The sequence below is a fragment of the Erwinia psychrophila genome, assembly GCF_039023475.1.
Classification (GTDB): Bacteria; Pseudomonadota; Gammaproteobacteria; order Enterobacterales; family Enterobacteriaceae; genus Erwinia.
In genome coordinates, this window is sequence record NZ_JBCHVB010000001.1 from 573365 (window position 1) to 630275 (window position 56911).

Consider the following 56911-nt stretch of genomic DNA (forward strand, 5'->3'; position numbering starts at 1 on the left):
GCAATCAGTGAATTCACTGAAATCACAAAAAAATCCAAACAGCGACTCCACTGCCCACCTGCGGAAGGCGTTGACCGGATAAGCGGACTGTTGAGCGCAGGGACGCGCGAACCAAGCCTACAGGGATGTATTTACGGCGTGTCCGCGTTACGGGCAACGCCTTTAGCTTTAGCACCAGCCTGAAGCGACTGATCTTATTGCCGCACGAAAAATGTAGTTCGGGGGATCGGCTCCGATAAGTGGCAGAACACCGGGACGCCGTGAATCCGTCCATGGAGGCTTCGCTGCCGCATCCCTGCGGCAGAGACCCGGCTTATCTGTCCACTTATCATCGCCCGCTGGCTGCGGTGTTGTTTGCGGATAAAACCAGGTTTGTAGGCAATCAGTGAAGGCACTGAAATCACAAAAAAATCCAAACAGCGACTCCGCTGCCCACCTGCGGAAGGCGTTGGCCGGATAAGCGGACTGTTGAGCGCAGGGACGCGCGAACCAAGCCTACACGGATGTATTTACGGCGTGTCCGCGTTACGGACAACGCCTTTAGCTTTTGCACGATCTTACAGCGACCGAAGATCGGGTGAAGTGAGTCTGGAGGGGTCTATTTACGAGGGACGCGTTTCACAGACAGCACCTTCAGCGTTTGCATCTGCCTGAGGCGACTTAACCTTACTGCCTCCCGATAAATGCAGCTCCGGGTCCGGCTATGATAAGTGGCAGAACACCGGGACGCCGTAAATCCCTCCATGGAGGCTTCGCTGCCGCATCCCTGCGGCAGAGACCCGGCTTATCTGTCCACTTATCGTCGCCCGCTGGCTGCGGTGTTGTCTGCGGGTAGAACCAAATTTGCAGGCAATCAGTGAAGGCACTGAAATCACAAAAAAATCCAAACAGCGACTCCACTGCCCACCTGCGGAAGGCGTTGACCGGATAAGCGGACTGTTGAGCGCAGGGACGCGCGAACCAAGCCTACAGGGATGTATTTACGGCGTGTCCGCGTTACGGGCAACGCCTTCAGCTTTTACGCAAGCCTGACAGCGACAAGAAGATCTGGCGAATCAAACCTTGAGGGAGGTATTTACGGCATGTCCATGTTACGGGCAACGCCTTTAGCTTTGGCACCAGCCTGAAGCGACTGACCTTATTGCCGCACGAAAAATGTAGTTCGGGGGATCGGCTCCGATAAGTGGCAGAACACCGGGACGCCGTGAATCCGTCCATGGAGGCTTCGCTGCCGCCTCCCTGCGGCAGAGACCCGGCTTATCTGTCCACTTATCCTCGCCCGCTGGCTACGGTGTTGTCTGTCAGTAAAACTAGGCTGGCAGACAATACGCGAATTCTCTGACGGTTTTTACAGCGACTCCACTGCCCACCTGCGGAAGGCGTTGGCCGGATAAGCGGACTGTTGAGCGCAGGGACGCGCGAACCAAGCCTACAGGGATGTATTTACGGCGTGTCTGCGTTACGGACAACGCCTTCAGCTTTTGCACGATCTTACAGCGACCGAAAATCTGGTGAAGTGAGTCTGGAGGGGCGTGTTTACGACGGACGCGTTTTACAGGCAGCGCCCTCAGCGTTTACACCAGCCTGAAGCGACTGACCTTACTGCCGCCCGATAAATGCAGCTCCGGGGACCGGCTCCGATAAGTGGCAGAACACCGGGACGCCGTGAATCCGTTCATGAAGGCTTCGCTGCCGCATCCCTGCGGCAAAACACCACCTGTGTTTCTTCACTGCTTGCACAGAAGTGAAACGTTAAGCCTGCCCAGCTTCCGCTTTCTCACGCTGGAGCTGATAGTAATCCGCGGTTGAGGCGCTTAGCGGCGTTTTACCCCGGATCAAATCGGCCATCTTCTCTGCGATCATCACCGTTGGGGCATTCAGGTTCCCTGTTGTGATCTGCGGCATAATTGATGCATCCACCACCCGCAGATTCTGCATGCCGTGCACGCGGCCTTGCGCATCCACAACCGCCATTTCATCGTTGCCCATCGCACAGCTTCCGCACGGATGATAGGCCGTTTCCGCATGCTCACGGATAAAGGCGTCAATCTCCTCATCGCTTTGTACCGCAAGACCAGGCTGAATCTCCTCACCGCAGTATTCGGCCAGCGCGGGCTGGCGCATGATTTCCCGGGTCAGGCGCACCGCGCTGCGGAACTCTTCCCAGTCGCGCGCTTCAGACATGTAATTGAAGAAAATCGACGGCGCTGCGTAAGGATGTTTCGAAGTCAGCTTAACGCGACCCCGACTCTTCGAACGCATCGGCCCAACGTGTGCCTGAAAACCGTGCTCTTTCACCGGGCTGCTGCCGTTGTAGTTAATCGCTACCGGCAGAAAATGATACTGCAAATCGGGCCAGTCAGGCTTGTCGTCGCTGCGGATAAAGCCACCCGCTTCAAACTGATTGCTGGCGCCCACGCCGGTTCCCTTAAAGAGCCACTCCGCGCCAATCGCAGGCTGGTTCCATAACTTAAGCGCCGGATAAAGGCTGACGGGCTTTTTACAACGGAACTGCATATAAACTTCCAGGTGATCCTGAAGATTGCGGCCCACGCCGGACAGCGCATGAACCACATCAATATCGAGTTCCTGTAGCCACTCTGCCGGACCCACACCTGAACGTTGCAGGATTTGCGGTGAGGCGATGGCACCTGCGCAAAGCAGCACTTCGCGCGTCGCTTGCGCCCGATCTTCCTGTCCGTTACGAAGCCAGCTCACGCCGGTGGCCGTTTTACCGCTAAACAAAATACGATCGGTCTGGGCATGCGTGATAATAGTCAGGTTGGAGCGCTGTTTAGCTACGTCCAGATATCCCCGGGCGGTGCTGGATCGACGGCCTTGCGCGGTGACGGTACGGTCCATCGGGCCGAAGCCATCCTGACGGTAGCCGTTCAGATCGTCCGTTTCATGATGGCCCGCCTGCTTTGCCGCATCGATAAACGCGCGAAACAGCGGGTTATTGCCCTGTTTTGGCGTCGTTACGCTCAGATAGCCGCCGCCGCCATGATAATCGTTTTCGCCCACGTCGCGTTTTTCTGCTTTGCGAAAGTACGGCAGGCAGTTGAGATAGGACCAGCTTTCAAGACCGGGTTTACTTGCCCAGTTATCGTAATCCATCGCGTTGCCGCGCACGTAACACATGCCGTTAATCAGCGACGAGCCGCCCAGCCCTTTGCCCCGACCGCACTCCATACGGCGGTTATCCATATGAGGCTCCGGGTCCGTTTCAAATGCCCAGTTATAGCGCTTGCCCTGTAGAGGAAAGGCTAAAGCGGCTGGCATTTGGGTACGGAAGTCCCAGCGGTGATCTTTTCCGCCTGCTTCCAGTAACAGTACCGATACGTCAGCATCCTCAGTCAGTCGCGTTGCCAGTACGTTCCCGGCGGACCCCGCCCCAATAATGATGTAGTCAAACTTCTGCATTAAACCTCCATAAAGCCGCGGCAAAACGCCGCGGCCATACAATCAGAACGCGGACGGATAGTCGCCCATTTCAATCAGAACCGATTTGGTGCGCGTGTAGTGATGCAGGGTTTCAAGCCCGTTTTCACGCCCGACGCCGGACTGTTTGTAGCCACCGACCGGCATAGGGGCAGGCGATTCGCCCCAGCTATTAACCCAGCAGATGCCCGCTTCAAGCTGATGAATTACGCGATGAGCACGATTGAGCGACGTAGTAAATACGCCAGCCGCCAGACCATATTGCGTGTCATTGGCACGGGCTATAACTTCCTGCTCGTCATCAAATGCCAGAATGCTCATCACCGGACCGAAGATCTCCTCCTGTACGATGCGCATCCCGTCGTGACAGTCTGTGAAAACGGTCGGCTCTACGTAACAGCCTTTCGCCATTGCACCTTCAGTGATACGGTTTCCACCGGCGAGCAGCCGTGCGCCCTCTTCCTTACCGGTTTCCAGATAAGAAACGACTTTCTGACAATGCTCTTCGCTCACCAGCGGGCCGAAGTTCACCTCAGGATCGCGGGGGTCGCCGCATTTAATGCCCGCCATTTTTTCCTTCAGGCGCTGCTCGAACGCTGGCAGCAGCGAACGGTGTACAAAAACGCGCGTGCCGTTGGTACAAACCTGACCGCTGCTGTAGAAGTTAGCCATCATGGCGCCATCAACTGCTCGCTCCAGTTCCGCATCTTCAAAAACAATCAGCGGAGATTTACCCCCCAGCTCCATCGTCACCGACTTGAGATTCGCCAGCGCCGCATCCGCCATGACGCGCTTGCCGGTGTTAACCTCCCCGGTGAAAGAGACTTTCGCGATGTCGGGATGCTGGCTCAGCCCCTGACCCGTGGCACCCGCCCCCTGAACGACATTGAATACGCCGTCGGGCAGTCCCGCTTCGGTATAGATTTTTGCCAGCTCAAGCGCGCTCAGCGGCGTGACTTCACTGGGCTTGAAAATCATCGCATTGCCGGTTGCCAGCGCCGGGGCGCTTTTCCACAGGGCTATCTGGATCGGATAGTTCCATGCCCCGATACCGGCGCACACGCCCAGCGGCTCGCGACGGGTATAAACCAGCGCGCTGTCACGGAGGGGAATCGATTCGCCTTCCACCGCAACGGCCAGACCCGCGTAATATTCCAGAACGTCTGCGCCGGTGACGATATCAACATAAGCCGTTTCGCTGATGGGCTTGCCGGTATCGGCCGTTTCCAGCTCCGCCAGCGCCTGATTACGCTCACGTAGCAGCGCCACGGCTTTCAGCAGCACCCGGCTGCGCTCAACCGGCGTATAGCCGCGCCAGATGCGCTGGCCAGCCTGGGCGGACGCGACGGCCCGGTCGATATCCTGCTGGCTGGCGGCGGTGATCTCCGCCAGCACCTGACCGTTAGCGGGATTGATGGTTGTGAATGTATCGCCATGACCAGCTTCTTCCCGGCCATTAATGTAAAGTCCACGGCGTTGCATATCTGCCATGTCTCCTCCTTGGGGGTTAGTGTGCGGGGCCTTTAAGCCACATCGCGAGATTCTGATAGCAAAGGGCCCGGGCCTGTTCAATCCCCTGCGCCATTGGCTGCGGTGCCAGGGTCATACGTAGCCAGAGCCCATCGATAAGCGCCGCCATGCTGGCTCCGGCGTCACGCGCCTGCACGGGCGAAAGTACGCGGGCAAACTGCGCCGCCAGGTTCGAATAGAGGCGGCGGTCATTAATCCGTTGCAGCCGCTGTAGGTCTGGCTGGTGCAGACTGTTTGTCCAGAATGCCAGCCAGGTCTTCAGTACAGGGGCGTCAATCTGTGAAACGTCAAAATTTCCGTCGACGATGGCCCGGATCTGCGCCTCTGCACTTTCGTCCGCCTGCTTGCGGTTATGTTGCACCGCAGCATAGAGGTCGGAGAGGATTTGGCGCATACAGGCGTCCAGCAGGCCATTTTTATCGCCAAAATAGTGGCTGACAATGCCAGTCGAAACGCCCGCCTCTTTGGCAATCAGCGCCAGGCTGGCGTCGGCAAGGCCGACACGATCGATAACGGTCAGGGTGGCGCGAATGAGCTGCGCCTGACGGATGGCTTTCATTCCTACTTTTGGCATGATTTCATCGGTTTTAACTATTAGATAATCTTTATTATAGTCATTTTATATTGAACGCTCAATCAATAAAAAACAAAAAGCGTCCGCACTCCCTATCCGATCCGTCATCCGCAGGTACAGTTAAAGGAATGAAGGCCAGCAATTCAGTCGCTGAAATGTCACTCTGCTACCGGTAAGGCTGTGAGAATGTTACGAAACGAACATTTATTTTACGAAAACCGGCCCCGATCCCTGTCTCCAGTACTTTCCGGAAGGTTTTTTTAAAAAAGGGTTAAATACTTATTTTTCAAGCGATAATATCCGATCAACTTGTGACGACAGTCACAAATCCAACCTCACTTAAGGGAATAAATCTGACTCCGGCGCGTTGTTCCTTTTCTTTACGCCGCAACAGGACAATTACTGGTTAGATATTTTGATTATTAAGAATGTGGCGGTATTTTATTCTATTTCAAAATAGGCCAGCAGGGAATTTCAGCTATAGCGTAGACGGTCGTCTTTTTTTAGAATATTCACCCACATAAATCAAATTAATCAATATATTACCCTGATTAACAAATAAGAACCTTCCCATTAACACTAAGCAGCGCGGTCCTGAAAAGAGTGAAAAAAGACTTGCCTGAGACCGCCGGATAGGAGAAATTAACCGCCGCTTTTCCCATCTTATAATCATGCGGCGAATGCCCACCTTGTATGACATCGACTTAATTATCATGTCGAATCAGGATAAGAACTTCAGAGGTATTAGTGTCTACTGCAAACAAACAACACGAGACACCGAGTCTCAATGCTTTTAAGCAACCTAAATCGTTCTATCTGATTTTTTCGATCGAACTCTGGGAACGTTTCGGCTTTTACGGCCTTCAGGGCATTATGGCGGTCTACCTGGTCAAAATGCTGGGGATGTCCGAAGCCGAATCTATCACGCTATTTTCTTCCTTCAGCGCGCTTGTCTACGGCATGGTTGCCATCGGCGGCTGGCTGGGGGATAAAGTGCTCGGCACCAAGCGTGTTATCGTTCTCGGTACGCTGGTTCTGGCGCTGGGCTACGGCATGGTCGCCTGGTCAGGTCACGACGTGGCAATGGTCTATATGGGGATGGCAACTATCGCCGTCGGCAATGGCCTGTTCAAGGCTAACCCTTCTGCCCTGCTCTCAACCTGCTACGAAAAAGACGATCCCCGCCTTGATGGCGCCTTCACCATGTATTACATGGCGATTAACATCGGTTCGTTTATCTCCATGCTTGCAACGCCTTGGCTGGCGGCCCACTACGGCTGGAGCACCGCTTTTGCACTGTCGTTCGTTGGTATGCTGATCACCCTGGTCAACTTTATGGTCTGCCGCAGATGGGTTAAGCAGTATGGTTCAAAACCTGATTTTGCACCGCTGCATATGGGCAAGCTGTTCGCCACGCTGGTTGGCGTTGTTGTCCTGATCGTGCTGGCAACCTGGCTGCTGCATAACCAGGGTATCGCCCGCCTCGTTCTGGGCCTTATCGCGCTCGGTATCGTGCTGGTGTTCGCCAAAGAAACCTTTGCGATGCAGGGTGCCGCCCGTCGTAAAATGATCGTCGCCTTTCTGCTGATGGTGGAAGCGGTGGTGTTCTTTGTGCTCTATATGCAGATGCCAACCTCGCTGAACTTCTTCGCTATCCGCAACGTTGAACACAGCATTCTGGGTATCGCCTTTGAGCCGGAGCAGTATCAGGCGCTGAACCCGTTCTGGATTATGCTGTTCAGCCCGCTGCTGGCCGCTATCTATAACAAGATGGGCGATCGTCTGCCGATGCCGCATAAGTTTGCGCTCGGTATGGTGCTCTGTTCATGTGCTTTCCTCGTTCTGCCGCTGGGCGCGAAGTTTGCCACCGATCTGGGTATCGTTTCGGTTAACTGGCTGATCCTGAGCTACGCGCTGCAAAGCGTCGGCGAGCTGATGATTTCCGGCCTGGGTCTGGCGATGGTGGCGCAGCTGGTTCCGCAGCGCCTGATGGGCTTTATCATGGGCTCATGGTTCCTCACCACCGCAGGTGCCGCGATGATCGCAGGTAAGGTCGCAAATCTGATGGCCGTACCGGAGAACATTACCGATCCGCTGCTTTCGCTGAATGTTTACGGCGACGTGTTCCTGCAAATTGGTATCGCCACGGGCGTGATTGCCCTGCTGATGATTATGGCAGCGCCTAAGCTGAACCGTATGACGCAGGACGACGCGAACGATTTACAGAATGCCAAAGCGTAAGGCAGACGCTTAACGTGATAAGGGCGACAGAAATGTCGCCCTTTTTATTGCCGGTTACCCGGCATCAGCTGAGGATTGAGCGTATTCCACGCTAAGACCGGCCGGAGGAAAAAGCTGCCGGATGCGCCACACCCTTTTAATGTTGACGTACCAGAAGCGTTCAGTCAGCCCGCCACCTTTCTGCCACTCTATCTCCGCTTCGCCCTGAATATGCAGCGCGGCGCCCTGCTGGAAATCCGGAATAAGCAGCGCACATCGTGGATCGATCAGCAAATTGCCCAGCGTATTCATATAGCGGTTACCAGCATAATCAGGGATTTTTAGCTTTCCCTGTTCCAGGGAGAGGAATCCGGGCAGGCCGCCGCGATGGGAAATATCCACCCCGCCTGCGCTATCCTCCCGTGGCGCAACGCTGGCGACAAAAAACGTATCTGTCGCGCTAAGCGCATAACGGGCATCGGCATCAAGCGCCTGCAGCGGTTCCACCTTCACCGCGCCTTTGCGGGCATCGTAAGGAAGATCGCGTCTCTGGATGTATTGTGGACAGTTGCCAAAACTTTCCTGCACAGTGAGTTCAGCGCCCTGCTCAGTCACCTTACGTACTACGCCATTGACCCGGTTACGCCTGCGGTTTGAGAAATCAATGCCCAGTCCCCCTACTGCCATTCCCGTCTTCAGCGCGGGTAACAGGGGTGCAGCCGCCAGGGAGGCTTGATCAACGGTCAGCAACCCAGCCTCTGGAGCCTGGATAAACCCCGGCTTCCCCTGCAATAAAGTCGCCACCGGATAGCCATCCTCCCCCAGCGCCGCAAGGTAAAAGGTCCGCAGGCCGCCAAAAAACTGGCGATGCTGATCCGGCATGGCGGGGTAAATGGCAGCGTTCACCGTGCCATAGCCCGCCCGCTGTTGCGCGCTTCTCTCACCAGGATGGAACATCGCTAAGCCACTTCCGGGTGCGGCAGCGGCGTAAGCCCGACGAACCCGGGAAGGGCTTCAACGTTTTGCAGCCACTGTTGAATAGCAGGATACTCCGTCAGAGTGATGCCGCCCTCCGGTGCGCAGGCAACGTAGGCGTAACACGCCAGGTCGGCCAGCGTCGCCTGTTCGCCGGCCAGCCAGCGTTTACCGGCCAGGTGCTGCTCCATCTGCGGCAGGAACTTTGCCGCCACGGCGCAGGCCGATGCATAATTTTCCGGCGTTGAAAACTGCTTGATAAGCCTTGCGGAGCCCACGCCATAACGAATTTCCCCGGCGGCTTTGGCCAGCCAGCGGTGAACTTCCACTTCCTGCACCAGATCCTTCGGCAGCCAGTGGCTCTCAGGCGCATAACGCTTAACCAGCCACAGCAGGATGGCATTACTGTCCACGATAGCGGTTTCGCCATCCACCAATACCGGTATCTGACCCTGTGGATTCAGCGCCAGAAAACGCGCCGTTTTGCGTACCTCTGCGCCAGCTTCCACCTCTTCATAAGGCAGATCCAGCATGGACAGAAGTAATTTTACCCGGTGACCATGGCCGGAGAGCGGGGTGTTGTAGAGCGTTAATGCCGTCATAATTATCTCCTCTTCAGTTTCCCTGAGCTTACTCTTGCCGAAAACGACGGAAAACGCGCAATATGGCAATTCATAATTTCTTACTGCGGAATAATGATGGATAAACTTGATGAGCTAACGGTGTTTGTCGCGGTGGTACAGCAGGGCAGCCTGGCGGCGGCGGCCAGAAAGCTGCGGCGCTCTCCTCCCGCGATTACCCGCGCGCTGGCCTCGCTGGAAAACCGCTTCGCCGCCAGCCTGATTGAACGGACCACGCGTAATATGTCCCCCACGCCCGCTGGTATTGTGCTGTTCGAGCGGGCTAAAACGCTGCTTAACGATTATCAGCAGGCCATTCAGGATTCCTCTAAATCACAGCTCAATGGTTTGCTGCGCATTACCGCGCCGGTGCAGTTTGGCCGCAAGCATCTCGCCCCGGTGGTGCTCGACTTTATTGACCGTTATCCCGGTATCCAGGTGGAGTTGCTGCTTAATGACAGCTATCAGGATCTGCTGGAACAGGGGCTGGATATCGCGGTGCGTATTGGTCAACTCCGTGATTCTTCGCTGGTTGCTGTGGAGACAGGTACCGTACAACGTATCCTGCTGGCCAGCCCTGAGTATCTGGCGCGTGCCGGTTGCCCGGCGACGCCAGCCGATTTAGCCGCGCACTCGCTGATAGCCGGGACTTCCGTCAGTTCGCTCAGGGAGTGGCGCTTTGGCCCGGCCGGCAACCAGGAACGCGTCCGCATTCAGCCCACGTTTATGGTCAACGAGGTGGAAACGCAGCTGATTGCCGCCAGGGCAGGCAAAGGCATTACGCGCCTGCTTTCCTATCAGGCCTTTGAGGATCTTCAGCACGGCACGCTGTGCGAGGTGATGCCGGAGAGCCGTCCTGCGGCGTTGCCCGTACAGCTGGTGACGCAGAATCTGAAATATATGCCCGCGAAGGTGCGCGCATTCTGGGATATTGCCCGGGAGGCGCTCTCAGCCCTGACCTGCCTGCAGACGGAAAGCATGACGCCGGTTAAGAAACAGACAGATTATTGGCAAAAGTGACGGACTCTGCGCTGACTTTTTAGCCAGTTCGGGTAAGCTCATAAGATCTTTTGCTACTGAGCTGAAGGAGCGTGCATGAAACTCTATTTCAAGGCCGGAGCCTGTTCACTCTCGCCGCATATTGTATTGCATGAATCAGGTCTTGATTTCACCGTGGTATCGGTGGATTTAAAGACTAAAAGAACCGAGCAGAACGAGGACTTTTTTACGCTGAATGCGAAGGGAAAAGTGCCCGCTCTGGCGCTGGATGACGGGACGGTGTTGACGGAAACCGTGGCGATAGTTCAGTACATTGCCGATCGGAAACCGGATCGCCAGCTGCTGGCCCCTACGGGCTGCCTGACCCGCTACCAGACGCTGGAGTGGCTCAGTTTTATCGCTACTGAGCTGCAGGAGCCTTTTTATGCCCTGTTCCGCTCAGGCGTACCTGACGAGTACCGTTTACAGGTTCGCGAGCAGCTACAGCAAAAATTTCGCTGGGTGAACGACCAGATTGAAGGAAAGCAATGGCTGATGGGGCTGCACTTTACCGTGGCCGACGCCTGCCTGTTTACGGTGATGCGTTGGGCGAAGCCGGTGGAACTGGCGTTGTCCGGGCTGGATGCGCTGAACGGGTGGTATGAGCGGGTGGCGGAGCGCCCCGCCGTGGCGGCAGCACTTCAGGGGGAAGGACTGAAAGAATGAACGGGCGTGTTTCAGTCAGGCGCGCTCAGGCAGCACAGCCGGAAATGCTTATTCAGCCGACCCTGTAAGCGCTATATAACATGGGTTCCCTCTACCCTGCTGCCTGGAGGAGAGGGAACTCTTGTTATCAGATCTTTTCCGCTGCGAAATGCTGCTGAGGATGGGCAATGCCTTCCTGAGCCGCAACCAGCTGCAGCTCATACTCGCCCATCTCATGGGTTTTCAGCATCACCTCATACACGGCGGCGGTAATGTGCTCCAGCGCATCCTGGAGTGATTTGCCCTGCAAGAGATCCACCAGCAGCAGCCCGCTGGTCAGATCGCCCACGCCGACAGGCTGACGCACGCCAAAATCGACCAGAGGACGGCTGATATGCCAGGCCTCACCGGCGGTGACCAGCAGCATTTCAAAACGATCGCTGCGCAGGCCGGCACGCGCAAGATGCTTGACCAGCACCACTTTCGGACCTTTGGCGATCAGCGAGCGCGCGGCCCTGACCGCCTGCTCCACATCAGTGACCGCTTCGCCGCTGAGCATTTCCAGCTCCAGCAGGTTAGGCGCAATAATATCGCTGGCCGGCAGCGCCGAGCGGGTATGAAACTCCGCCACGCCGGGCGCCACGATGCAGCCTTTTTCCGGATGCCCCATAACGGGATCGCAGAAGTACCAGGCATCGGGATTGGCTTCTTTTACCTGACGCACGATCTCCAGAATTTGCTCGCCCTGCTCTGCCGATCCCAGATAGCCGCTCAGTACCGCATCGCAGGTTTTCAGCCTGTCGATATCGGCAATACCTTTTACAATGTCGGTCAGATGGGTGGCAGGCATCACTACGCCAGTCCAGTGGCCATACTGGGTATGGTTAGAAAACTGCACCGTGTTAAGCGGCCAGACGTTGGCGCCCATGCGGCGCATCGGAAACTCTGATGCGCTGTTGCCCGCATGGCCAAAAACGGTATGCGACTGTATAGAAAGAATGTTTTTCATGATGTAATCCGCACAACCCTGCCTGAAGAAAGGCCGGTCAGACCGGCCTGAAGCGTAGTTTATTTCCAGACAATCAGGCTGTAGTTTTTCTTACCGCGACGCAGCAGCGTAAAGCGGCCAAACAGGCGATCGCCCTCTTCAAACGCATATTCCGCGCTGCTCTGAAGTTCGCCATTCAGGCTGACGGCTTTGGATTCGATCAGCTTGCGGGCCTGACCGCGTGAAGGGGCCAGTTCGCCATCCACCATCGCCTGTTGCAGATCCTGCCCACGCGCCAGCTCAACGATCGGCATGCCGTCCTGCGCCAGCTGCTCAAAGTCCGCTTCCGTCATCTCGCTCAGCGCCCCGGAGAAGAGACTGCGGGTAATACGCTGTGCGGCCGCCAGGCCTTCTTCACCGTGAACCAGACGGGTCACTTTCTCCGCCAGTACGTACTGAGCGCGAGGCGCTTTACCGCTGTTTTTATCTTCTTCTTCCAGCGCCGTGATCTCTTCAAAGCTCATGAAGGTGAAGAATTTCAGGAAGCGATAAACGTCAGCATCCGCAGTATTGATCCAGAACTGGTAAAATTTGTATGGGCTGGTTTTTTTGGCGTCAAGCCAGACCGCGCCACCTTCCGTTTTACCAAATTTGGTGCCGTCAGCCTTGGTAATCAGCGGCACGGTCAGGCCAAAGACCTGATTCTGGTGCAGGCGACGGGTCAAATCGATACCGGAGGTGATATTTCCCCACTGATCGGAACCGCCAATCTGCAGCGCCACGCCGTAGCGCTCATTGAGGCAGGCGAAGTCGTAGCCCTGCAGCAGGTTATAGGAGAATTCAGTAAAGGAGATGCCCTGATCGTCGCGGTTCAGACGCTGTTTAACCGCTTCCTTATTGATCATCTGATTAACAGAGAAGTGTTTGCCGATGTCCCGCAGGAAGGTCAGCACGTTCATGCTGCCAAACCAGTCATAGTTATTTGCCGCAACGGCGCTGTTATCACCGCAGTCGAAATCCAGGAAAGGCGCCACCTGCTGGCGGATTTTTTCTACCCATTCATTGACCGTATCCGCGGTATTCAGCTTACGCTCGGCCGCTTTAAAGCTGGGATCGCCAATCAGGCCGGTCGCCCCACCCACCAGCGCCACCGGGCGGTGACCTGCATCCTGAAAACGCTTCAGGCAGAGGAGCGGGACCAGATGCCCCAAGTGCAAGCTGTCGGCGGTCGGATCGAAGCCGCAATAGAGTGCGATTGGCCCCTGCGCCAGTCGCTCTGCTAACGCCTCTTCGTCCGTTACCTGGGCTACCAGGCCCCGCTCTTGCAATTGTTTGATCAGGTTACTGCTGGCCATCTGTGACTCCATAAAAAAAAGTCTGCACCTATGCTGGTACACAGCTTTCCGCTGACTAGCGGATAAAATAAGGCGTATAGAATAAAGCGCAGGCGCACTCTGTACCAGCGCTTAAGGGCATTATTTCGCGCATTCAGGGCGCCAGACGGTCGATTTTCCAGCCCTCGCCTTCACGCTGGTAGAAAAAGCGGTCATGCAGCCGGTGTTCGCCACCCTGCCAGAACTCCATCGAGTCGATAGTGATACGAAATCCACCCCAGAAGCTGGGCAGCGGGATCTCACCCTGCTGGAACTTCTGCTTGAGTTCCAGAAACTTACTCTCCAGCACGCCCCGTGCCGATATGCGGCTCGACTGCTTCGATACCCAGGCGCCAATCTGGCTTTCCCGCGGACGACTGTGGAAATACTTCATCACCTCGAACAGCGAGAGTTTTTCCACGCGGCCCAGCACCATGACCTGGCGCTCCAGCGCGTGCCACGGGAAAAGCAGGCTGATACGGGGGTTATTTTCCAGATGATGCGCCTTGCGGCTGCCCAGGTTGGTATAGAAAACCATGCCCAGTGGGTCAACGTGCTTCAGCAGCACGATACGCTGGTAGGGCTGACCCTTTTCATCCACCGTCGCCACGCTCATGGCGGTAGGATCGGGAAGCTGCGCCTCCACGGCCTGACTGAGCCAGAGGTCGAACAGCGTCAGCGGATCGGCGGGAAGATCTTTGCGGCGCAGGCCGCCACGGGTATATTCACGGCGCAGGTGGGCAATATGCTGTAAGTTTTCGTCGTTCATGGCTCAGATTTCGGCTGAAAAGGATAAGGCATTGTGCGCCTCACTCAGTGGAATTTCAACGCGTTAACCTGGGTTGAGGCGGCAGTCATTAATAATGACTTTCTCGTTTCGTTCAATGAAAGCGGTATCCCCTTTTGACCAGAAGAGATAGTTGCCGTCGCTGTAGCGGGTGCCTGAGCCGGAGACCTGCTGCGTAAGCGTCAGCGGCTTTCCGTCCAGGATCAGTTTGACCTGCTGTTGCGCATTGTCGAGCTGTACGGTAAGCGGCATGGTGCCGCAGGTGTAATGGAGCGTTTTTGGCTGCTCCTGGTCGTGCATAAAGCTACAGCCCGAAAGCAGAATGGCCGTGCTGGCCAACAGATAGTTTTTCATAAATTCTCCTGGGACGTGAGTGCGCGTTTCAGAAAAAACGCGCATTCAGGCTAAAAGCAGCCCGCGTTATTCGCCGGGTAAATCGCGCCAAGTATCGACGCTTCACGCGCGCCGGTTACCGAAGGTAAATTGCCGGACTTGCCTGAGAGAGTCCGGTAAGCAAGCCAGGCGAAGGCCAGGGCTTCCATATCATCGCCGCTGATCCCGGCATCATCAGTAGGCATCACCTCTGTGCCCGCAAGCAGCGCAGCAAGCCGCGTCATCAGCAAGGGGTTGCGGCTGCCTCCGCCGCAAACCAGCAGCCGCTCACAGCCACCGCTTAACATCACCTGCTCGGCAATGGTGGTTACCGTCAGCTCCACCAGCGTTGCCTGCACGTCTTCCGGCGCCAGTCCCGGAAAGCGCGACAGCCGCTGTTCAATCCACGCCAGGTTAAAATGCTCTCTGCCGGTCGATTTCGGCGCGGAGAGTGAAAACCAGGGATCGGACAGTAGCTCCTGAAGTAAAGGATAGACGACGCGCCCACGGCTTCCCCAGCCGCCATCCTTATCGTAGCGCTCCCCCCGCTGATGCCAGATCCAGGCGTCCAGCAGCATATTCCCCGGACCGGTATCGTAGCCGCCCACCGGTTTGCCGGGGATAAGCAGCGATAAATTAGCGATGCCGCCAATGTTCAGCACCATCCGCCGTTCGCCAGGGTGCATCAGAATCGCCTCGTGAAAGGCGGGAACCAGCGGAGCGCCCTGGCCGCCCAGCGCCATATCACGCCGGCGAAAATCGCCCACGACGGTAATGCCCGTCGCGGCAACAATCTGGTTATTATCACCGATTTGCAGGGTGTTAGGCGCTGCGCTTTGCGGTTCATGCCAGACGGTCTGGCCGTGGCAGCCAATCGCGGTGATATCCTCTTTTTCCAGCCCCTGGCGCGTTAGCAGCGTCTGCACCGCTTCGGCAAACAGCCGCCCGAGTCGGGTATCAAGCTGCCCAAGCTGGGAGAGCGTCAGGGATTGCCCCTGACAAACGGCCATAATTTCTTCGCGCAGTGAGGTAGGTATAGGATGACAGTAGCTTGCCTGCTGGGCCACCATCCGTTCATCAATCGCCGCGAGTACCACGTCAACGCCGTCGAGGCTGGTGCCTGACATTACGCCAATATAACGTCCTGATTTCATTGTTGGCCTTACCCGCATCAGTAAAAGTGAGGTTCTTTCTACAGCCTCGCAAAATTGGCGATGTAATTCTATGATTAACTGCCTTTTTTGCGCATGGTATCGCTTACCCGTTGATTTATTCATTAACAGGTTGATTGAGAGGTGGTTTAACTCGCGTCCCTTACGATCTTAAACAGTTTTTTTCTCTGATTAGATGAAACAGGCGCAACTTGTGCCATATAATTATGGCTACCGGTCGTTGCGTAAATGACCGCACCACTTCGATAAAAAGGGAGTTATGACGATGTTCAAACGTTTATTAATCGTGGCACTTACCGGCGTGACGTTAGCAGGATGCACTAACACTGACACGCTCTCAGGCGATGTCTACAGCGCCAGTGAAGCCAAGCAGGTACAGAGCGTTTCTTACGGTACGCTGGTTTCAGTTCGCCCGGTACAGATTCAGGGCGGCGATGACAGTAATGTGATCGGTGCAATCGGCGGTGCGGTGCTGGGTGGCTTCCTGGGCAATACGGTGGGTGGCGGCACGGGCCGCAGTCTGGCGACGGCAGCCGGCGCTGTGGCGGGCGGCGTTGCCGGCCAGGGTGTTCAGGGCGCAATGAATAAAGCGCAGGGCGTTGAGCTGGAAATCCGTAAGGATGATGGCAACACCATTCTGGTCGTTCAGAAGCAGGCGGCAAGCCGCTATGCCGTGGGCCAGCGCGTAATGCTCGCCTCTAACGGCAGCCAGATTACCGTCTCACCACGCTAACCTGATGAAAAAAAACCGGCGAAAGCCGGTTTTTTATTCGTCGCGATGCTGCAGTTCCAGAATGTTTTTTTCAAGACGGGCAACGAGCATGACCATTCTGTCGATATCCTGCTGTGAAATGCCGGCCAGAATATCATCGCGGGTGGCGTCGATAACGTGCTCAACCTGAGCGATAACCGGTGCCGCTTCAGTCGTCAGCTTGATGCGCTTCGCACGTCGATCGCTGGCGCAGGTAGTGCGGGTAATTAACCCCTTCTCTTCCAGCTGATCGAGCGTACGCACCAGCGAAGGTTGCTCAATACCGATCGCTTTTGCCAGCTGGATCTGTGACTGCTCAGGGGGCAACTGATGAATGTTATGCAGGGTGACCCAGTGCGTCTGTGTCAGCGCCAGCGGCTTAAGGCGCTGATCGATAAGCGAGCGCCAGATGCGTACTAATCTTGCGAGATCCGTGCCTAGAGGGGTATCCAATTTCATCTCCTTATAATTAGCTTGCTAGCTATCAATCCGCATTTTACTCTATTCTGCGAGTTTACAGGACAAAATACAAATTCGGCATTTACCCATCCGGGATCGTGACTGGCCCTACGGCGGCTGGCCCGGAAAGAAGGATCTCTCCCGTGAGCAATACGCTGTTTTCCTCTGCTGTGCCCCTGACTGACCTGGTTTTCGGGGCTTCCGTCTACTTCCCGCCGCTGTTTAAAGCCGTGCTGCTGGGCTTTTTCCTCTGGCTGCTGCTGCACCGGCTGCTGCGGGACTGGATCTACTCAGGTGATATCTGGCATCCGACGCTGCTGGATCTCTCACTCTTTGTTCTTTGCGTCAGCGCCGCCATGTGGCTTCTCAGGGTGATCGCATGAAATTCAGCACGCTTAAATATTTTATCACCCTGTTCTTTTTTGCCGCTGCCCTGCTGGCTGGCTGGTGGCTCTGGAACTACTACATGCAGTCTCCCTGGACCCGGGATGGCAAAGTGCGTGCTGAACTGGTCAGCATTACGCCGCAGGTCTCCGGGCAAATTACGCAGCTGCTGGTGAAAGATAATCAGTTCGTCACTAAAGGAACAAAGCTGGTCACGCTGGACGATGAGCCCTGGCGTATTGAGGTGCTGGATGCGGAAGCCGGCGTGGATCAGGCGCGCTCGGACCTGTTAAAGGCGCAGCATGAAGCCCGCCGCCGGCAAAATTTGCCCCGCAATACGATTTCCGCCGAAGAGCTTGATGCGGCAAGCCTTAACGCGCAGGCGATGGCGGCGGCGGCGAAAGTGGCCCAGGCCCGTCTTGAAAGGGCGAAGTGGAATCTGTCACAAACGCAGATTTTCGCTCCCACCGACGGCTGGATCGGTAATCTCCAGGTCCGCCCCGGCAACTTTGCCACCAGCGGCTCCCCGCTTTTCGCCCTGGTGGACAGTCACTCTTTTTACGTGACCGGCTATTTTGAAGAGACCAAACTTCGCCATATACAACCCGGTAACCGGGCCATCATCCGGCTGTACAGTGACAACCGGGAGTTACAGGGCGAAGTCGAGAGTATCGGACGCGCTATTTACGACCAAAGCGTGGAGACGGACAGCGGCCTGGTACCCGATATCAAACCCAACGTCCCCTGGGTGAGGCTGGCGCAGCGCGTCCCTGTCCGCATTCGTCTCCTTGACGTGCCGGAGGGCCTGCCGCTGATTTCCGGTACCACCTGTACCGTTTCCATCCAGCCATGAACCTGAACGTTCTCGCCTGGAACAGGCTTCCCTGGGTCAAAGCAACCGGTGCCCAGTGGCGGTATACGTTACGCAATACGCTCGCCATGTGCCTGGCGCTGAGTATCGCCTACGGGCTGGATCTGGATGAGCCCTACTGGGCAATGACCTCTGCGGCGGTAGTCAGTTTCCCAACGCTTGGCGGCGCCATCGGCAAAAGCCTGGGCCGCATTGCGGGCAGCCTGCTGGGGGCCGCTGCCGCCCTGCTGATTGCGGGACACACGCTGAATGAGCCCTGGCTGTTCGCTTTTGCCATCGCTGCCTGGCTGGCGCTGTGTACCTGGATTGCAAACCACTATCAAAACAATGTGGCCTATGCCTTCTCACTTGCCGGTTATACCGCCGCCATCATCGCCTTTACCACCGTCAATATCACCGATATTTCTCAACTCTGGATCATTACCCAGGCCCGCGTATGTGAAGTGATCACCGGCATACTTTGCGGAGGGCTGATGATGATGATCCTGCCCAGTACCTCCGATGGCGATACGCTGATCGCTTCGCTTAAGCAGATGCATTCGAGGCTGCTTACCCACGCGGGATTGCTGCTTCAGCGCGAAACGAGCGGGCAGATCCGTAGCGCTCATGAAAATGTCATCAGTCAAATCCTCACCATGAACCTGCTGCGCATACAGGCTTTCTGGAGCCACTATCGCTTTCGCCGCCAGAACAATGTGCTGAACTACGTTCTGCACCAGCAGCTACGCCTGACCAGCGTCATCTCCAGCCTGCGCCGTATGCTGCTGAACTGGCCCAATCCGCCCGAGGTGATGTTTACCGCGCTGGCTCAGCTGCTGGATGAGCTTGCACGCAGCAACGTCGATAAATACCGGCTGGCGCAGATTCTGCGCACGGCGGCACCCGATGAGACTTCTGGATACCAGCATCATGCTTTCTGGCACCGGCTGCGCTATTTTTGCTGGCTGTACCTCAACATCAGTCGCTGGCTGCGGCAGTTTGAGCGTGCCGATGCGGATACCCGCCTGTCGCCGCCCGCCGTTCCGGCGCTGGCACGACATACGGACAGCGCGGAGGCGAGCTGGAGCGCGCTCAGAACCTTTGTGGTGATCCTTCTCGGCTGCGCCTTTACCCTGACCACGCAGTGGGATGCCGGCGAGGCGGCGCTGACCCTGGCGGCCATCAGCTGCGTGCTTTACTCGTCGGCGCCCTCGCCCGCCGACAGCGTCTCCCTGCTGCTGAAAACGCTGCTGTTGCTGACGCTGTTCAGTTTTCTGATTAAGTTCGGCGTAATGATCCAGGTTGACGTGCTGTGGCAGTTTTTACTTTTTCTGTTTCCGCTGCTGATAACGCTTCAACTCTTCAAGTTGCAGCAGAAGAAATACGCCAGCCTGTGGGGACAATTGATCGTCTTTATGGGCTCTTTTATTGCCGTGACCAACCCTCCGGTATGGGATTACCAGCAGTTTCTGAACGATAATCTGGCGAAGGTTTGCGGCGTATTACTGGCCTGGCTGGCGTTTCAGATCCTGCGTCCCAGTTCGGATAAGCGCCGCAGCCGCCGCCACATTCGTGCGCTACGCCGGGAGTTTCTCGACCAGCTGAGCCGGCGGCCCAGCCTGAGTCAGAATCGCTTTGAATCACTGATTTATCATCGCATCAATCAGCTCAGCGCCAGCAGCGATGAGCCCGCCCGCCTCTGGCTGCTGCGCTGGGGCGTGGTGCTGCTTAACTGCTCGCACGTTGTCTGGCAGTTAAGAGAATGGCAAACCGAGGTAGCCGCTCATACAGCGGTGCGCGATGAGACTTTACAGGAGCTGCACCACATCATCAGCGAACGTGGCGTAAACCATCGTTCGCTGGATGCAACGCTTAGCGTAATGCAGGAAAGGGTTAACCTGCTGGCTGCCGGAGATCTTCAGAATCGGGCGCTGGCGGGGATGATCTGGCGCCTGGCCTGTTCGCTTTCTCAGCTCGCCCAGGCACTGCCGGCGGAAAGCGACACCGGCAGCGGTCGGTTAGCTTAGATAACGCCGCAGGCCAGCCTGTCGCCGCCACCGCCCAGCGGTTTAGGTTCATCGGCGTGATTATCGCCGCCAACATGCACCATCAGCGCCTTTCCTTTTATTTCGGAAAGTTTTTTGATGCGTGGTGCGAGAACAGGATAGGTCGCCATACCGTCACTGGTGACATAAATCGCGGGCAGGTCCCCGAGATGCCCTTCCCGGTAAGGCCCCAGATGCTTACCGGTATTCTGTGGATCCAGATGACCGCCGGCTGCGCCTGCCGGAACAACTTTGCCATCTTTGGTCTGGGGCTCACAGCTGCCCTTCGCATGTACGTGGAAACCGTGAATACCCGGCGGCAGAGCTTTAAGATCGGGCGTGAAAGTCAGCCCATAGGGCGTCTCGTCAACCGTTACGGTACCAATGCTTTCCCCGGCGCCCTGCGGCGTCGCCAGCTTGAGATCCACCTTTTCACTGGCGGCGTGCGCAATCGAGCACGTCGCCAGCAACATCGTAATCAGAGTTAATCGTTTCACAGGCTCTCCTTCATTTTATTCCCGGAGCTTTAAGCCTGGTCATTTTCAGAGAAAATGCCTGATAAAACGTTAAGGCTGACGGATCTTTACGGAACGTCGTAGCCGAGCGCCGCTTTACGGATGCGGAACCACTGCTGGCGGGAGAGTTCGATACGGGTGGCATCAACCGCCGTCCGGACGCGGTCAATTTTGCCTGAGCCAATCACCGGCAGCGGTCGGGAAGGCAGGCGCATAATCCAGGCATAAACCACCTGTTCAATATTTTCTGCGCCCGTTTCATCCCTGACGGCTTCCAGTTCATTACGCAGCGGGCCGTATTCCGCTTCGCTGAAGAGCCGGCCGCCGCCAAGGCAGGACCAGGCCATGGGCCGGATGCGCAACTGCTGGCACTGATCGAGGGTGCCATCCAGCAGCAGGGGCTGATGCAGCGGGGAGATTTCAACCTGATTGGTGGCAAGCGTAAACGGCAGGCGGGACTGCAGCAGAGAAAACTGCGCCGGCGTAAAGTTGGATACGCCGAAGTGCCTGACCTTCCCGCTCTGATGCAGATGGGTAAAGGCCTGCGCGATTTCATCCGCATCCATCAGCGGGTCGGGGCGGTGGATCAATAGCAGATCGAGGTAGTCGGTCGAGAAATGACGGAGTGAATTCTCCGCGCTCTTTTCGATATGGGCAGCCTCGGTAATATAGTGACCGATTGCGTTACCTGGCTCTGCCGTTGTGGCGATGCCACATTTCGTCACCAGCTCCAGACGCTGGCGGAGCGAAGGCGCAAGCTTAAGCGCCTTGCCAAACTCCGCTTCGCAAAGATAGTCGCCGTAGATATCCGCATGATCCGTTGTGGTAATGCCCAGTTCCAGATGCTGTTCAATAAAGGTGACCAGCTGCTGCGGCGTGAATGCCCAGCTCATCAGCCGCCAGTAGCCCATCACCATTTCTGAAAATTCCGGCCCCTGTGGCGCAATAGGCAAACGTTGCAGCATAAAAATTCCTTAATTATTCTGATTAACTCTCTGAAAACGGGAGACAACCTCCCCGTATCGGTAGGCTGATTATGACAGCGGGCAAGCGGGAAAGCTTGCGGGAATGTGAACCGCGAAGGTATTTTGCGAAGCCGCGCAGATCAGAACAGAGAAGGCTGCTCGGGTTCATCGGGCAGATTGGGTTTGCCGGCACGCTGGAGCCGCAGATAGCGCTGACGACACAGCCGCAGTACCTCCCGCTTCTGCGCATCGCTAAAGCGCATCCAGTTAAAGCGTTCATCGCGGCTGCGCAGACAGCCCCGGCAGTAGCCTTTTTCGTCAGACTGGCAAATCCCCCGACAGGGACTGGGTACGGGAAAAAACTCTAGTTGTTCTGCCACCGTCGCTCCTGATGCATAGACTGACTTCAATTGAAGATCGCATGTCACGCCTTGGCAAGTCTGAAAGCAGATTAATTAGCGCTTTTGTTATAAAGTGACGCACTAAGCAGAATGTGCCACGACTATTGGGGTGATTTGTATCAGACCGATCGGTCTGTTAAGGTAACCGTCATGAAAACGACCCGACAGGATACGCGAGAACACATTCTGATTACCGGCGAAAAGCTCTGCGTGCATCGCGGCTTTACCGGAATGGGATTAATCGAGTTACTGAAAGTGGCTGAAGTGCCGAAAGGCTCTTTCTACTACTATTTCGCCTCCAAGGAGGCGTTCGGCGTCGCAATGCTGGAGCGCTATTTTGCCCTCTACCATCAAAGGTTCAGCACGTATCTGGCTGACCACCAGGGAGAGCAGCGCCAGCGCATTCTGGATTACTATCAGCAGTCGATCACCGCTTTCTGCCAGGATCACGCTTTCTCAGGTTGTCTCTCAGTTAAGCTTTCTGGGGAGGTGTGCGATCTGTCAGAAGCAATGCGCAGTGCGCTGGATGCAGGCTCAAAAGCGCTGATTGCTACGCTAACTGCCGCTATTGAGCGCGCGGCGCGTCAGGGAACGGTCAGGCTGCCCGAAAAGGCTGCCTCCGCCTGCGCCCAGAATATTTATATGCTTTGGCTTGGTGCCAGCCTGCAAAGTAAAATCTCCCGCGATATCATGCCGTTGAATAGCGCATGGCAGGAGATTAACCGGATGCTGCCAGCGCCACTTTAAAAAAAACAGTCTGACTAGAAGACCGGTCTACCAGGAGATATTATGGAACTCAAAAAGCTTTTTACCCCGCTGAAAACGGGCGCGATTACCGTGCCGAACCGCATATTTATGGCACCGCTTACCCGCCTGCGCAGCATTGAACCGGGTGACGTTCCAACGCCAATGATGGGCGAATATTACCGTCAGCGCGCTACCGCCGGGCTGATTATTACCGAAGCGACACAGATTTCTGCCCAGGCAAAGGGCTACGCTGGCGCGCCGGGCCTGCACTCATCCGAACAGATTTCGGCATGGAAAAGTATTAACGAAGGTATCCATCAGGAAGGCGGCCACAGCGCGGTGCAGCTATGGCATACCGGTCGTATTTCCCATACCAGCGTGCAGCCTGAAGGCAAAGCGCCCGTATCAGCCTCAGCGATCAACGCTGAAACCCGTACCTCCCTGCGTGACGAGAAAGGCCAGGCCATTCGTGAAGCCACCTCCACGCCTCGTGCGCTGGAGCTGAATGAAATTGCAGAGGTGGTCAATGATTTTCGTCAGGCGGTCATCAACGCCCGCGAAGCCGATTTCGATCTGGTGGAACTTCACTCGGCGCACGGCTATCTGATTCATCAGTTCCTCTCGCCCGCATCTAACCAGCGTACCGACGCCTATGGCGGCAGCATTGAGAACCGCACCCGCTTTGCGCTTGAGGTGGTTGACGCGGCTATCGACGGCTGGAGCGCCGATCGCATCGGTATCCGTATCTCCCCTCTGGGGCCGTTCAACGGGCTGGACAATGGTGAAGATCAGGAAGAAGCCGCGCTCTACTTCATTGGCGAACTGGCGCGCCGTAATCTGGCCTTCCTGCATATCTCTGAACCGGACTGGGCGGGCGGCAAGCCTTACAGCGACGCGTTCCGCAAAGCTATCCGCGCCGTCTACCCTGGCGTGATTATTGGTGCCGGCGCCTATACGGCAGAAAAAGCGGAAACGCTGATTGAGCAGGGTTTGATCGATGCCGTGGCCTTTGGACGCGCCTATATCGCCAATCCGGATCTCGTCGAGCGTATACGCATCAACGCGCCGCTGAATGAGCCACAGCCTCAATCCTTCTATGGCGGTAGCGATAAAGGTTATACGGACTATGCGACGCTGGCGGACTAACCGACGTCAGGTTTCTCAAAGGCTGCGCGTGCGCAGCCTTTTTGATCCACGGGATAAACGGCTGAAAGCCTGGGGTTAACGCCCAGCAAAATCAACGCTATACTTAATTTTTCGTTATCGGACGATGACGTTACACAGAAACAGAAGAGGATGTTATGCGCTTACTTCACACCATGCTTCGCGTTGGCGATCTGCAACGCTCCGTCGATTTTTACACCAAAGTTTTAGGTATGCGTCTGCTGCGTACCAGTGAGAATGCCGAATATAAATATACGCTGGCCTTTGTTGGTTATACCGAAGAGAGCGAAGGCGCGGTTATCGAACTGACCTATAACTGGGGCGTGGAGAGCTACAACCTTGGCGACGCTTATGGTCACATCGCGCTGGGCGTGGATGACGTGGCGGCAACCTGCGATCGTATCCGTAAAGATGGCGGCAACGTCACCCGTGAAGCGGGCCCGGTTAAGGGCGGAAGCACTATTATCGCTTTTGTGGAAGATCCGGACGGCTATAAAATCGAACTGATTGAAAACAAGCAGGCTGGTCACGGCCTCGGCAACTGATTTTAAGGGTGCTTCCGGCACCCTTCTCCCTTTTTCCCCTGCTGCATCCCCCGCTGAAATTTGCCATAATACGCCCTGCTTTTTTTCGCCTGTGAGATCCTGATGTCTGAACCGAACGAACTTAACGCCCTCAGTAGCCGTTTTCGCGGTTTTTATCCGGTAGTAATTGATGTGGAAACCGCCGGTTTTGACGCTAAAACGAACGCGTTACTGGAAGTGGCCGCTGTCACCCTGAAGATGACCGACGATGGCTGGCTGGAAAAAGATGAAACGCTGCATTTCCACGTTGAGCCGTTTGAAGGATCCGTTCTGCAGCCCGAAGCCCTTGCGTTCAACGGCATCGATCCCGCTAACCCGCTGCGCGGAGCCGTCAGCGAATATGACGCGCTGCATGCCATCTTCAAGCTGGTACGTAAGGGGATCAAAGATCGGGGCTGCAACCGCGCCATCATGGTTGCTCATAACGCGACTTTCGATCTTAATTTTATGAACGCCGCCGCAGAACGCGCTGGCCTGAAGCGTAACCCTTTCCACCCTTTTGTGACTTTTGATACCGCCGCGCTCAGCGGCCTGGTGCTGGGACAGACCGTTCTGGCGAAGGCCTGCCTTGCCGCCGGGATGCCTTTTGACAGCAGCCAGGCGCACTCCGCCCTTTATGACACGGTGCAGACCGCCGATCTGTTCTGTGAGCTGGTCAATCGCTGGAAACGCTTAGGCGGCTGGCCTCTGCCGATCGTGGAAAGCGACGCGCAGTAAGCTTCCGGTGGGTTAACGTCAAAAAAAACCCCACCTGTCGGTGGGGTTCATCAGCACTTCTCCACGGGGGAATATTCGCCCGTATCCTTTCAGGGCAGCTTATTCAGCCGCGTCAGAAGGATATTTCTGCGCCGTCTCTTTGATCAGCTGCTGCAGTTCGCCACGCTGATACATCTCAATAATGATATCGCAGCCACCGACCAGCTCACCGTCGATCCACAGCTGTGGGAATGTAGGCCAGTTGGCGTATTTAGGCAGCTCGGCACGAATTTCCGGATTTTGCAGGATATCAACGTAGGCAAAGCGCTCGCCGCAGCCGGAGAGTGCCTGTACGGCCTGGGCAGAGAAACCACAGCTTGGCAGCTTCGGTGAACCTTTCATGTAAAGCAGAATCGGGTTTTCTGCAATCTGGCGCTCGATTTTTTCAACAGTACTCATAAATGCCTTCCTTAAACGGATACTTCGTGTTTGTTTATTGTAGCGACTCTCTTCCTTTGTTGAAAACGACATTTTCATCAGCCGTAGCTGAGAGGGACAACGCGGAGCGCACAGCGAGAGACCAGGCTACTCTCTCGCGACGTAAGTCATCCCTGAATTCAGGCTCTGATAAGCGCTTTTTGATTATATAACAAGCTGATTTAGCGCGTTTTTTCGCTAATTATCGGTCTGGTATTATTGATACAAAAAAGCACTTACCCTTGCATAATAAGTTCGATTAGAATTGCCTGAATCCTCTGCCGCCGGGCAGATAGTGAAATTTGGCCAGGTTTCCGCCGCTGGCGGGAGCACAAACTGTTAACGGTAACGATGCGTTCACTCATCCTGCTTATCACGCTGGTCTGCAGCCAGCTATTTTTCAATCTGGCTCACGCCTCGCCGCACGCGTCGGTGAAGCCACATCAGCAGAATCTTGACGGAAAGAGTGTCCGCGATGAAGTTCGCCGCAAGCGGCGTCCACAGAAACCCGCTCTGGTCGGAAAAAGTAAAGCGGCCGACACCCTCCGCAGCCGTTCCTCCTCTCTGAAAAAGCACAAGCAGACGAAGCCCGCGGCGTCGCAAACTTCTCGCCAGAAAACCGCTAAAGCAGGCCTTAGAGTGACGTCGGCCAGCAAAAAAGCTGCGGCTAAAAGAGGCCGTACCCGCGCCAACTTATCCCATGCCGCGCAGATAACAACCGATAACGTTTCCGCTTCTCCACTCAGGCTCAGCAAAGCACATCGCGCCCGCTATCAGAAAGCGCGTCAGACCGCCATGAGCAAGCTGATGGGTCAGTTGGGTAAACCCTATATCCGGGGTGGCGCATCACCTGACACCGGCTTCGACTGTAGCGGTCTGGTCTGGTACGCCTATAAAGATCTGGTCAGGTTCAAAATTCCCCGCACGGCGAATGAAATGTACCATCTGCGCGACGCTGCCGCCGTAAAGCGCAGCGAGCTGGAAAAAGGCGATCTGGTGTTTTTCCGCATCACCGGGCGGGGTTCGGCCGATCACGTTGGCGTTTATCTGGGGAACGGCAAATTTATCCAGTCGCCCAGCACCGGCAAGGATATTCAGGTCAGTGCGCTGGGAGATAACTACTGGCGGCAGCATTATGTGGGCGCGCGTCGGGTAATGACGCCGGGAAGTATTCGCTAAGGTGGGATGTCGGGGCCTGGCGTAACGCAGGCCCCGTGAGCTTAGTGCATAACAGCGGTGAAGCTAAAGGCAATAATCATCAGCAGTGCGCCAACGGTAGTCAGCAGCGAATATTTCAAATCAGTATCCATTTCAGCCCTCAATACCCTTACAGTTAATAACGTCTTAGATTTTCCCACAGTTAACGGTAAAAATCTCGTTTTCTCACGCCGGCCTTGTTAGAATCCCACTTTCGTTGCGCAACGGAACGATTTTACGGACTCCAGGACGCGCAACAGCAGGCCCCGATTGTCTTCTTTCCTTCCTGACGTTACTGAATGATTTTAAAAAAACGCCCCCAGACGTCAGAAAGAGCGCCCGCGGCAGGCAAACGATTAACAATATACTTATCAGCGGATTAAGATAAGTGAAGGAGTAGCTATTTAATGGCAACAATTAAAGATGTGGCCAAACGCGCCGGTGTTTCCACCACCACGGTGTCCCACGTCATCAATAAAACCCGCTTTGTCGCCGATGAGACGCGGGAAGCCGTCTGGGATGCGATCAAGGCGCTGCACTATTCCCCCAGCGCGGTGGCACGCAGCCTGAAGGTGAATCACACCAAAACGATAGGCTTACTGGCTACGTCCAGCGAAGCGCCCTACTTTGCCGAAATTATTGAGGCGGTGGAGAATCGCTGCTTCGCCAAAGGCTATACGCTAATCCTTGGCAACGCCCATAACAATTTAGAGAAGCAGCAGGCTTACCTTTCCATGATGGCGCAAAAGCGCGTTGATGGCCTGCTGGTGATGTGTTCAGAATATCCTGATGAGCTGATTAAAATGCTCGAGGACAGCCGCAATATTCCTATGGTGGTGATGGACTGGGGCGAGTCCCGCGGCGATTTTACCGATACCGTGCAGGATAACGCCTTTGAGGGCGGTTACATGGTGGGACGCTATCTTATCGATCGCGGCCATCGCGATATCGGCGCGATCCCGGGTCAGCTGGAGCGTAATACCGGCGGCGGCCGCCACGCTGGTTTCCTCAAGGCGCTTGCTGAAGCGGGTATCACCCTTCGCGACGAATGGCTGGTTCAGGGCGATTTTGAGCCGGAATCTGGCTATCGCGCCATGCAGCAGATTCTCTCCGGCAAGCAGCGCCCTACCGCGGTTTTCTGCGGCGGTGACGTCATGGCGATGGGCGCGATCTGCGCAGCGGATGAAATGGGGTTACGGGTACCACAGGATGTGTCGGTCATTGGCTACGATAACGTGCGCAACGCCCGCTACTTTACTCCGGCCCTGACAACCGTCCATCAGCCCAAAGAACGGCTTGGCGAAACGGCCTTTGATATGCTGCTCGATCGCATCACCAGCAAGCGTGAAGAGTCACAAACCATTGAAGTGCATCCAAGCCTGATTGAACGCCGCTCCGTCGCTGACGGTCCCTTCGTCGACTATCGCCGCTAGATCGCTGCCGCATCCTGTTCTCCGGTACTGTCCGGTCAGCAGGATGCGGCCCTGCTTCAGGCTCCTTCACTCAGCCATTCCCCGTTAAGCGTCTCCGATTCCCCCAGATACTCCAGCAGCCAGTTCAGCGCGGGAGAAGCGTGCTGCTGTGACCAGCTGACGCAGCAGGGGCTGTCCGGGAAGGCGGCGGCGAGCGTAATTTCACTCAGCGCCCCGCTTTTCAGCAGCGGCCGGGCAAGATGTCCCGGCACCATCCCCACGCATAACCCCGCCAGCAGGCAGTCAAACGCGCTCTCCCAGTCCGGCACCACCAGCCTGCGCTGATTATCAAGCGTCCAGGTGGTTCTTTTCGGCAGTGCGCGGGAGGTGTCTTCCAGAACCAGTGAGGGCCACTCGCGGATTTCCTCTTCGCTCAGGGTGCCCGGACGCCCGGCCAGCGGATGCCCGGCCTGCACCACGCATCGCCAGTTCAGTGCCCCCATGTCACGGAAGGCAAAACGTCCGCCCACCGGAATGGCCTGGGTAGCGCCGATCGCCACATCCACACGGCCATCGGCCAGCGCATCCCAGACGCCGTTAAACACCTCTTCCGATAAATGCAGTTCCATATCGGGAAAATGACGGTAAAAATCGACCACCAGCTGGCGGGTTCTGCTGGGTTTTACAATCCGGTCAACCGCGATATTCAACTGCCCGCGCCAGCCGTTAGCGACCTGCTGACACTGCCGCCGGGTGGAAAGCATTTTTTTGATGACACTGCGCCCTTCCTGAATAAAAACCGCGCCCGCCGCGGTCAGCACTACATCGCGATGCCGCCGTTCAAACAGCGGTACGGCCAGCCACGCTTCCATTTGCCGTACGGTATAGCTTATCGCGGAGGGCACGCGGTGTAGCTCGCTGGCCGCCCCGGTAAAACTGCCGGTTCTGGCAACGGCATCAATCACTTCAAGAGAATGTTCAGACCACATATTTTGCCTGCAAATTTTTTGAACGCACTCCGCAAATATTAGCGTTTCACAATCCCTTTCGCACGGTATTACACTCTGCCGCGTTTCATCCATCACTATTAAGAGCAAAAACATGCCGTCAAAAGGATTCACCTTCTATCTCGCGATGCTGAGCATTGTGGGTTTTCTCGCGACCGATATGTATCTCCCCGCGTTTGGCGCGATGCAGGAGGATTTACACACCGAAGCCGGAGCGATCAGTGCCAGCCTGAGCCTGTTCCTCGCCGGTTTTGCCTGCGCGCAGCTTTTCTGGGGGCCTTTGTCTGACCGGATTGGCCGCAAACCTGTCCTGCTGATGGGCCTCGGGCTGTTTTCGCTTAGCTGTGGCGCGATGTGGTGGATCAGCGATGCGACGATGCTGCTGGTGCTGCGTTTTGTGCAGGCTATCGGGATTTGTGCCGCAGCCGTTAGCTGGCAGGCGCTGGTGGTGGACCGCTATCCCGCCGCGCAGGCAAACAAAGTCTTTGCCACTATTATGCCGCTGGTCGCGCTCTCGCCGGCACTTGCTCCCCTGCTTGGCGCATGGTTGCTCAACCACTTTAGCTGGCGGGCGATCTTCGTTGCGCTGCTGTTAATTTCTGTCGCTCTGCTGTTCTGTACGCTGTTCCTTGCCAGCGGACGCCGGGCTGCTTCCACAGCATCATCGGGCAAAAGCACCGGCTTTCTTACCCTGCTGAAATCACCGGCCTACAGCGGTAATGTGCTGATTTATGCAGCCTGTTCGGCCAGCTTCTTCGCGTGGCTGACCGGATCGCCGTTTATTCTTGCTTCCCTCGGCATGTCACCGGGCAGCATCGGTCTGAGCTATTTCCCCCAGACCCTTGCGTTCCTGACGGGCGGTTATGGCTGCCGTACGCTGTTAAAACGCCGGGAAGGCGCCGCTCTGCTTCCCTGGCTGCTCGGTATCTATAGTCTCAGCATTATCGCTTTCTTTATCGCTGCCCAGCAGACTTCGCCCTCCGTCTGGGGACTGCTGCTGCCGTTTTGCGGCATTGCGCTTGCTAACGGCGCGCTCTATCCGATTGTGGTATCCAATGCTCTGCTGCCCTTCCCGGAGGCGAGCGGTAAAGCCGCTGCGCTTCAGAATACGCTACAGCTCGGTTTGTGCTGCCTGGCCAGCCTGTTGATTTCCACCTTTATCGCCACGCCGCTCCTGACCAGCTCGCTGGTGATGCTGGCCACGGTTTTCCTGGCGCTGATGGGCTACGTTTTACAACGTGGGAAAGCCCACAGGGCGGTCTTGTCAGGCGCACACTAACTGGCTGAACTTATTCAGTTAGCAACCTAACGATTTAGGTTTGAATTATGCCTGGGGTGAGCATATACTCATTTCCAGGCTAATAATAATGATGCTATTTCCTTTTAAGACCTGACAGGGTAGTCAAAATTGTTTCCTGCGCGGCGTTCGTTGCGCAACTCTGCGGGCCTTCTTAATATACCTCTGTAACGTCGGATATCATCCGTACGGTAATTCCGTGCGGGTTCTCAAAATCCTGCAGAAATTGTCTATGCTTTTTCTCAGGTTTCAATCACACCGGGTGATGGAGAGACTATGAGTTCATCGTGTATAGAAGAAGTGGACCTGGCAGAAAACCACTGGTTCCAGATCGTCCAGGAAATGTTGCGCAAAGCGGATGTCACCGTAGGCGGCTCTCACCCCTGGGATATTCAGGTAACTAACCCCGATTTTTTTAAACGCGTTCTGCAGGAAGGCTCGCTGGGACTGGGCGAAAGCTATATGGATGGCTGGTGGGAATGTGAACGGCTGGATATGTTTTTCCACCGCGTGCTTGCCGCCAGACTCGATCAGGAACTTCCCCATCATTTCAGAGATACGCTGCGCGTCGTGGCGGCGCGGCTGACTAATCTCCAGTCACGCAAGCGCGCCTGGATAGTTGGCCGGGAGCATTACGATTTAGGTAACGATCTCTTTTCCCGCATGCTCGACCCTTATATGCAGTATTCCTGCGGCTACTGGAAGGAAGCGAAAACGCTGGAGCAGGCCCAGGAAGCCAAACTGAAAATCATCTGTGAAAAATTACAGCTGGCGCCGGGGATGACGTTACTGGATATCGGCTGCGGCTGGGGCGGACTGGCTGGCTATGCCGCCCGCCACTATGGCGCCAAAGTGACCGGCGTGACCATTTCGGCAGAGCAGCAAAAAATGGCGCAGCAACGCTGTGAAGGGCTGGATGTCACGATATTACTCCAGGATTACCGCGACCTGGATCGGCAATTTGACCGGATCGCTTCAGTCGGCATGTTTGAACATGTCGGTCCCAAAAACTACGCGACCTACTTCAACGTGGTTAACCGCAATCTGAAACCTGACGGGCTGTTTCTTCTGCACACCATCGGTGCGAATAAAACGGACGAGAGCGTGGACGCCTGGATCAATAAATATATTTTCCCCAATGGCTGTCTTCCTTCCGTTCGTCATATTGCCGATGCGCATGAACCTTACTTTGTGATGGAAGACTGGCATAACTTTGGCCAGGATTATGATTTTACGCTGATGGCCTGGTACCAGCGCTTCCTGGAGGCCTGGCCCGACCTGGCGGAGGCGTATGGCGATCGGTTCAAACGGATGTTTAGCTACTACCTGAACGCCTGCGCCGGCGCCTTTCGCGCCAGGGACATTCAACTCTGGCAGGTCCTGTTTTCCCACGGTGTGGAGGGCGGTCTGCGCGTACCGCGCTAACCCAGCCTGAAAAGGGCCGGTATGGCAGATAATACCGGCCCTGTTACCTTATGTTCCGCTGGTCAGCGTTTCCACCGTAGCTTCACGCTGCGCCAGCACGCGCTCTACGGTCTCCACGATGGCCTGCGTATGGGGATCGATTTCAATATTCACTTTATGCCCCAGGCGCTTTGCGCCCAGCGTGGTTCTCGCCAGCGTTTCAGGAATGAGATGCACACAAAATTTCGTTTTAGTGACCTCACCCACCGTCAGGCTGATGCCATCAATGCCGATAAACCCTTTGTGAAGGATATATTTCATCTGCTGGGCATCCTGCGGCCTGAACCAGATTTCCCGGTTATTTTCCGAAGCGATGATTTTACTGATTTCGGCGGTGGTCATAATATGCCCCGACATCAGATGACCGCCGATTTCATCGCTGAATTTTGCCGCGCGTTCCACGTTAATGGTATCGCCAGCCTTTAAATCCCCCAGATTGGTGATTCGCAGTGTCTCTTTTACTAAATCAAAACTTACCCGATCGCCTGCGATCTCCGTAACCGTCAGACAGCAGCCGTTGTGTGAAACGGATGCGCCCAGCTCCAGACCCGGCAACAGCGCTTCCGGCATCCTGATGATATGGGTGCGAAAATTCGGTTTCTCTTCGACGGCCAGCACTTCCGCCGTGCCCTGAACAATCCCGGTAAACATAGTCATTGCCTCATATCGCATAGTCTTTGCCACTAGTTTGCCCTGGCTGCCTTTCAAAACCAACTATCCCCCCACCAGAGCGCACTTCATTGCGCTATTCTTTCCGCTTAAGAGTAGCTATTTACCTTGCGGGCGTTACACTAAGTGGCCTGCAGCACGTCGCCTTCGCCATCCGCTAACGCATATGTCGCCGTCAGGCTTTTCCTTTAAATTTCAAATAAACAGGTGTATCTGTGCAGAAGTACCTTACAGAAGCCCGCCAGCTGCTGGCGTTGGCGATTCCGGTGATCCTGGCGCAGGTTGCGCAAACCGCCATGGGCTTCGTTGATACCATTATGGCCGGCTCCGTGAGCGCGACCGATATGGCTGCCGTCGCGGTCGGCACATCGATCTGGCTGCCCGCTATTCTTTTTGGCCACGGTCTGCTGCTCTCCCTCACGCCAGTCGTAGCGCAATATAACGGTTCCGGGCGGCGGGATCGCGTCGCCTGGCAGGTCAGGCAGGCCTACTGGCTGGCGGGATTTTCCTCTCTGCTGATCATGATTGTGCTCTATAACGCCGGATACGTGATTAACGCCATGCAGAACGTCGATCCTCTGCTGGCCAGCAAAGCGGTGGGCTACCTGCACGCGCTGCTATGGGGCGTGCCGGGCTACCTCTTTTTCCAGGTTGCCCGTAATCAGTGCGAAGGGTTGTCAAAAACCAAGCCGGGCATGGTCATGGGTTTTATCGGCCTGCTGGTCAATATTCCGGTTAACTATATCTTTATTTACGGCCACTTCGGGATGCCCGCGCTGGGCGGCGTTGGCTGCGGCGTGGCGACCGCAACCGTCTACTGGGTGATGTTTATTGCTATGCGATACTGGGTCAGCCGGGCGCGCTCAATGCGCGATATCCGGCTGCCTGCGCGCTTCAGCCCGCCGGACAGAAAAGTCCTCTGGCGGCTGTTTACATTGGGTCTGCCGGTTGCCCTCGCGCTCTTTTTTGAGGTGACGCTGTTTGCCGTGGTGGCCCTGCTGGTCTCGCCAATGGGGATCGTTCAGGTTGCCGGTCATCAGATCGCGCTAAACTTCAGTTCGCTGATGTTCGTTCTGCCGCTGTCGCTAGGCGTCGCCACCACCATCCGGGTAGGTTTCCGCCTGGGTCAGGGGTCGCCGGAAGCAGCAAAAGTTGCCGCCTGGAGCGCACAGGGGGTAGGCGTCACGATGGCGATGATAACCGCCCTGCTGACGGTTATTTTCCGCGAACAGATCGCCCTGCTCTACAACGATAACCCGGAGGTGGTCACGCTCGCCGCGCAGCTTATGCTGCTGGCCGCCATTTATCAGTTCTCCGACGCCATCCAGGTGATTGGCAGCGGCATTCTGCGGGGTTATAAGGATACAAGAGCGATTTTCTTTATCACCTTTGTCGCTTATTGGGTGCTGGGTTTGCCGAGCGGTTATGTGCTCGCACTGACCGACTGGGTGGTGGCGCCGATGGGCCCGGCAGGCTTCTGGACCGGCTTTATTATCGGCCTGACCTCCGCTGCGGTGATGATGGTCTGGCGGATACTGCGCCTTCAGCGGCAGCCAGCGGAGGCTATTCTCTCCCGCGCAGCGCATTAATTTTTCGGTAATTTTGCCCTCTGCGTGTCTAAAATTGCTGCGCTTCGCACAAGGTAGCAGCAGTCACGCAGAAAAAAGCGGATTTCCGCTTGCCAGGCGATGGCGCTGTCGTTAATATTCGTCCCCGCTGTCAGCAAGACAGCAATCGGCGCGTTCTTAGCTCAGTTGGTTAGAGCACCACCTTGACATGGTGGGGGTCGGAGGTTCGAGTCCTCTAGAACGCACCACAGTGCGTCCGTAGCTCAGTTGGTTAGAGCACCACCTTGACATGGTGGGGGTCGGTGGTTCGAGTCCACTCGGACGCACCATTCTTTTGCGTTCTTAGCTCAGTTGGTTAGAGCACCACCTTGACATGGTGGGGGTCGGAGGTTCGAGTCCTCTAGAACGCACCATCTTCTTTTTTCCTCTTTGTTACCTCTTTCCGTCTGCGTTTAATCTTAAAAATCCCTCTGCCGTTTTTTGCGCAATAACCTGACATGGCGCAAGCTTCCGTTACGCAACGCTCGCTTTTTTTATTGGTTTTCGCATACTTAGCGTCTATAATATAAAACGTTGTTTCACCTGAATGGTTTCAGCGAATGGTTGACCCTTTATTAAAAACAGTAGATTGTTGCGCCCCCTCCCTGCGCACGCGCGCTGAAACCGCGATTCAACTTCCTCTGCACGCTTTTCTACCTTCTCCTATTCTTAATCTGTACCGCAGTATGCTCTTACGAAAAAATTTCTGCTGGCTGTCTTACGCAGACTGCCGGCATTTCCCTTTTCTCATCCATCACAACTTTATAGATAATCTGTCATGAAAAAGACCAAAATTGTTTGTACCATCGGCCCAAAAACCGAATCTGAAGAAATGCTGACCAGCCTGCTTGATGCAGGTATGAACGTAATGCGTCTGAACTTTTCACACGGTGATTATGCAGAGCATGGCCAGCGCATCGCGAACCTGCGTGCGGTCATGAATAAAAGCGGCCATCAGGCTGCTATCCTGCTGGATACCAAAGGCCCGGAAATCCGCACCATGAAGCTGGAAGGCGGTAATGATGTCTCGCTGAAGGCGGGTCAGACGTTCACCTTCAGTACCGACCAGGCAGTGATCGGTAACAACGAGCGCGTTGCGGTGACCTACCCAGGCTTCACTTCCGATCTGAAAATCGGCAACACCGTGCTGGTTGACGATGGCCTGATTGGCATGGAAGTTACTGAAGTCACGGAAAACACCGTGGTGTGTAAAGTGCTTAATAACGGCGATCTGGGCGAAAACAAAGGCGTTAACCTGCCGGGCGTGTCCATTCAGCTGCCAGCGCTGGCGGAAAAAGATAAGCGCGACCTGATTTTCGGTTGTGAACAGGGTGTCGACTTCGTGGCGGCCTCTTTTATCCGTAAGCGTTCCGACGTGCTGGAAATCCGTGAGCACCTTAAGCAGCACGGCGGCGAGCATATTCAGATCATCTCCAAAATTGAAAACCAGGAAGGTTTGAATAATTTTGATGAAATCCTGGATGCGTCTGACGGCATTATGGTTGCACGTGGCGATCTCGGCGTTGAGATCCCGGTTGAAGAAGTGATCTTCGCGCAGAAGATGATGATCAAAAAATGTAACCGTGCCCGCAAAGTGGTGATCACTGCCACCCAGATGCTCGATTCCATGATCAAAAACCCTCGCCCTACCCGTGCGGAAGCCGGCGACGTGGCAAACGCGATTCTCGACGGCACCGATGCGGTGATGCTTTCTGGTGAAAGCGCCAAAGGAAAATATCCTCTGGAGTCCGTTTCGATCATGGCGACGATCTGTGAGCGTACCGATCGTGTAATGAAGAGCCGTATTGATAGTCAGCATGACAACCGTAAAATGCGCATCACCGAAGCCGTTTGCCGCGGTGCGGTTGAAACAGCACAGAACCTGGAAGCGCCTATCATCGTTGTCGCTACCGAAGGTGGCAAATCCGCGAAATCGGTCCGTAAATATTTCCCTAACGCCATCATCCTGGCATTGACCACCAACGAGCAGACTGCCCGTCAGCTGATTCTGAGCAAAGGCATTATCACCTCTGTAGTGAAAGAAATTGCTTCAACCGACGATTTTTACCGTATCGGTAAGGAAGCGGCGGTTGCCAGCGGCTACGGTCAGAAAGGGGATGTTGTCGTAATGGTTTCTGGTGCGCTGGTCCCTAGCGGAACCACTAATACCGCCTCCGTCCACGTACTGTAATTAAATTTTACGCCGGACAGTTTAAAAACGCCCTGAGGGGCGTTTTTTTATGCTTTGCATAATAGCTTTTCAGAAAAGCGCCAATCGAAAATAACGATGCAATTAGGGTTTAACAAAAGATGCATCCGATTAAAATTCCCTGTTTTCGCTAAATTTTTTGCCCATAATTAAAAAGACGATGCTTCTTTGAGCGAACGATCAAAATTAAGCACTTTCTCATCAAAAATTTATTCTCATTAGAAAAAGCTTTGTGTAATACTTGTAACGCTACATGGAGATTAACTTAATCTAGAGGGTATAAATAATGAATCGTACTAAACTGGTACTGGGCGCGGTAATCCTGGGTTCAACTCTGCTGGCTGGCTGTTCAAGCAACGCTAAAATTGACCAGCTGTCTACCGACGTTCAGACTCTGAACGCTAAAGTTGACCAGCTGAGCAACGACGTGAACGCAATGCGTTCTGACGTTCAGGCTGCTAAAGACGACGCAGCACGCGCTAACCAGCGTCTGGACAACCAGGCTCACTCTTACCGTAAGTAAGAGTTCTGGTAATGAAAATGGCGCACATTGTGCGCCATTTTTTTTTGCCCTTCTTATACGAGTCCGTTTATTTCTTCTTCCAACCGCTATCTTTACTTGCCGTTATATAATCCTTTCTAAGAGGCCCCAGAACGGGCGCTATGGCCCGCAATCCTTCCGGCAACCCTACTCTCAGATCTATGCCTGGACGTCCTCAGGGCGCGTTTTATCAATGATTTCCGGCAAAACGTCGGGGTGAGCCACCGCCTCACCTTCATTGACCAGCACAGGCATGCCCGATCGCCGCTTAACCGCCTCTGTGATGACCGCCCGATCGCTTAACTCACTGCCGATGAATTTCTTCGCACCGGAGGTCAGCGTTATGGGCATGGTCTGGGGATCGTCATTTTCATTGTGGGAAAGCGGCTGATGCACCTCGATATAGCGTTTACCATCGGGCTCCAGAGCATATTTGACCGGCTGATTGATAATCTGCACGCGGGTGCCTTCAGGCACGCTGTTAAAAAGCGCCTCGATATCATCAGGCCGCAACCGGATACAGCCGCTGCTGACCCGCATTCCGATGCCGAAGTCGGCGTTGGTGCCGTGGATCAGGTAGTGTCCTTTTCCGTAGGCCAGCCTCATAGCAAACAGGCCCATCGGGTTTTCCGGCCCCGCAGGCACCGTCACCGGCAGCGTTTTTCCTTCCGCCGCATACCGTTTACGGATATTAGGCGTTGGCGTCCAGGTAGGATTCGGGATTTTCTGGCTGACGCGGGTGACCATTGCTGGCGTGTTCGCACCGAGTTGACCTATACCGATGGGATAGACAATGACTTTGTTTTCATCCTTGGGATAGTAGTAAAGCCGCAGCTCAGCGACGTTAACCACAATCCCCTCACGTTTGGTATCCGGCAGCAGCATCTGCGTGGGAATAGTCAGGACTTTGCCTGCTTCAGGTAGCCAGGGGTCCGTACCCGGATTCGCCTCAAGCATACCGAGCAAGCCGGTCTGATGAGAGGCGGCGATGGCCTCAAGCGACCGGCCATCGGCCGGAACGGTATAAGCGATGTTTTCACCAATCAGACGGCTGTTTTCAGCCGGCAAAGGATATTCAGTCGCGCTGGCGCTGTAGGCGGAGGCGAAGGTGAGGAACAGAAAGGCAGCGGAGGATAACAAAGGTTTCATGCGGATTTCCCGGTAGCGATCGGAACGGCCTCCCGCGAGTTACGCGGGAGGCGTGACGAGAAGTTAACTGCAAGTCAGCCTGCGTTCAGCGCCTGAGCTTTCAGGCGAATCGCCCGGATCATCGCTTCCAGCCCCTGAGAGCGGGAGGGCGTGAGGTGCTGAGCCAGCGCCAGCTGTTCAAACCAGGGACGCACGTCGAAATCCAGAATTTCCGCCGGCGTCATTTTTTGATAAAGGATAAATACAACCGCAATCAGGCCTTTCACGATGGCAGCATCACTGTCGCCATGCAGCGTCACCTGTGCGTTTTCTTCCTGATCCATCAGGATCCAAACCTGGCTCTGACAGCCGGATATGACATTTTCCGGCTTGTGCTCCGCTTCGGACAGCGCCGGCAGCAGCGCGCCAAGCTCAATAATGTACAGGTACTTCTCTTCCCAGTTCGCGCAGCGGGTAAAATTGCGGACCAGTTTCTCTTTATCTGGCAACGTTGCCATTCAAGCCTCCCTTGCCTGCCTGCGGCCTCAGCCGCCCAGCAGGCGATGTATACGTATCAGGCCGGCCACCAGGCGATCGACCTCTTCTTCGCTATTGTACAGAACGAAGGAGGCCCGGCACATGGCAGGAACGTCGTAATGTGTCATCAGCGGCATGGCGCAGTGGTGTCCGGTACGGATAGCGATGCCGTACTGATCGAGAAAGCTCCCCACGTCATAAGCGTGATGCTTACCCAGATTGAAGGCGATCACGCCGGCGCGCTCACGGGGACCGTAGATGGTCAGATCCGGCACCGAAGAGAGCTTATCGAGCGCATAGCGCATCAGAGCCTGCTCGCGCTGCTGGATAACATCCAGGTTCTGCGCCGTGATCCACGCCAGCGCGGCGCCCAGGCCAATAATCCCACCCGTGTTCGGTGAACCCGCTTCAAAGCGCCACGGCGCGGCAGCATAGGTGGTGGGTCTGGTCAGGCTGACCGTAGAGATCATCGCCCCACCGCCCTCCCAGGGTGGCATCTCATCCAGCAGCGCCTTACGGCCGTAAAGAATGCCTATCCCGGCCGGACCATAAATTTTATGTCCGGAGAAGAGGTAAAAATCGCAGTCCAGATCCTGAACGTCGACTTTCTGATGCATAACCGCCTGGGCACCATCAATCAGCGTGACCACGCCTGCGGCTTTCGCCTGCGCAACCAGCTCTTTAACCGGATTGACCGTCCCCAGCACGTTGGAAACGTGCGTCACGGCGAGCAGACGAGTGCGGCTGTCGATAAGCGAAGGGAGCGTGGAGAGATCGAGCTCGCCGTTCTCCGTCAGCGGGATAAACCGCACCTCGGCCCCGGTACGCTCGGCCACCATCTGCCAGGGAACGATATTGGCGTGGTGTTCCATCTCGGTGATCAGAATATTGTCGCCCGGCTTCAGCTGGCTGCCACCCCAGCTGCTGGCCACGAGGTTGATCCCCTCGGTAGTGCCTTTGACAAACACGATCTCTTCTGGCGAGGCGGCATTCAGAAAACGCGCCGCCTGAGTGCGCACATTCTCCATATCCGTGGTCGCCTGAGCGCTCAGGGTATGGATGCCGCGATGCACCGCCGCATAACCGTGCTCGTAAAAATGGCTTTCTGCATTAATGACCGAGTGGGGTTTCTGCGCGCTGGCGGCACTGTCCAGATAGGCCAGCGGCTGGCCATTCACTTCCCGCGCCAGAACCGGAAACTCGGCCCTGATGCGCGCCAGGTCAAAACTCATTGAATGCCTCCAGGAAAACGCCGGGCGATACGCTGCATCACCGCCTCTTTCAGCACGTCATCCTTAATGGCTTCAGTTAATTCCGCTGCAAAAGCGTAGATGATCATACGCTGTGCAGACTCTTCGCCGATCCCGCGCGCGCGCAAGTAGAACATCTGCTCGTCGTCGATGCGTCCAATAGTCGCGCCGTGGCTGCACTTAACGTCATCGGCGTAGATTTCCAGCTGCGGTTTGGTATCCACTTCGGCCAGCCGGCCCAGCAACAGGTTGTTGTTGGTCATCTGTCCGTCGGTCTTCAGCGCATGTTTGGCCACCTTAATCATACCGTTGAACACCGCACGTCCCTTATCGCGAACGATAGTTTTATGCAGCTGACGGCTCTGGCAGTGCCCTTTGTTGTGCTCAAGGTAAGTACGGCTGTCGCAGACTTCTTTCTCAACAGGCAGCATCAGGCTGTTGATGCCCAGTTCGCTGCCCTCGCCGTTCAGCTGAACGCTGGTGTTATGCCGCGAGAGTCCAGCACCCAACAGGAAGCTGTGGCTCTGCACGCGCGCATCCCGCCCAATGGCGAGATCGTTATGCGAGAAGTGGAAGCTGCTGCTGTGCTCAAAGGAGAGATTGTAGTGCGTCAGCTGAGCGTTATCGCCTACCGTCGCCGTAAAACGGGCGCCGGTAAAATGGCTGGCCTCGTTCAGGGTGACGTAATGTTCAATGATGGTCGCTTCTGCGCCGTCATCCAGCTGCAAATGATGACGGTAATGTGAGGTGTTCATCTCCGCCTGCGCGCTGCCGCTGCTGATATGCAGCAGATAGAGAGGACGTGAAGCCGCTTTGCCGCGGGACAGGTGGATGGCGGTGACCTCTTCTGCAAGGCTTTCAGTCAGGTGCAGAAAGACTTCCGGCTGCAGCGGTGCATCAAGCTCGCGACGCTTAGCCGCGCCGCTTACCTGAATCTCGAACTCGCCGAATTCACTGTCGCTGAGCGCGGCATTAAAGCGGCCATCAACAAAAACCAGTTTGATGGCGTCAATCGCAAGCGCCTGCGCTGCGACGTCTCCGGCGGTCAGCTCTGCGGCCTGTGGCAGAACGAAGTTCTGGTCAAACAGGCTTTCCAGCGGCGTATATTTCCAGTTTTCCTGCTTGCGCGTCGGCAGCCCCAGGCGCAGAACCTGCTGCCAGTGCTGCTGAGCCTGCAGCGAACGGTTTTCGCCGTGCGTTTCAAACAGGTGATGCCACTGTTGCAGGGCGTTATCACTACTCCTGGTCGGTAAGCCAGCCATAGCCTTGCTCCTCCAGTTGTTTTACCAGCGTAAAGTCACCGGATTTTACGATCTTGCCCTGATAGAGCACATGAACAAAGTCCGGTTTGATGTAGTCAAGGATACGCTGATAGTGCGTGACGATGATGAAAGCGCGCTTGCCGTCACGCAGCGTGTTCACGCCGTTCGCCACGGTTTTCAGCGCATCGATATCCAGTCCGGAGTCGGTTTCATCAAGGATACAGAGCTCAGGCTCCAGCGCCGCCATCTGCAGAATGTCATTACGCTTCTTCTCGCCGCCCGAAAAGCCGACGTTAACGGAACGGGTCAGCAGATCTTCCGGCATTTTCAGCAGCTGAATTTTATCTTCGATAAAGTCCTGGAAGTCGAAACGATCCAGCGACTCCTGATCGCGATACTTCCGCACGGCGTTGACGGCCGTTTGCAGAAAGAACTGGTTGCTGACGCCAGGGATCTCTACCGGATACTGAAACGCCATAAAGATGCCTTCACCAGCACGGTCTTCCGGAGAAAGCTCCAGCAGGTCTTTGCCCTTAAAGCTGACGGAACCGCCGGTGACTTCATATTCTTCACGCCCGGCAAGCGTTGCGGAAAGCGTACTTTTCCCTGAGCCATTCGGGCCCATGATGGCGTGTACTTCACCAGGCTTCACTTCAAGATCCAGCCCACGCAGGATCTCTTTATCTTCAATGCTAACCTGTAAATCTTTAATACTTAACATAGTGTTTCCCTGACAGTGCCGTCCGGCACTGCACTCAGTGACCGTAAGCGTGGGGCGTTAACCCACGCTGTGTTCAAGGCTGATCGCCAGCAGTTTTTGTGCTTCCACCGCAAATTCCAGCGGCAGCTCGGTGAAGACATCCTTACAGAAGCCATTGACGATCATAGAGATCGCATCATCTTCGCTGATCCCGCGCTGCAGGCAGTAGAACAGCTGATCTTCACCAATACGGGAGGTCGTCGCTTCATGCTCAAGCTGAGCGGTGTTATTACGCACTTCCACATAGGGGAAAGTGTGCGCGCCACAGTCCGCGCCAATCAGCATGGAGTCGCACTGGGTGAAGTTACGCGCGTTGGTGGCCGTCGGCATGATTTTGACCAGTCCACGATAGGTGTTCTGGCTTTTACCGGCCGAGATCCCTTTGGAGATGATGGTGGATTTAGTGTTCTTGCCGATATGGATCATCTTGGTGCCGGTGTCAGCCTGCTGATGTCCACTGGTCAGCGCCACGGAGAAGAATTCACCGATAGAGTTATCGCCGCGCAGGATCACGCTGGGATATTTCCAGGTAATGGCCGAGCCGGTTTCCGACTGTGTCCAGGACATCTTACTGTTTTCGCCTTCACACAGCGCACGCTTGGTCACGAAGTTCAGGATGCCGCCTTCGGACTCGCCGCCGGAGAACCAGTTCTGGACGGTGGAGTATTTAACTTCAGCATCCTTATGGATGATCACTTCCACCACTGCAGCGTGAAGCTGATAGCTGTCGCGCACCGGGGCGGAACACCCTTCGATGTAGCTGACGTAGCTGCCTTCATCTGCGATCAGAATAGTACGTTCAAACTGACCGGTTTTCGCCGCGTTGATGCGGAAATAGGTGGAAAGCTCCATCGGGCAGCGCACCCCTTTCGGGATGTAGACGAAGGTGCCGTCAGAAGCGACCGCGGAGTTAAGAGCCGCGAAGAAGTTATCGTTCGCTGGCACCACGGTGCCCAGATACTGTTTCACCAGTTCCGGGTGCTCGTGAATGGCCTCGCCAAATGAACAGAAAATAATTCCCTGCTCCGCCAGCTTGCCGCGATAGGTAGTGGAAACGGAAACGGAGTCGAAGATGGCATCTACGGCCACTTCCTGCCCTTCACGCACCGGTACGCCCAGCTGCTTAAAGGCGTTTTCCACCTCTTCCGTCAGGTAGTTGGCAGGCTGAGAACCCGATGCCTGCGTCGCGCCTGGCTCGGAGGAGCAGCTGTCATCACAGTTGCCGCATGAGGGCGCTGAATAGTAGCTGTAATCCTGATAGTTCAGCGATTTGTAGTTCGCCTTCAGCCAGTGCGGCTCTTCCATCTCCAGCCAGGCGGCGTACGCCTTCAGGCGGAACTCAAGCATCCACTCTGGCTCGTTACGCTTGGCCGAGATGGCGCGCACCACATCTTCGCTGATGCCGTGTTCAAACTCCTCGGTTTGCAGCTGGGTAAAGAACCCCTCTTTGTACTTCTGGTGGTTTCCTTCCCAGACCTGCACGTCGTCCGATGTTTCAGTGTTTCGAGACATATGGTTTACTCAACGCCAAAGCTCTCACCACAGCCACAGGCGTGTTGAGCTTTAGGATTATTAAATTTGAAAATCTGATTCAGGCCTTCACGGACGAAATCGACTTCCGTTCCGTCAATCAGCGGCATGGCCTGAAGGGGAACATAGAGATGCGCCCCCTGATGGGTGAAAACAAGATCGTCATCGGCTGGCTCTTTAACCAGATCCATGGTGTAGCCAAAACCCGCGCAGCCGGAAGACTTCACGCCCAGCTTTAATCCCTTCACGTGGGGGTCATTAGCGGCCAGCGCAATGATTTGCTTAGCGGCGCTGTCGGTCAGCGTCAGGCCCTTCCAGACGAAGTCGTCAGGAGAAAAAGAAGCAGTAGTTGCTGATGGCATAGAATTACCTCGCGAGTCGATAGCCCTGCGGGCTAATACCCCTATGTTAGTGATATTGGATATCGCTTCAACCTCTTGTTTTGCAGGGATTTAGGTCAACAGGGCTTTTTTAGCCCTCTTTATACAGTTTAGACCCTGTTAAGAGGATTACGATTTGCGTCATGCAACCTTTTATCGTGCTGATAACGCGTTGAATAATGGATAGTTAATAAATGCCGTGCTGCGCTTACTGGTGATAATGCCTGTTTTAGCGCTAACCGTTACGCCGCCTTAAGTTATGACCAATTATTCTGAAAGGCCGCATTTATGGATAAAATTTTGCGCCGGAACATTGAATATTGCGCAGCTTGTAATATGATAATGATTATCATTAACGAGTATGGGTCCCGAGATGACGCTGTCGATGAGTGCCTGGCTACAACATAAAATTGACGATTATAAGTTTTCTATCCGCGACATTACCGTTGACTTCTATATGGCCGAGGCGAAACTGAACCGGCCTGATTGTACGCTGGAACATTTGCGTCAGTTCAACGATACCTGCCTTGATATGGCCGAAATTTGCCAGCTTAACGGCGACGATCAGAGCTATTTGCATGCGCTGGGTAAACTGCATCACCGCCTGATCCAGGAGTTAAGCGATGCCCAACGCGACCGGCTGTTCCGTATGCAGGCCTGGCAACTTGCCCGCCATTCGCTGACCCGTTTGTGCCACCAGCTGGCCATTAGCGGTGACTGGGACAGCGCCAGCCGGCTGCAAAGCGAATTTGTCAGGCATGCCGCATGGATTATGTGAAGTCCGTTTTCAGCGCGCAGTATAATATCACTCTTTTGCCCTGGCTGACAAAATCGACGTGGTGAGACGTGAGGTGCAGCAAAGGCGCTGCCGGGCGTCGAAGATATCGATTTGCCATACCTGATGCGTCCGTCCCAGATGCACGGCGCGGCAGACTCCCCGCACCTCGCCTTCCCTGACGGCGCGGAGATGATTGGCGTTGATTTCCAGCCCGACCACGGTTTCACTCGCTTCGGTGCAGAGATAACCGGCCATCGACCCCAGCGTCTCGGCCAGCGTGACTGAGGCGCCGCCATGCAGCAGGCCAAAAGGCTGACGCGTTCTCTCATCAACCGGCATGGTCGCCTCAATAATGCCCTCCTCCAGTGAGGTAAAGCAGATGCCGAGATGGGCCACCAGCGTGCCCTGGCTGCGCTGGTTCATCTGCTCCAGCGTGGCGATACGTTTCCAGATAGCCATCAGACAATCTCCAGCAGCGCCTGAAGCGGATGACGCATCCCGTTCCCCTCGACGCGTTTAACCTGGCTGCGGCAGGAGTAACCGGTGGCAAGGCAGCGCTGGCGCGGCAGCTTTTGCATCGCCTGATGCCAGGAAAGCTCATAAATCCCCAGCGAGTTTGCCAGATTTTTCGTCTCATGCCCGTAGGTTCCCGCCATGCCGCAGCAGCCCACGCTGACGTTTTCCAGCCTGGCGCCGAAGCGGGCAAAAATGCCTTCCCACTGCTTCGTTGAGGCAGGCAGCGCGGTTACCTCCGTACAGTGTCCGAAGAGGTACCATGCCTCACCGCTTTGCGGCTTCTGTTCCGCAGGCGGGAGCGCCTGAATCAGCCATTCATGCACCAGCTGAACGTGAAAATCGCCCCGTTTATCCCCGAGCATCTCCCGGTACTCATCACGGTAACAGAGCACCAGCGCGGGATCGACGCCGACCAGAGGCAGCTCCAGCCGGGCAACACGGTTCAGAAAATCCGCGGTTTTTTGCGCGGTCCGGGCGAAGCGCGTCAGAAAGCCTTTAATATGCTGCGCCTTACCGTTCGGTGAGAAAGGCAGAACCACCGGCTGATAGCCCAGTTTTTCCACCAGCCGGACAAAATCAGCCACCAGCCGGGCTTCGTAATAGCTGGTGAAAGGATCCTGTACCACCAGCACATATTTTGCCCGCTGTTCGCTGCTCATCTCCTCCAGCTGTTCCAGCGTGGTGGTCATGGCAGCCTGTCCGGCCAGCTGCTTCTTCAGGTTTGGCGAGGAGAGCAGCGGGAGATCGACCATACCGATATGGGTTTTGCTCAGGTTACGCACCAGCGGCTGACGCAGGAAAAAGTTAAACAGCTGCGGCGCTTTTGCCATCAAAGGCGCATAGGTTTCCACGCCAGCCACCAGGTGGTCACTAACCGGGCGCAGATAGCGGGTATGGTAGAGCTGAAGGAAACGTGAACGGAATCCCGGCACATCGATCTTGATCGGACACTGGGTGGAGCACGCCTTGCAGGCAAGGCATCCGGACATCGCCTCCTTCACCTCATGAGAGAAATCATATTCGCCACGTCTGGCGTACCAGCTGTTGCGGGTGCGCTCAATCAGCCCTCTCAGGCTGACTCTGCTCTCCGGCAGGCGCTTTTCCAGCACCAGCGGATCGACGCCCTGCTCCGCCAGCAGGCGCAGCCACTCTCTGGTCAGCGTCGCCCGGCCCTTCGGCGAATGGATGCGGTTGCCGGTTATCTTCATTGAGGGACACATCGGACTTCTGACATCGAAGTTGAAGCACAGACCGTTGCCGTTACACTCCATCGCGCCCCGCCAGTCGCTACGAACAGCGATCGGGATCTGGCGATCCCACGTTCCACGCTTTACCGCATCCACTTTCATCATCGGCTCATCCACGCCCAGCGGGGTACAGATTTTGCCAGGGTTAAGGCGGTTTTGCGGATCGAAAGCGGCTTTGATGCGACGAAGCTCATAGAAAAGCGCCTCGCCAAAAAACGCCGGACTGTATTCCGCCCGGAAACCTTTCCCATGCTCTCCCCAAAGCAGACCGCCGTAGCGCGCCGTCAGCGCCACCACCTCATCCGAGATCTGCTTCATCAGCATCTCCTGCTGCGGATCGCACATATCCAGTGCAGGACGGACGTGAAGAACCCCGGCGTCAACGTGACCAAACATGCCGTAACTCAGGCCATGATTGTCGAGCAATGCCCGGAATTCGACGATGTAGTCTGCAAGCTTTTCGGGGGGAACGCAGGTATCTTCCACGAACGGGATCGGCTTGGCGCGGCCTTTCGCGTTGCCCAGCAGGCCCACGGCTTTTTTACGCATGGCATAAATGCGCTCAATACCGTCCAGATCGTGACAGCGCTGATAGCCAATAATGCCCGCTTCGCCCTGCATCATCAGCGTATCCAGCTGCCGGCAAAGCGCATCTACCTGCGCATCCGTTACGCTACTGTCGTTACCGGCGAACTCAACAATATTCAGCCCCAGCATTTCGCGGTCAGGAACATCGGCGATCAGCTCGCTCACCGAGTGCCAGACGATATCTTCCCGGGCGAGGTTCAGCACCTTTGAATCAACCGTCTCCACGGAAAGCGCTTTTGCCTCCACCATAAAAGGCGCGCTGCGCAGCGCGGAGTCAAAGGAGTCATATTTAATATTAACGAGACGACGGACTTTCGGGATCGGCGTGATATCCAGCCGTGCTTCGGTAATAAATGCCAGCGTGCCTTCCGCGCCGCAGAGAATGCGCGTTAAATCGACCCTTTCTAAATCATCGCTGACGGCGTGACGCAGGTCGTAACCGGTAAGGAAACGATTGAGTTGGGGAAAGTTATCCGTCACCAGTTGCCGTTTATCCCGGCAGCTTTCCAGTACCGTCCGGTAGATTTCCCCTTCGCGACTCGCCTCCTGGGCCAGCCTCTCTGCCAGCGCAACGGGCACGGTGCGGGTATCAAGAATATCGCCGCCGAGCAGCACGGCACGCAGTCCAAGGACATGATCGGAGGTTTTCCCATAAACCAGAGAACCCTGCCCCGAGGCGTCGGTATTGATCATGCCTCCCAGAGTGGCGCGGTTACTGGTGGAAAGCTCCGGAGAGAAAAAGAAGCCGTAAGGCTTAAGCCAGGCATTAAGCTGATCTTTTATCACGCCGGCTTCGACTTTTACCCACCCCTGTTCAAGGTTGATTTCCAGGATGCGGTTCATATAGCGGGACATATCCACCACCAGCCCCTGATTGAGGGATTGCCCGTTGGTGCCGGTGCCGCCGCCGCGCGGAGTGAAGGTCAGGCTTTCAAAACGTTGCTCTCCCGCCAGCCGGGCAATCAGGGCGACATCAGCGGTAGAGCGGGGAAACAGTACGGCATCCGGAAGAAGCTGATAGATGCTGTTGTCGGTGGACATGGTAAGACGATCGGCATAGCTGGTGGCGGTGTCGCCGGTGAAGCCCTGCTGCTGTAGCGCCTGCAAAAAAGTCAGCACCAGTTGAACCAGGCCTGGCGCCTGAGAAATTTGTGGGATCATTGTCGGGTGACCAGAATGTTAGGTAAACGTTTGCACTTAATCTCATGGTTTTATCACATTTTTTTATGAGCTGTCGCGATTTCAAAATAGCGGCGTAAAAGAATAACGTGCCGTTTCCGCTGAAAGTGCGTTTAATACATCCGGGAGAGCGGGATCTGAGGAAACGGAAGATTTTTCAGCGTAACCCGCTCCGCACTTTATTCACATGAGGTTAATGTTGCACCATGAAGAATGCGCAGAAAGGATCGGATTTGCCGCAAATCGTCTTCTCACTGATGTTTATCACCCTACTGATCGTAGCCAGTTTTTGGGTGGTCCAGCCCTTTGTGCTGGGTTTTGCCTGGGCGAGCATGGTGGTGATCGCCACCTGGCCCATGATGATTAAAATTCAGCATCTGCTCTGGGGACGCCGCTCGCTTGCCGTGGTGGTGATGGCCCTGTTGCTGATCCTGCTCTTTATTATTCCCGTGGCGCTGCTGGTTAACAGCCTGATTGACAGCAGCCGGCCGGTGATAGCCTGGGCGACATCGGGACACCTGCGGCTGCCTGAAATGCTCTGGCTGAATAACCTACCGCTGGTCGGGCATAAGCTTTATTCGGCTTATCACACAGTTCTCGAAGGCGGCGGCAGCGCCATGATGACCAGAGTACAGCCCTATATCGGGCGCACCAGCGGCTTCCTGTTTGCCCAGGCGGGCCATTTCGGCCGCTTTATGCTGCATCTGGCCCTGATGCTTCTCTTCAGCATCCTGCTTTACTGGCGCGGCGAGCAGGTGGGTCAGGGTATCCGCCACTTCGCATTCCGGCTGGCCTCGCAGCGCGGCGACGCGGCGGTACTGCTGGCCGGACAGGCGATCCGGGCCGTGGCGCTTGGCGTGGTGGTTACCGCCCTGGTACAGGGCGTGCTGGGCGGCATAGGTCTGGCGCTGTCAGGGATACCCTACGCCACCGTGCTGACCGTGCTGATGATCCTTGCCTGCCTGGTGCAGCTCGGCCCGCTGGTTGTGCTGATCCCGGCGATTATCTGGCTCTACTGGAGCGGCGATACAACCTGGGGCACCGTGCTGCTGATATGGAGCTGCGTGGTGGGGACGCTGGATAACGTTCTTCGCCCGATGCTGATCCGCATGGGTGCCGACCTGCCGATGATCCTCATTCTCTCCGGCGTCATTGGCGGACTGGTGGCGTTTGGCATGATAGGGCTGTTTATCGGACCTGTGGTGCTGGCTGTCTCATACCGGTTGCTGTCAGCCTGGATTAATGAAGCGCCCGCTCCCGAGAGGGATCCGCATGCGGTGGTTGAAGCGATGACAGAAGTTGAGCGGCAGCAAAAATCCGGGACAAACTAATCCTCTTTCCGGCCAGCCTGACTGGCCGGTTTCATAAGCAGCAGGAAATATTTTCATCCGGTAACAACTAATGCATTCAGAAAACTTAACCTGAAAAAGCGGTTTTTCAGGCATTTGAGTTGTCCTTAGGGCCAATTGATTAGCAAATAAACGGTTTGCAGGCTCTCCGCCCCGGTAAAATGTCATAAAAGGTTATGGCTTTTAAACTAATAAGAGGATTCTTAATGACTCAGAGAGCCGGCCTGAATAGTATGAACAGCATGTTTAGGATCAACATGCTGATTTTTAAACAAGCTTTCCCCAAGTCAAAGTAAAGAATTGCTGTGTGTAGTCTTTGCCCATCCCATGTGATGGGCTTTTTTTTAGGCTGAAAAACGTAAAAAAGGCCAGTCAGGCTGGCCTTTTTATTTCTGCAGTGAAGAATGCGGCTATTTTTTTGGCAGTTCCGCCAGGCTCAGCCAGGTCTGTACCACGGTATCCGGGTTGAGTGACAGACTGTCGATCCCCTCTTCCATCAGCCAGGCAGCAAAGTCTTCGTGATCGGACGGCCCCTGTCCGCAGATGCCGACATATTTACCCGCTTTTTTCGCCGAACGGATCGCCATGGAGAGCAGCGCTTTTACCGCGTCGTTGCGTTCATCAAAGAGTTCGGAAACCACCCCGGAATCCCTGTCGAGCCCCAGCGCCAGCTGCGTCATATCGTTAGAACCAATGGAGAACCCGTCAAAATATTCCAGGAACTGGTCCGCCAGCAGCGCATTGGAAGGAATTTCACACATCATAATAAGCTTCAGCCCGTTTTCACCGCGCTTAAGCCCCTGACGCTCCAGCTCTTCAACCACCGCCTTAGCCTGAGCCACGGTGCGGACAAACGGCACCATGATCTCTACGTTAGTCAGCCCCATCTCGTTACGAACGCGTTTAACGGCCGCGCACTCCAGCGCAAAGCAGTCGCGGAAGCTGTCTGCCACATAGCGACCCGCGCCACGGAAGCCCAGCATGGGATTCTCTTCCTCCGGTTCATAGCGCTCGCCGCCCACCAGATTCGCGTATTCATTAGTTTTGAAATCGGAGAGGCGAACAATAACGCGTTTTGGCGCAAAAGCGGCTCCCAGCGTGGCGATCCCCTCCGTCAGGCGGGCAATATAAAACTCCACCGGATCGTCAAAACCCTTCATCATTTCGCGAATTTGCTGCTGGAGTTCAGGCGTTTGCTGGTCAAACTCCAGTAGCGCTTTAGGATGGACGCCAATCATCCGGTTAATAATAAATTCCAGCCGCGCCAGCCCCACCCCTTCATTTGGCAGACAGGCAAAATCGAATGCCCGGTCAGGGTTACCGACGTTCATCATAATTTTAAGCGGCAGCGGCGGCATCTCATCCACCTGTGAGCTTTTCACTTCAAAGTCCAGCAGCTCATCATAAACGTAACCTGTATCCCCTTCCGCACAGGAAACCGTGACCTTATGGCCATCCTTCAGAACGTCGGTCGCATGGCCACAACCCACCACGGCAGGGATGCCCAACTCACGGGCGATAATGGCGGCATGGCAGGTCCGCCCTCCACGATTGGTGACGATGGCCGCAGCCTTCTTCATAATCGGTTCCCAGTCCGGATCGGTCATATCGGTGACCAGCACGTCGCCTTTCTGTATCCGGTTCATTTCGCTGATGTCGTGAATCACCTTCACTTCACCTGCGCCGATGCGGTGACCGATTGCACGCCCTTCCACCACGATCTTGCCTTTACCATGCAGCGTGTAACGCTCCATAACCTGGCCATTTGAACGTACCGTCTCAGGACGCGCCTGGACGATGAAAAGTTTGCCCGTATGCCCATCTTTCGCCCACTCAATATCCATTGGACGCTGGTAGTGCTTCTCAATCAGCACGGCCTGAGTAGCCAGCGCTTCCACTTCTTCGCTGGTCAGGCAGAAGCGGTCGCGCTCCTGCGCCGGCACATTTTCAATTCTGACCTGCTCGCCATGCTCGCGGGAGTCAGCATAAACCATGCGGATCTTCTTCGAGCCCATGGTTTTGCGCACGATAGCCGGACGGCCCGCCGCCAGCGTTGGTTTATGGACGTAAAATTCATCCGGATTGACGGCGCCCTGCACCACCATCTCGCCCAGACCCAGCGCTGCGGTAATGAATACCACCTGATCAAAACCTGATTCGGTATCGATCGTGAACATCACCCCCGCCGATCCCACATCAGAGCGAACCATCCGCTGTACGCCCGCCGAGAGCGCCACGCCGCGATGATCGTAGCCCTGGTGCACGCGATAGGAAATGGCGCGATCGTTAAAGAGGGAAGCAAAAACGTGCTTAACGGCGATCAGCACGGCGTCAAAGCCCTGCACGTTCAGGAAGGTTTCCTGCTGTCCGGCAAAGGAGGCATCCGGCATATCTTCGGCGGTGGCGGAAGATCTTACCGCAAAGGACGCGTCAGCATCATCGGCGGAGAGCTGCTGATAAGCTTCGCGAATGGCCTGTTCCAGCGCCGGCTGGAAAGGAGTATCGACTATCCACTGGCGGATCTGCTTACCTGCCTTTGCCAGTTCGTCAACGTCATCAATATCGGTCTTATCCAGCAGGTCATAAATACGCTGATTGACGCCGCTTTGATCGAGGAAAAGATTAAATGCCTCTGAGGTTGTGGCAAACCCATCGGGCACGGAAACACCCAGTGAAGACAAATTACTGATCATTTCGCCCAGAGAAGCATTTTTGCCTCCCACCCGATCAACATCATTCATGCCAAGCTGGTTATACCAGAGCACTAGCGGCAGTTCGCCTTTATTGGACATTGAAGCAATCCTTTTCAGATTTAATTAAGTTTTGAGGACAGGGTAATGCGAATTGAGCCTGGCACATTCCTGTTCAGGAATGAAACTGTTGAATCGATCAAGCGCTTCAAAAAAGCCGTTTTAAGAAAACTCCGCCCTGGCGGCAATGAATTGCGCAACCGGAATAAATCATAACCTTTTGATTAATAATGACTTTTATCAAGCCTGCCGTTTTCGGGCCTGATTATGTTGCGCAACAAAAAGTAATTCCGGAAAAGAATGCTTTCTAGCATTAGTCTGCATTTTATGAATACAAATAAGAAACGTCATTTCATAAATAGACGTAACCCTGCGATTTACCGTTTATCTGAAAAAAGCCCTTTTCTGTAAAAAGGAATTTGCTTATTTATTCTGCATTGCTGAGTACATCACCATTTGCAATTTTATAGCAGCTTAAATTAGTCTGCTGGGACAATAATGACGGGAGAGAAAATGGACGTGAACAGCGAACGCAGCGTTTTTTATATTTCTGATGGCACCGCCATCACCGCCGAAGTGCTCGGCCACGCGGTTTTGTCGCAGTTCCCCGTGGGCATTAACAGCGTCACGCTCCCTTTTGTACAAAACGTGCAGCGCGCCCAGGCGGTTAAGGCGCAGATTAACGCGCTCTATGAGAAAAGCGGGATGCGCCCGCTGGTGTTTATTTCTATCGTAACGCCCGAAATTCGCGAAATTATCCTGCAAAGCGACGGTTTCTGTCAGGATATCGTGCAGTCGCTGGTGGCGCCGCTCCAGCAGGAGCTCGGCATAGCGCCCGCGCCCGTTGCCAACCGGACGCATGGGTTAACCGCGAATAATCTGGGCAAATATGATGCCCGTATCGCGGCAATCGACTATACGCTGGCCCATGATGACGGCATTTCGCTGCGCGGGCTGGAAGATGCCCAGGTCATCCTCCTCGGCGTGTCGCGGTGCGGCAAAACGCCCACAAGTCTTTACCTCGCCATGCAGTTTGGCATCCGGGCAGCGAACTATCCGTTTATTGCAGATGATATGGATAACCTTAAGCTGCCTCCAGCCCTCAAGCCCTTCCAGCATAAGCTGTTTGGATTGACTATCGATCCCGAGCGTCTGGCGGCTATCCGTCAGGAGCGGGCTGAAAACACGCGCTATGCATCGATGCGCCAGTGCCGGCTGGAAGTGGGCGAAGTGGAAGCGCTCTTTCGCACCCATCAGATTCGCTATCTCAACAGCACCAACTATTCCGTAGAGGAAATCGCCACCAAGATTCTGGATATTATGGGACTGACGCGCCGGATGTACTGATTGTCCGCTTCAGGCGCCGCGCTAAACCTCTCTGAAAAGTGATGTTTATCGCGTTAACCTCTTTTTAGCGCGGTTTCCGGTTGAAATGATGCCGTTTTGGTTTATTGTGATCGGCATCACTTCCCGGCACGCCTGCCGCAGAGAAGAACCCATTTCAGAGATTATCATGAACAAAACAGATGAACTGCGGACCGCGCGCATCGAGAGTCTGATTACGCCTGATGAACTGGCTAAGCGACATCCGATCACCCCTGCCATTGCGGCCAACGTCACGGCCTCCCGCCAGCGCATTGCCCGGATCCTTTCCGGTGAAGATCCCCGACTGCTGGTGGTGATTGGCCCCTGCTCTCTGCACGATCCCAAAGCAGCCCTGGACTATGCGCAGAAACTGACAGCGCTGCGCAAGAAGTACCACTCCCGTCTCGAAATTGTTATGCGTACCTATTTCGAGAAGCCGCGTACGGTCGTCGGCTGGAAAGGTCTGATCTCCGATCCCGGCCTCGACGGCAGCTTCCGCGTCAATCACGGTCTGGAAACTGCCCGTAAGCTGCTGCTGGATATTAATGCGCTGGGCATGCCAACCGCGACCGAGTTTCTGGATATGGTGGTCGGACAGTTTATTGCCGACCTGATCAGCTGGGGCGCGATCGGTGCCCGTACGACCGAAAGTCAGATTCACCGTGAAATGGCTTCCGCGCTCTCCTGCCCGGTTGGGTTCAAGAACGGCACCGACGGCAATATCCAGATCGCGGTAGATGCAATCCGCGCAGCACGTGCCAGCCATATGTTTCTCTCGCCGGATAAGCACGGTCAGATGACGATTTATCAGACCAGCGGCAATCCTTCCGGCCACGTCATTATGCGCGGGGGCAAACAGCCGAATTATCATCCGGAAGATATCGCCTCGGCGGCAGCAAGCCTGCGGGCGTTCAGGCTGCCTGAACAGCTGGTTATCGACTTCAGCCACGGCAACTGCCTGAAGCAGCATCGTCTGCAGATGGCGGTGGCGGAATCCGTTTCTCAGCAGATCCGCGAAGGAAGCCGGGCGATTGCCGGCGTGATGATTGAAAGTTTTCTTCAGGAAGGGACGCAGAAAGTCACGCCCGGTACGCCGCTGGTCTATGGTCAGTCGATCACCGATCCCTGTCTGGGATGGGATGACAGCGAAGCCGTGCTGGCCCTGCTGGCCAATGCGGCTGAGACCAGATTCGGTTAAGCACCCGGCGATCGAAAGGGCCGGTAAACCGGCCCTTTTACGCACACGACTTTAGCTTGAACAGCTCACTTCCAGCTTCTTGCCCCAGTCGGGCGGGCGGCGCATCAGATCGGCAAATTCAGGGGCATCGTTAAACGGCTGGCTCAGCGCCTGCTGCAGTCGCGACAGCACGCTGACGTCATCCTTTTCCGCCCGTTCAATCGCCTGCTGCGCCAGGTAATTTCTCAGCACGATCGCCGGGTTTACCTGCTTCATTTTCTGCTGACGTTCTTCGTCACCGATCCCTTCTTTAAGTAACCGCTGACGGTAGATGTTATACCAGCTGTCAAACGCCTCACGGTCAATAAATTCGTCACGCAGCGGTGATGACGATTGCTGCTGCGCCGTTTCACTCAGCAGGCGGAAGGTTAACGTATAGTCGCTGCCTTCACGGCTCATCATCGCCAGCAGGTTGGTCAGTATCTCGTTGTCATCGCTCTCCTGAGTATACAGCCCGAGCTTCGCCCGCATCTGTTCGCCCCAGCAGCGCATCAGCTCAGTTTCATAGCCAGAAAGCGCCTGCTTAAGCTGCTCCGTACTTAACAGGCCGGAGAGCGTATGGGCCAGCCGGTTCAGGTTCCACAAGCCGATCATCGGCTGGTTCTCAAAGCTGTAGCGTCCCTGATAGTCGGAATGGTTACAGATGAAATCAGGTTTATAGTCATCCAGAAAGCCGTAAGGACCGTAGTCAAGCGTGAGTCCCAGGATGGACATATTGTCCGTATTCATTACGCCGTGAGCGAAGCCAATACTCTGCCAGTGAGCGATCAGCCTTGCGGTACGCTTTACCACGTCGCTGAACCAGAGCAGATAGCGATCGGCCTCTTCCTGTAAGTGCGGCCAGTGATGACGGATAGCGTAATCAGCAAGCTGACGTACCTTTTCCGGTTCGCCAGCATAGAAGAAGTGTTCAAAATGGCCAAAGCGGAGGTGACTTTCGGCTACGCGAAGCAGCATGGCTCCCCGCTCGGGCGTTTCGCGGTAGACGGGTTCGTCGCTGGTCACCACCGTTAACGCGCGGGTGGTCGGTATGCCAAGATGATGCATCGCCTCAGAGGCAAGGAATTCCCGCAGGGAGGAGCGCAGCACCGCCCTGCCGTCGCCCATTCGTGAATAGGGCGTCAGCCCGGCCCCTTTCAGATGCCAGTCCATTTTTCTGCCATCCTCCAGCTGCTGTTCTCCGAGCAGCAGGCCCCGCCCATCGCCCAGCTGACCGGCCCAGACGCCAAACTGATGCCCGCTGTAAACCTGAGCCAGCGGCTGCATACCGGGCAACAGCGCTTCACCGCTCCAGAGCGGTGTCTTATCTTCTCTGAACCAGCTTTCATCAAGCCCGAGTTCCCGTGCCAGCGACGGGCTGTGACAAAGCAGACGGGAGTGGCTTAATGGCGTTGGCTGAAGGGCGGTATAAAATCCCTCGAGTTCACGGTGCCAGGTGTTATTGAATTGCATGACTTCCCCTCCAGATCAGCCGACGCAGCCGCATCAGGCTTGCGTCACAGTAGTCTTAAGTGTAACCCCCCTGAAAAGGGGTGAACACAGACACATTGCAGGGGTATCAGAATTGGCGTTCGGCGAAGGCTTCAGGCGGGTGAATTAAGGACTCCAGCGACTCATCGCTGGCGGACGAAAACAGCGTGCTCTGAATACCATCAAAGGGAAATTCGCTGATTCGATCCAGACCGGACAGGTCATCCACGCCCTGAATGATGACCCGCTGACAATGGGGTTTGATATGTTCCAGCATCGCGTTGATAAAAGGTCTGAATGACAATTTATTGATATTCTGCTGAATAAAGCCCTTATCCAGTTTTATCGTGGTGAAAAGATTGTCGTAAGCCGCCTTTGATGAGGCTTTGCCCGCGCCATAATTCTCCAG

At 55.5% G+C, this 56911-nt stretch carries 52 protein-coding genes, 3 tRNA genes and 1 other RNA gene (1 of these 56 only partly in view); 26 read left to right on the top strand and 30 right to left on the bottom strand.

The window, feature by feature from the left end; all coding sequences use genetic code 11:
• Window positions 1-1752: 1752 nt before the first annotated feature.
• The 3 genes from betA to betI are packed head-to-tail and all read right to left on the bottom strand — an operon-like array spanning window position 1753 to window position 5545.
• Window positions 1753-3423, bottom strand: a complete 1671-nt coding sequence (betA, locus tag AAH446_RS02560) for a choline dehydrogenase (RefSeq protein ID WP_342905162.1) — start codon at window positions 3421-3423, stop codon at window positions 1753-1755.
• A 42-nt stretch (window positions 3424-3465) separates the two neighbouring features.
• Entirely contained in the window at window positions 3466-4932 is a 1467-nt protein-coding gene (gene betB, locus AAH446_RS02565; RefSeq protein WP_463322762.1) for a betaine-aldehyde dehydrogenase, read from the bottom strand.
• 16 nt (window positions 4933-4948) lie between these two features.
• A complete protein-coding gene (gene betI / locus AAH446_RS02570) occupies window positions 4949-5545 on the bottom strand; it encodes a transcriptional regulator BetI (protein ID WP_342905163.1) in 597 nt (198 codons plus the stop codon).
• Between the two features lie 747 nt (window positions 5546-6292).
• On the opposite strand from betI, the gene dtpA reads away from it, so the two are divergent.
• Window positions 6293-7786, top strand: coding sequence for a dipeptide/tripeptide permease DtpA (gene dtpA / locus AAH446_RS02575; RefSeq protein ID WP_342905164.1), 1494 nt, complete (start codon window positions 6293-6295; stop codon window positions 7784-7786).
• A 54-nt stretch (window positions 7787-7840) separates the two neighbouring features.
• Here dtpA and AAH446_RS02580 read toward each other — a convergent pair whose 3' ends face one another.
• Both AAH446_RS02580 and AAH446_RS02585 read right to left on the bottom strand, forming a co-directional pair.
• Window positions 7841-8722, bottom strand: coding sequence for a pyridoxamine 5'-phosphate oxidase family protein (locus tag AAH446_RS02580; protein WP_342905165.1), 882 nt, complete (start codon window positions 8720-8722; stop codon window positions 7841-7843).
• Window positions 8723-8724: 2 nt separating this feature from the next.
• On the bottom strand, window positions 8725-9342 hold the full coding sequence (locus AAH446_RS02585; protein WP_342905166.1) for a glutathione S-transferase family protein: 618 nt from the start codon (window positions 9340-9342) through the stop codon (window positions 8725-8727).
• Between the two features lie 96 nt (window positions 9343-9438).
• Here AAH446_RS02585 and AAH446_RS02590 point away from each other — a divergent pair, with 96 nt between their 5' ends.
• Both AAH446_RS02590 and gstA read left to right on the top strand, forming a co-directional pair.
• A complete protein-coding gene (locus AAH446_RS02590) occupies window positions 9439-10380 on the top strand; it encodes a LysR family transcriptional regulator (RefSeq protein WP_342905794.1) in 942 nt (313 codons plus the stop codon).
• A 75-nt stretch (window positions 10381-10455) separates the two neighbouring features.
• A complete protein-coding gene (gene gstA / locus AAH446_RS02595) occupies window positions 10456-11064 on the top strand; it encodes a glutathione transferase GstA (protein WP_342905167.1) in 609 nt (202 codons plus the stop codon).
• 127 nt (window positions 11065-11191) lie between these two features.
• On the opposite strand, the gene pdxY is transcribed toward gstA, so the two are convergent.
• The 5 genes from pdxY to anmK form a co-directional block, all read right to left on the bottom strand.
• Complete coding sequence (gene pdxY / locus AAH446_RS02600) at window positions 11192-12052, bottom strand: pyridoxal kinase PdxY (RefSeq protein WP_342905168.1); 861 nt, start codon at window positions 12050-12052, stop codon at window positions 11192-11194.
• A 59-nt stretch (window positions 12053-12111) separates the two neighbouring features.
• A complete protein-coding gene (gene tyrS / locus AAH446_RS02605; RefSeq protein ID WP_342905169.1) occupies window positions 12112-13386 on the bottom strand; it encodes a tyrosine--tRNA ligase in 1275 nt (424 codons plus the stop codon).
• A 133-nt stretch (window positions 13387-13519) separates the two neighbouring features.
• A complete protein-coding gene (gene pdxH, locus AAH446_RS02610) occupies window positions 13520-14173 on the bottom strand; it encodes a pyridoxamine 5'-phosphate oxidase (protein WP_342905170.1) in 654 nt (217 codons plus the stop codon).
• A 63-nt stretch (window positions 14174-14236) separates the two neighbouring features.
• Window positions 14237-14545, bottom strand: a complete 309-nt coding sequence (locus AAH446_RS02615; protein WP_342905171.1) for an MliC family protein — start codon at window positions 14543-14545, stop codon at window positions 14237-14239.
• A gap of 50 nt (window positions 14546-14595) precedes the next feature.
• A complete protein-coding gene (anmK, locus tag AAH446_RS02620; protein WP_342905172.1) occupies window positions 14596-15717 on the bottom strand; it encodes an anhydro-N-acetylmuramic acid kinase in 1122 nt (373 codons plus the stop codon).
• A 283-nt stretch (window positions 15718-16000) separates the two neighbouring features.
• On the opposite strand from anmK, the gene slyB reads away from it, so the two are divergent.
• Window positions 16001-16468: an outer membrane lipoprotein SlyB gene (gene slyB / locus AAH446_RS02625; protein WP_342905173.1), complete on the top strand. Its 468-nt coding sequence runs from the start codon at window positions 16001-16003 to the stop codon at window positions 16466-16468.
• Between the two features lie 33 nt (window positions 16469-16501).
• On the opposite strand, the gene slyA is transcribed toward slyB, so the two are convergent.
• The gene (gene slyA / locus AAH446_RS02630) at window positions 16502-16945 is read right to left on the bottom strand and encodes a transcriptional regulator SlyA (RefSeq protein ID WP_342905174.1); all 444 of its coding nucleotides are present in this window, start codon (window positions 16943-16945) and stop codon (window positions 16502-16504) included.
• 143 nt (window positions 16946-17088) lie between these two features.
• Here slyA and AAH446_RS02635 point away from each other — a divergent pair, with 143 nt between their 5' ends.
• The 3 genes from AAH446_RS02635 to AAH446_RS02645 are packed head-to-tail and all read left to right on the top strand — an operon-like array spanning window position 17089 to window position 20206.
• Complete coding sequence (locus AAH446_RS02635; protein ID WP_342905175.1) at window positions 17089-17328, top strand: DUF1656 domain-containing protein; 240 nt, start codon at window positions 17089-17091, stop codon at window positions 17326-17328.
• Window positions 17325-18182 (top strand): HlyD family secretion protein, encoded by an 858-nt coding sequence (locus AAH446_RS02640; RefSeq protein WP_342905176.1) that lies wholly within the window; start codon window positions 17325-17327, stop codon window positions 18180-18182. The genes AAH446_RS02635 and AAH446_RS02640 overlap by 4 nt, the downstream gene beginning before the upstream one ends.
• Window positions 18179-20206: an FUSC family protein gene (locus AAH446_RS02645; protein ID WP_342905177.1), complete on the top strand. Its 2028-nt coding sequence runs from the start codon at window positions 18179-18181 to the stop codon at window positions 20204-20206. Before AAH446_RS02640 ends, AAH446_RS02645 begins: the two co-directional genes overlap by 4 nt.
• On the opposite strand, the gene sodC is transcribed toward AAH446_RS02645, so the two are convergent.
• The 3 genes from sodC to AAH446_RS02660 form a co-directional block, all read right to left on the bottom strand.
• Entirely contained in the window at window positions 20203-20721 is a 519-nt protein-coding gene (gene sodC, locus AAH446_RS02650; RefSeq protein WP_342905178.1) for a superoxide dismutase [Cu-Zn] SodC, read from the bottom strand. The two genes, AAH446_RS02645 and sodC, sit on opposite strands and share 4 nt — an antisense overlap.
• A gap of 86 nt (window positions 20722-20807) precedes the next feature.
• Window positions 20808-21704, bottom strand: a complete 897-nt coding sequence (locus tag AAH446_RS02655) for an aldo/keto reductase (protein ID WP_342905179.1) — start codon at window positions 21702-21704, stop codon at window positions 20808-20810.
• A 140-nt stretch (window positions 21705-21844) separates the two neighbouring features.
• Window positions 21845-22084 (bottom strand): DUF1289 domain-containing protein, encoded by a 240-nt coding sequence (locus tag AAH446_RS02660; RefSeq protein WP_342905180.1) that lies wholly within the window; start codon window positions 22082-22084, stop codon window positions 21845-21847.
• Window positions 22085-22255: 171 nt separating this feature from the next.
• Between AAH446_RS02660 and AAH446_RS02665 the strand changes: the two genes are divergently transcribed.
• The 4 genes from AAH446_RS02665 (at window position 22256) to rnt (ending at window position 25317) form a co-directional block, all read left to right on the top strand.
• Window positions 22256-22852, top strand: a complete 597-nt coding sequence (locus AAH446_RS02665; RefSeq protein WP_342905181.1) for a TetR/AcrR family transcriptional regulator — start codon at window positions 22256-22258, stop codon at window positions 22850-22852.
• Window positions 22853-22894: 42 nt separating this feature from the next.
• Window positions 22895-23998 (top strand): alkene reductase, encoded by a 1104-nt coding sequence (nemA, locus tag AAH446_RS02670; RefSeq protein WP_342905182.1) that lies wholly within the window; start codon window positions 22895-22897, stop codon window positions 23996-23998.
• Between the two features lie 155 nt (window positions 23999-24153).
• Window positions 24154-24561, top strand: a complete 408-nt coding sequence (gloA, locus tag AAH446_RS02675) for a lactoylglutathione lyase (protein ID WP_342905183.1) — start codon at window positions 24154-24156, stop codon at window positions 24559-24561.
• A 102-nt stretch (window positions 24562-24663) separates the two neighbouring features.
• Window positions 24664-25317: a ribonuclease T gene (gene rnt / locus AAH446_RS02680; protein WP_342905184.1), complete on the top strand. Its 654-nt coding sequence runs from the start codon at window positions 24664-24666 to the stop codon at window positions 25315-25317.
• Window positions 25318-25416: 99 nt separating this feature from the next.
• Here the strand turns inward: rnt and AAH446_RS02685 are convergent, their stop codons facing one another.
• On the bottom strand, window positions 25417-25755 hold the full coding sequence (locus tag AAH446_RS02685) for a Grx4 family monothiol glutaredoxin (protein WP_342905185.1): 339 nt from the start codon (window positions 25753-25755) through the stop codon (window positions 25417-25419).
• 369 nt (window positions 25756-26124) lie between these two features.
• Here AAH446_RS02685 and AAH446_RS02690 point away from each other — a divergent pair, with 369 nt between their 5' ends.
• A complete protein-coding gene (locus AAH446_RS02690; protein WP_342905186.1) occupies window positions 26125-26952 on the top strand; it encodes a C40 family peptidase in 828 nt (275 codons plus the stop codon).
• Between the two features lie 41 nt (window positions 26953-26993).
• On the opposite strand, the gene cydH is transcribed toward AAH446_RS02690, so the two are convergent.
• A complete protein-coding gene (gene cydH / locus AAH446_RS02695) occupies window positions 26994-27083 on the bottom strand; it encodes a cytochrome bd-I oxidase subunit CydH (protein WP_342905187.1) in 90 nt (29 codons plus the stop codon).
• Window positions 27084-27377: 294 nt separating this feature from the next.
• On the opposite strand from cydH, the gene purR reads away from it, so the two are divergent.
• Window positions 27378-28403 carry an HTH-type transcriptional repressor PurR gene (gene purR / locus AAH446_RS02700; protein ID WP_342905188.1) on the top strand — a complete coding sequence of 342 codons (1026 nt, stop codon included), beginning with the start codon at window positions 27378-27380 and terminating at the stop codon, window positions 28401-28403.
• A 56-nt stretch (window positions 28404-28459) separates the two neighbouring features.
• On the opposite strand, the gene punR is transcribed toward purR, so the two are convergent.
• Window positions 28460-29371, bottom strand: a complete 912-nt coding sequence (gene punR, locus AAH446_RS02705) for a DNA-binding transcriptional activator PunR (RefSeq protein WP_342905189.1) — start codon at window positions 29369-29371, stop codon at window positions 28460-28462.
• A gap of 112 nt (window positions 29372-29483) precedes the next feature.
• On the opposite strand from punR, the gene punC reads away from it, so the two are divergent.
• Together punC and cfa are read left to right on the top strand one after the other, a co-directional pair.
• Window positions 29484-30668: a purine nucleoside transporter PunC gene (punC, locus tag AAH446_RS02710; protein ID WP_342905190.1), complete on the top strand. Its 1185-nt coding sequence runs from the start codon at window positions 29484-29486 to the stop codon at window positions 30666-30668.
• Between the two features lie 294 nt (window positions 30669-30962).
• Entirely contained in the window at window positions 30963-32111 is a 1149-nt protein-coding gene (cfa, locus tag AAH446_RS02715) for a cyclopropane fatty acyl phospholipid synthase (RefSeq protein ID WP_342905191.1), read from the top strand.
• Between the two features lie 48 nt (window positions 32112-32159).
• Here cfa and AAH446_RS02720 read toward each other — a convergent pair whose 3' ends face one another.
• On the bottom strand, window positions 32160-32801 hold the full coding sequence (locus AAH446_RS02720) for a riboflavin synthase subunit alpha (protein WP_342905795.1): 642 nt from the start codon (window positions 32799-32801) through the stop codon (window positions 32160-32162).
• Window positions 32802-33034: 233 nt separating this feature from the next.
• On the opposite strand from AAH446_RS02720, the gene AAH446_RS02725 reads away from it, so the two are divergent.
• The 6 genes from AAH446_RS02725 to AAH446_RS02750 all read left to right on the top strand — a co-directional run bounded on the left by AAH446_RS02725 (window position 33035) and on the right by AAH446_RS02750 (window position 37158).
• A complete protein-coding gene (locus AAH446_RS02725; protein WP_342905192.1) occupies window positions 33035-34408 on the top strand; it encodes an MATE family efflux transporter in 1374 nt (457 codons plus the stop codon).
• 150 nt (window positions 34409-34558) lie between these two features.
• Window positions 34559-34635: transfer RNA gene (locus AAH446_RS02730), tRNA-Val, on the top strand.
• 4 nt (window positions 34636-34639) lie between these two features.
• A tRNA-Val gene (locus AAH446_RS02735) sits at window positions 34640-34716 on the top strand.
• 7 nt (window positions 34717-34723) lie between these two features.
• Window positions 34724-34800: transfer RNA gene (locus AAH446_RS02740), tRNA-Val, on the top strand.
• A gap of 404 nt (window positions 34801-35204) precedes the next feature.
• Window positions 35205-36617 (top strand): pyruvate kinase PykF, encoded by a 1413-nt coding sequence (gene pykF, locus AAH446_RS02745; RefSeq protein ID WP_342905193.1) that lies wholly within the window; start codon window positions 35205-35207, stop codon window positions 36615-36617.
• 304 nt (window positions 36618-36921) lie between these two features.
• The gene (locus AAH446_RS02750; protein WP_013201929.1) at window positions 36922-37158 is read left to right on the top strand and encodes a major outer membrane lipoprotein; all 237 of its coding nucleotides are present in this window, start codon (window positions 36922-36924) and stop codon (window positions 37156-37158) included.
• A gap of 177 nt (window positions 37159-37335) precedes the next feature.
• On the opposite strand, the gene AAH446_RS02755 is transcribed toward AAH446_RS02750, so the two are convergent.
• From AAH446_RS02755 to sufA, 7 genes are all read right to left on the bottom strand, one after another.
• The gene (locus tag AAH446_RS02755; RefSeq protein WP_342905194.1) at window positions 37336-38325 is read right to left on the bottom strand and encodes a L,D-transpeptidase family protein; all 990 of its coding nucleotides are present in this window, start codon (window positions 38323-38325) and stop codon (window positions 37336-37338) included.
• Window positions 38326-38399: 74 nt separating this feature from the next.
• A complete protein-coding gene (sufE, locus tag AAH446_RS02760; RefSeq protein WP_342905195.1) occupies window positions 38400-38822 on the bottom strand; it encodes a cysteine desulfuration protein SufE in 423 nt (140 codons plus the stop codon).
• Window positions 38823-38849: 27 nt separating this feature from the next.
• Window positions 38850-40073, bottom strand: coding sequence for a cysteine desulfurase SufS (gene sufS / locus AAH446_RS02765; protein WP_342905196.1), 1224 nt, complete (start codon window positions 40071-40073; stop codon window positions 38850-38852).
• Window positions 40070-41353 carry a Fe-S cluster assembly protein SufD gene (gene sufD, locus AAH446_RS02770; protein WP_342905197.1) on the bottom strand — a complete coding sequence of 428 codons (1284 nt, stop codon included), beginning with the start codon at window positions 41351-41353 and terminating at the stop codon, window positions 40070-40072. The genes sufS and sufD overlap by 4 nt, the downstream gene beginning before the upstream one ends.
• On the bottom strand, window positions 41328-42074 hold the full coding sequence (sufC, locus tag AAH446_RS02775; protein WP_342905198.1) for a Fe-S cluster assembly ATPase SufC: 747 nt from the start codon (window positions 42072-42074) through the stop codon (window positions 41328-41330). The genes sufD and sufC overlap by 26 nt, the downstream gene beginning before the upstream one ends.
• A 57-nt stretch (window positions 42075-42131) precedes the next feature.
• On the bottom strand, window positions 42132-43625 hold the full coding sequence (gene sufB / locus AAH446_RS02780; protein ID WP_024967930.1) for a Fe-S cluster assembly protein SufB: 1494 nt from the start codon (window positions 43623-43625) through the stop codon (window positions 42132-42134).
• A gap of 5 nt (window positions 43626-43630) precedes the next feature.
• Complete coding sequence (gene sufA / locus AAH446_RS02785; protein ID WP_342905199.1) at window positions 43631-44005, bottom strand: Fe-S cluster assembly scaffold SufA; 375 nt, start codon at window positions 44003-44005, stop codon at window positions 43631-43633.
• Between the two features lie 391 nt (window positions 44006-44396).
• On the opposite strand from sufA, the gene AAH446_RS02790 reads away from it, so the two are divergent.
• Window positions 44397-44801 carry a hypothetical protein gene (locus AAH446_RS02790; protein WP_342905200.1) on the top strand — a complete coding sequence of 135 codons (405 nt, stop codon included), beginning with the start codon at window positions 44397-44399 and terminating at the stop codon, window positions 44799-44801.
• A 27-nt stretch (window positions 44802-44828) separates the two neighbouring features.
• Here AAH446_RS02790 and AAH446_RS02795 read toward each other — a convergent pair whose 3' ends face one another.
• Window positions 44829-45260, bottom strand: a complete 432-nt coding sequence (locus tag AAH446_RS02795) for a hotdog fold thioesterase (RefSeq protein ID WP_342905201.1) — start codon at window positions 45258-45260, stop codon at window positions 44829-44831.
• The gene (gene ydiJ, locus AAH446_RS02800) at window positions 45260-48313 is read right to left on the bottom strand and encodes a D-2-hydroxyglutarate dehydrogenase YdiJ (RefSeq protein WP_342905202.1); all 3054 of its coding nucleotides are present in this window, start codon (window positions 48311-48313) and stop codon (window positions 45260-45262) included. Before ydiJ ends, AAH446_RS02795 begins: the two co-directional genes overlap by 1 nt.
• Window positions 48314-48537: 224 nt before the next feature.
• On the opposite strand from ydiJ, the gene ydiK reads away from it, so the two are divergent.
• Window positions 48538-49662: an AI-2E family transporter YdiK gene (gene ydiK / locus AAH446_RS02805; RefSeq protein WP_342905203.1), complete on the top strand. Its 1125-nt coding sequence runs from the start codon at window positions 48538-48540 to the stop codon at window positions 49660-49662.
• A 255-nt stretch (window positions 49663-49917) separates the two neighbouring features.
• An RNA gene (gene rprA / locus AAH446_RS02810) (antisense sRNA RprA) lies at window positions 49918-50028 on the top strand.
• Window positions 50029-50090: 62 nt separating this feature from the next.
• On the opposite strand, the gene ppsA is transcribed toward rprA, so the two are convergent.
• Window positions 50091-52472, bottom strand: coding sequence for a phosphoenolpyruvate synthase (gene ppsA, locus AAH446_RS02815; RefSeq protein ID WP_342905204.1), 2382 nt, complete (start codon window positions 52470-52472; stop codon window positions 50091-50093).
• A 471-nt stretch (window positions 52473-52943) separates the two neighbouring features.
• On the opposite strand from ppsA, the gene ppsR reads away from it, so the two are divergent.
• Both ppsR and AAH446_RS02825 read left to right on the top strand, forming a co-directional pair.
• A complete protein-coding gene (gene ppsR, locus AAH446_RS02820) occupies window positions 52944-53777 on the top strand; it encodes a posphoenolpyruvate synthetase regulatory kinase/phosphorylase PpsR (protein ID WP_342905796.1) in 834 nt (277 codons plus the stop codon).
• Between the two features lie 166 nt (window positions 53778-53943).
• On the top strand, window positions 53944-54993 hold the full coding sequence (locus AAH446_RS02825) for a 3-deoxy-7-phosphoheptulonate synthase (protein WP_342905205.1): 1050 nt from the start codon (window positions 53944-53946) through the stop codon (window positions 54991-54993).
• A 51-nt stretch (window positions 54994-55044) separates the two neighbouring features.
• On the opposite strand, the gene AAH446_RS02830 is transcribed toward AAH446_RS02825, so the two are convergent.
• A complete protein-coding gene (locus tag AAH446_RS02830) occupies window positions 55045-56484 on the bottom strand; it encodes a protein adenylyltransferase SelO (protein WP_342905206.1) in 1440 nt (479 codons plus the stop codon).
• 106 nt (window positions 56485-56590) lie between these two features.
• Window positions 56591-56911, bottom strand: the 3' end of a protein-coding gene (locus tag AAH446_RS02835) for an EAL domain-containing protein (RefSeq protein WP_342905207.1). It continues 420 nt past the right edge of the window; 321 of the gene's 741 nt are visible here — the last part of the coding sequence; the start codon falls outside the window, past its right edge; its stop codon occupies window positions 56591-56593.

Excerpts from the sequence above, each read along its gene's own strand:
- pdxY (WP_342905168.1), bottom strand. The coding sequence starts at position 12,052 with ATGAAAAACATTCTTTCTATACAGTCGCATACCGTTTTTGGCCATGCG.
- AAH446_RS02665 (WP_342905181.1), top strand. The coding sequence starts at position 22,256 with ATGAAAACGACCCGACAGGATACGCGAGAACACATTCTGATTACCGGC.
- AAH446_RS02655 (WP_342905179.1), bottom strand. The coding sequence starts at position 21,704 with ATGCTGCAACGTTTGCCTATTGCGCCACAGGGGCCGGAATTTTCAGAA.
- AAH446_RS02795 (WP_342905201.1), bottom strand. The coding sequence starts at position 45,260 with ATGGCTATCTGGAAACGTATCGCCACGCTGGAGCAGATGAACCAGCGC.
- ppsA (WP_342905204.1), bottom strand. The coding sequence starts at position 52,472 with ATGTCCAATAAAGGCGAACTGCCGCTAGTGCTCTGGTATAACCAGCTT.
- AAH446_RS02830 (WP_342905206.1), bottom strand. The coding sequence starts at position 56,484 with ATGCAATTCAATAACACCTGGCACCGTGAACTCGAGGGATTTTATACC.
- cydH (WP_342905187.1), bottom strand. The coding sequence starts at position 27,083 with ATGGATACTGATTTGAAATATTCGCTGCTGACTACCGTTGGCGCACTG.
- ppsR (WP_342905796.1), top strand. The coding sequence starts at position 52,944 with ATGGACGTGAACAGCGAACGCAGCGTTTTTTATATTTCTGATGGCACC.
- anmK (WP_342905172.1), bottom strand. The coding sequence starts at position 15,717 with ATGAAATCAGGACGTTATATTGGCGTAATGTCAGGCACCAGCCTCGAC.
- AAH446_RS02690 (WP_342905186.1), top strand. The coding sequence starts at position 26,125 with ATGCGTTCACTCATCCTGCTTATCACGCTGGTCTGCAGCCAGCTATTT.
- gstA (WP_342905167.1), top strand. The coding sequence starts at position 10,456 with ATGAAACTCTATTTCAAGGCCGGAGCCTGTTCACTCTCGCCGCATATT.
- ydiK (WP_342905203.1), top strand. The coding sequence starts at position 48,538 with ATGAAGAATGCGCAGAAAGGATCGGATTTGCCGCAAATCGTCTTCTCA.
- punC (WP_342905190.1), top strand. The coding sequence starts at position 29,484 with ATGCCGTCAAAAGGATTCACCTTCTATCTCGCGATGCTGAGCATTGTG.
- betI (WP_342905163.1), bottom strand. The coding sequence starts at position 5,545 with ATGCCAAAAGTAGGAATGAAAGCCATCCGTCAGGCGCAGCTCATTCGC.
- pykF (WP_342905193.1), top strand. The coding sequence starts at position 35,205 with ATGAAAAAGACCAAAATTGTTTGTACCATCGGCCCAAAAACCGAATCT.
- sufE (WP_342905195.1), bottom strand. The coding sequence starts at position 38,822 with ATGGCAACGTTGCCAGATAAAGAGAAACTGGTCCGCAATTTTACCCGC.
- sufA (WP_342905199.1), bottom strand. The coding sequence starts at position 44,005 with ATGCCATCAGCAACTACTGCTTCTTTTTCTCCTGACGACTTCGTCTGG.
- AAH446_RS02580 (WP_342905165.1), bottom strand. The coding sequence starts at position 8,722 with ATGTTCCATCCTGGTGAGAGAAGCGCGCAACAGCGGGCGGGCTATGGC.
- AAH446_RS02615 (WP_342905171.1), bottom strand. The coding sequence starts at position 14,545 with ATGAAAAACTATCTGTTGGCCAGCACGGCCATTCTGCTTTCGGGCTGT.
- AAH446_RS02590 (WP_342905794.1), top strand. The coding sequence starts at position 9,439 with ATGGATAAACTTGATGAGCTAACGGTGTTTGTCGCGGTGGTACAGCAG.
- slyB (WP_342905173.1), top strand. The coding sequence starts at position 16,001 with ATGTTCAAACGTTTATTAATCGTGGCACTTACCGGCGTGACGTTAGCA.
- AAH446_RS02825 (WP_342905205.1), top strand. The coding sequence starts at position 53,944 with ATGAACAAAACAGATGAACTGCGGACCGCGCGCATCGAGAGTCTGATT.
- sufS (WP_342905196.1), bottom strand. The coding sequence starts at position 40,073 with ATGAGTTTTGACCTGGCGCGCATCAGGGCCGAGTTTCCGGTTCTGGCG.
- AAH446_RS02720 (WP_342905795.1), bottom strand. The coding sequence starts at position 32,801 with ATGTTTACCGGGATTGTTCAGGGCACGGCGGAAGTGCTGGCCGTCGAA.
- AAH446_RS02790 (WP_342905200.1), top strand. The coding sequence starts at position 44,397 with ATGACGCTGTCGATGAGTGCCTGGCTACAACATAAAATTGACGATTAT.
- betA (WP_342905162.1), bottom strand. The coding sequence starts at position 3,423 with ATGCAGAAGTTTGACTACATCATTATTGGGGCGGGGTCCGCCGGGAAC.
- AAH446_RS02685 (WP_342905185.1), bottom strand. The coding sequence starts at position 25,755 with ATGAGTACTGTTGAAAAAATCGAGCGCCAGATTGCAGAAAACCCGATT.
- gloA (WP_342905183.1), top strand. The coding sequence starts at position 24,154 with ATGCGCTTACTTCACACCATGCTTCGCGTTGGCGATCTGCAACGCTCC.
- purR (WP_342905188.1), top strand. The coding sequence starts at position 27,378 with ATGGCAACAATTAAAGATGTGGCCAAACGCGCCGGTGTTTCCACCACC.
- slyA (WP_342905174.1), bottom strand. The coding sequence starts at position 16,945 with ATGAAATTGGATACCCCTCTAGGCACGGATCTCGCAAGATTAGTACGC.
- sufD (WP_342905197.1), bottom strand. The coding sequence starts at position 41,353 with ATGGCTGGCTTACCGACCAGGAGTAGTGATAACGCCCTGCAACAGTGG.
- pdxH (WP_342905170.1), bottom strand. The coding sequence starts at position 14,173 with ATGAACGACGAAAACTTACAGCATATTGCCCACCTGCGCCGTGAATAT.
- rnt (WP_342905184.1), top strand. The coding sequence starts at position 24,664 with ATGTCTGAACCGAACGAACTTAACGCCCTCAGTAGCCGTTTTCGCGGT.
- betB (WP_463322762.1), bottom strand. The coding sequence starts at position 4,932 with ATGGCAGATATGCAACGCCGTGGACTTTACATTAATGGCCGGGAAGAA.
- cfa (WP_342905191.1), top strand. The coding sequence starts at position 30,963 with ATGAGTTCATCGTGTATAGAAGAAGTGGACCTGGCAGAAAACCACTGG.
- ydiJ (WP_342905202.1), bottom strand. The coding sequence starts at position 48,313 with ATGATCCCACAAATTTCTCAGGCGCCAGGCCTGGTTCAACTGGTGCTG.
- AAH446_RS02645 (WP_342905177.1), top strand. The coding sequence starts at position 18,179 with ATGAACCTGAACGTTCTCGCCTGGAACAGGCTTCCCTGGGTCAAAGCA.
- AAH446_RS02755 (WP_342905194.1), bottom strand. The coding sequence starts at position 38,325 with ATGAAACCTTTGTTATCCTCCGCTGCCTTTCTGTTCCTCACCTTCGCC.
- nemA (WP_342905182.1), top strand. The coding sequence starts at position 22,895 with ATGGAACTCAAAAAGCTTTTTACCCCGCTGAAAACGGGCGCGATTACC.
- punR (WP_342905189.1), bottom strand. The coding sequence starts at position 29,371 with ATGTGGTCTGAACATTCTCTTGAAGTGATTGATGCCGTTGCCAGAACC.
- AAH446_RS02585 (WP_342905166.1), bottom strand. The coding sequence starts at position 9,342 with ATGACGGCATTAACGCTCTACAACACCCCGCTCTCCGGCCATGGTCAC.
- tyrS (WP_342905169.1), bottom strand. The coding sequence starts at position 13,386 with ATGGCCAGCAGTAACCTGATCAAACAATTGCAAGAGCGGGGCCTGGTA.
- sufC (WP_342905198.1), bottom strand. The coding sequence starts at position 42,074 with ATGTTAAGTATTAAAGATTTACAGGTTAGCATTGAAGATAAAGAGATC.
- AAH446_RS02750 (WP_013201929.1), top strand. The coding sequence starts at position 36,922 with ATGAATCGTACTAAACTGGTACTGGGCGCGGTAATCCTGGGTTCAACT.
- sufB (WP_024967930.1), bottom strand. The coding sequence starts at position 43,625 with ATGTCTCGAAACACTGAAACATCGGACGACGTGCAGGTCTGGGAAGGA.
- AAH446_RS02640 (WP_342905176.1), top strand. The coding sequence starts at position 17,325 with ATGAAATTCAGCACGCTTAAATATTTTATCACCCTGTTCTTTTTTGCC.